Genomic DNA, 57,671 nt, shown 5'->3' with positions numbered 1-57,671 from the left:
TGGGCCAGTGCCGAAGGGGCGCGGGGTGGGCAACGGTTTGAAACGGTCTTCGAATGCCCCAGTGCGGCGGGCATCCTATCGTCCGTGCGCTCGGGGTTAGGGGTCGCGCTGATGAACGGGCTGCACCTGTCGCCTGATCTGGAGGTTGTCGAAGATATGTTCCCCGAGCCGCCTTCCATCGCCTATGTCGTGCGAACTCGCCCCAAGAACCGGAATGATGCAGTCAAGGCGCTCATCCAGGAAATCTCTCGACAGGTTAGAAATGCAATTCCCCTACGCGTTGCTTGATGAACCGGCCCTGGCCTCTATCGAAGTACAAGCAGCCCAAATTCTCGATGAAATAGGGGTAGAGTTGCAGGGAGATCCCGGCAGCCTCGACGCTATGGCGTCGGTCGGGGCGCGGATTGACGGGGAGCGCGTGCGTATCGACGCTGACCGTCTGCGCGATCTGATTGCAGATGCGCCCGCATCCTTTATCTGGCAAGGGAAAACTGAAGCGGCTTCAGTAACGGTCGGAGGCGACCGCCAGGTGGTCGTCCCCTTCTATGGCCCGCCGAATGTCCGGCACGCGGACGACAGCCTCCGCCGAGGCACCCTCGAGGACTACCGCGAACTCGTGCGCCTGTGCGATGCTTCGCCGGCAATCGACAGCACCGGCTTTCAGCTTTGCATCGCCCACGACGGGGACGCGCTCGTGCCCTACATGGAGCTCGCCCGCGCCCACCTGGAGCTTTCGGATAAGCCGATGATGGGCACCGTCCTGTCCGAAGACGCCCTGCGCGAGGTTGCCAACGCGGCTGGGGTCAAGGATACGGTCGAAGACTGTCGGTTGCTTCATCTGATCAACCTGACGCCCCCGTTGGTCTTTCAGGCCAATCCTTTGCGCTGCCTGCGTGCGTCGGCCGAATTGGGGCAGGCCAGCCTCGTTGCCTCTTACATGATGATGGGCGCCACGGCGCCGGTGACCGTTGCCGGGGCGCTGGCGCAGGGGCTTGCGGAAATCATGGTTGGTCTGGCTTTGACGCAAGTCTATCGCCCCGGGGCACCGGTAGTGGGCGGGATCTTCGCACCCCCGTTTTCGATGCAGTTCATGGGTCCGATCTTTGGAACACCAGAATCTCACCTGGCCCAATTGGCAAGTTGCCAGTTGGTGCGCCGACTTGGGGTCCCCTGCCGTGGCGACGGTTTGGTCACGTCGTCCAAGATCAATGACGCTCAGGCCGGATATGAAGGCGCCAGCGCTTTCGGAGCATCTTTGGCCGGAGGAGCCGACCTGATCTTGCACGCAGCGGGTTGGCTGGAGTTTGGCCGGACCGTCGGTGTTGATAAGTTCGCTTCTGATGAGGCGATCCTGCAGGCGCAGCTCTCAAATCTCCAAAGCTGCCATTCATCGGGATGTTTCCAAACGATGGCTGTAGGCCGTTAGTTAAACTTTACAAAACCTGGTGTCTGCGCGTTACAGACCTTCGCGAGAATCCAAGTAAAAGGCCTCATGGAACCCAAAGTCCCTTAGGGAGACCCTTTGCGGGATTGAGCAACACAAATGGCCGTAACCGCAACGACTTCGCTAAAACTGATTGAATTCATCGCAATGGCAGACAGCCGCGCAGCGCAAAAGCTATGGGCAAACTACGCAGACATATGGGTGCGCATAAATTTGCACGATTTGCGAAAAGCGTTGCATGAATAGTCACAGCGCATGGATGTCGAACGGATCGGAAAAACCTTTGATCCTAGTGCCGACAAATGTCTCCAGCACATTAGCCATTTCCAAGAGATCACAGGTTTCTTGATCAACCAGAATTCGACTTCCAGTTTTCTGCGTTTCTGCTTCCAGGCGAGCAGCAAGGTTTACGGTCGATCCGATACAAGTATACGTCGCCCTGTTGTCTGTACCGGCATAACCAGCGACGACTTCTCCAGTCGCTATTCCGATACCGATTTTTAGGTCACTCTTCCCTTCTGAGCGCCGTTCGAGATTTAATATCTCAATCATGTTGTGCATTTCATGCCCTGACGCCACTGCACTTTGCGCGGAGTTGGACAGCGGCTGCGGAACTCCGAAAAGGGCCATCAAACCGTCTCCCAACATCAGGCTGACAATCCCGCCATTGCTGGCAACAGCCTCGAACATCAACGTGTAGAAGGTGTTGAGCAGGTCGATTGTTTCCTCGGGAGCGAGATCTTCCGATAGGGTCGTGAAGCCGCGAATATCACAGAAGAGTACCGAAGCGTTGGCACGTTTGCCGCCTATCGCAAAGCCAGATTCTTGCAGGTCTTGTGCAACCTCTGTTGTCGCAAAGCGCTCTAGCAGCCGCTTTTGTTCGTCCCTGAGTCTTTTCTTTTCAAGGCCGCTGGAGACGCGCGCACCGAGAAGTGTCTTGTTGACTGGTTTTGGCAGGTAGTCTTCAGCGCCCAATTCAATGCACCGCACGACATTGTCCAGACCCTCAACAGAAGACGTTACAATTACCGGCAGATCGCGCAGGTCGGTGTCGGATTTGACGGCTTCCAAAACCTGAAAGCCGTCCATTTCCGGCATTTCGATATCCAGTAGAAGCAAGTCAAACGGCTGGCTAGACAGCATCTCCATAGCAACCCGGCCGTTTTCCGCGACCGATGCTTGGTGACCCAAAAGCTCTACGCTGCGCGACAAAAGCAAGCGGTTCACCTTGTTGTCGTCGACGATGAGCAAATGGCCGGGAGCGTCAGTCATCAATCAGACTCCGTAAAGCCGTGGCCGCAGTGGTGAGGGCTGTCTCCAACGCCGTCGCATCTTTTAGGTCTCCAGCCTCGGGCAGTTCTCCAAGCTCAACTTTCTTGGCCAGTTCGGCAAGAGCCGTCGCACCAAATGTGTTGGCGTTTGACTTGATAGAATGCGCAGCACGCCGGTAACGGTCGGCATCGGCCGCAGCCGCAGCCGCTTTCAATTCGTCAATCATGCCGGGCGCTTCGTCGAGAAAGGTGTTCACAAGTTCGGCTGCAAATTCTTCGCCTGTGGCGTCTTTAAGCTCTGCCAAGATTTCATGATCAATTGGGCTGTCTGTCATGGATCACCTTCTTATTCTTGGGGAATTTAACAGGGCTTCGACAAGGGCAGGTACGCGGATCGGTTTGGTGATATAGTCGTCCATCCCTGCATCCAGGCACATCTCACGGTCCCCCTGCATTGCGTTCGCGGTCATCGCGATAATGCGAGGACGACTTCCATCCGAATGCGCTTTGTTGATGCGGCGAGACGCTTCAAGACCATCCATCTCGGGCATTTGCACATCCATGAATACGACATCGTATGTTTGCCGGTTGACGCTTTCGACTGCTTCAACACCGTTGCTGGCCAGATCAGCGCGATAGCCCATCTGCTCTAGCAGTCGCAGCGCAAGTTTCTGGTTCACCAAGTTATCTTCGGCCAGCAAAATCCGTAACGGATGTCGCGTCGCCAGATCCGGATCTGTTTGAGGTTTGTCCTGTGGCTTGGACGGCTTTACTCGCACCTTTTCAGTCGCGAACAGTGTGACCAGGGTGTCGAACAGGTGGGATTGGCGCAAGGGTTTGGCGAGGTTGGCAGCAAAGAGCCCATCCTCCAGATCTGCTTCACGCGGACCAAGTGAACTGAAAAGGATTAGCGGCAAACCCGGCTTCTTGACGCAAAACTTTTTAGCAAGCTCTTCTCCATCAATTTCGGGCATATGCATGTCGAGAATAGCCAAATCGAACTCGACGCCTTCTTCTAGTATGCTCAGCGCCTCGAACGGAGACTCACAGGTCGTGGTCTGCGTGCCCCATTTCTCGGTTTGAAGAGACAGGATTTTACGATTGGTGGCATTGTCGTCCACCATCAAAATTCGTTTGCCTTCGAGTTCAGGCTGAACGCCGACAAGACTGCGAGAAGACGACTTAACGGGTTTCGCAGGTTTTGCCTGAATCTTGAAAATGAAGGTGGAACCGCTCCCCTCGCCATCGCTTTCAGCCCACATGGTCCCACCCATAAGTTCGGCGAGGCGTTTCGAGATCGCAAGACCCAGACCAGTGCCGCCATATTTCCTGGTCGTTGAACTATCTGCCTGACTGAAAGACTGAAATAGTCGACTCATGCCTTTTTTGGACAGGCCGATTCCGGTGTCTCGGACTTTAAACGTCAGTTCGAGCATTCCCTGTACCTTGGAAGATTGCTCAACAGACAGAACTACTTCGCCGCTTTCGGTAAACTTCACGGCGTTGGAAAGAAGGTTTAGCAGAATCTGCCGTAATCTCGTTAAATCGGCGCTAATCGCCAGCGGCAGCGCGTCATCGAACTCATAGGCCAAATCGAGTTGTTTCTCGGCAGCCTTGCCGCTGATTAAATCGAGTGCGCTTTCTACGCACTCGCGCAGGTCAAACGGATGGTTTTCGATATCCATCTGTCCGGCCTCAATTTTCGAGAAGTCTAGGATCTCGTTGATGATCCCCAAAAGCGCATCGCCGCTATCGCGGATCGTATTGGCATAGTCACTTTGTTCTGCATCCAACTCTGTGTCCATCAACAGCCCGCTCATCCCGATAACGGCATTCATGGGGGTTCGAATTTCGTGGGACATCGTCGCCAGGAAGGCGCTTTTTGCTTCGTTTGCTTCCTCAGCAACTTTTCGCGCCTCTTCAGCCTCGCGGAATAGACGAACATTCTCGATGGCAATTACCGCCTGGTCTGCAAACGAGTAGGCGAGGTCGATCTCATCTTTGGTAAAGGCGCCAGCTGTTTTCCGAGCGAACACCAATACACCCAGACACGCCTTGCCTTTTATTAGTGGCAGCAACAGAGCCGCGCGAACGCCATGCCGGTCATACGTAATCTGCTCGAACGGCGAGAGTTCGAGCGTATCCCAATCCGGAAGGTGGAGCATCTTCTTCTCATGAAGAACCTGCGCGGGAAAGCTGGACATTGGATCCGGGTCGATAGGGAAACTTTGGTTTCCTTCAAGGGTGGCAACACCGTCTGCACTCACCCGCGCGAGCACCTCGAACGTGTTACCTTGAGCGGTCATGGCCGCAACCATATCAGAGGAAACCAACCGCACACCTGCTTCTGCGATTGCTTCGAAGACTGGCTTGATGTCGTCAGGAGACTGGCTGATCACCCGTAGAACGTCCGCACTCGCAGTCTGACGTGCCAGGGAAGCTTGCGTTTCATTAAACAGGCGAACGTTTTCCAGCGCGATGATGGCCTGATCGGCGAAGGACTCGGCGATGGCGACTTCATCTTCGCTGAAAATTTTGGCAGTTTTTCGGATGAACACCAAGGCACCGAAGCATTCCGTCCCGCGCATCAGAGGCACTGTCAGCGAAGACTTGAATCCTTTCCTGCGGATGATCTCTTGATCGCGTGGGGGTAGCTCATCGTAACGCCATTCGGGCAAATGCAAGGTCTTGCCGCTCTTGATTGCCCTTGAGGGCAAATTGTCTTCGGGATCAATTGGCAGGCGCTCGTTCCATGTGATTTCTTCGACACCATCAGGTGTCGCAGCAGCGATCTGCCAAAGTTCAGTCTTGTTCGCCTGAATAGCAATCGACAGGTCGCAATCTATGAGGGTCGTTGCCAGTCCGACAATCTTTTCAAAAACCGGTTTGGTATCTGTTGGGGACTCAGAGATTACTCTTAAGACATCCGCGCTTGCGGTTTGGCGCGCGAGGGCGGTCTGCGTTTCGTTGAAGAGTTGCGAGTTCTGAATTGCGATTATCGCCTGCGACGCGAAGGTCTCCATTTGCTTGATTTGTTTTTCGTCAAAAGCGGCCGCCGTTCGGCTCCCCATGCTGATAACGCCAATTGTGTCACCATCACGGATCAGTGGCACGGAAAGAACGGATCGATAGCCTTCGAGATTGGACTTGAGCAGCGGATCATAATTGGGGTCAGCTTGAGTGTCCTCAACATAGTCAGCCCTTCCATGCAAAAGCGCACGTGCTGTGGCTGATGTTTCCCCGGGTTCAAACGGATGCACCTTTAGAAAATCCGCGAATTTGGCCGATACATTGTGTCCGGCAAAATAATGGTACTTTCCATCTTCGGGTGTCTTAAGCGCCACGAAGGCATCCTGTAGGCGGCAAATGCGGGACGAAACGGCCAGCAATGCTTCCAGTACAGGCTCTAGCGCGTCAGGAGACCGGGAAATAACTTCGAGTACTTCGTTTGTGGCTTTTTGGTACTCTAACGATTCCTCAATTTCCGCCGTTCGGGCTGTCACCTCGTCGAAGAGGTGCGCATTTCCAAGCGCTATGACCGCTTGCGAGGCGAAGGTTTCAACCAAAGCTATCTGCTTGTCTGAAAACGCCCCAATTTTCGAATGAGCAAGTGAAATCACACCCAGCGTGACTTCATCCTTGACCAGCGGAACCCCTAAAGCTGAACGAAATCCGGCATCCAGTGCTTCTTCTTTCCAGGCATAATCCGGGTCGTGCTCAAAATCTTCAATGTACACCGTTTTGCCTGTTAGCGCGACGCGTCCCGTGGTTGTGCCCTTGTCTGGTACAAACACCTGACGGTTTATAATGTCGTTGTGTGCCGCGGCGGAATTGTGGGTCGCAGCAACGTCATAAATTCCGGTTTCTTCGTTTAGAAGTGCGACGTAAGACGCTTCGGGTTTGCAGATGCGAACCGCCACTTGCAAAATAGCTTTGAGAACTGGATCAAGTTCATTTGGCGAGCGTGAGATCACTCCCAGCACTTCAGACGTGGCCGTTTGATAGTCGAGCGCTTCTTCAACTTCCGCGGTGCGTGCCTGCACTTCTCTGAACAACCGGGTGTTGTTTATGGCTATCACAGCCTGGGATGCGAATGTCTCTAACAGGTTGACCTGTTTTTCACTAAACGCCCCGGGCTTCCGGTGGGCCATGACAATAACACCAACGGTCACGCCATCGCTGACTAAGGGAACGCCGAGGGTGGTGAGGTAATCACCGATCTCCGCCGCCACCTTCCATGTGTAAGTTGGATCCTTACTCGTATCTTTTATGTAAACAGTCTTGCCGTGAAGAGCCGTGCGGCCGATGCACGAGCCTTCCTCTGGAGCAATGGGGTTGTCTGACAAATAGTTAAGAAACGCATCGCTCACGTTGTGGGACATGGCCACACGGTACAACCCATCGTCAGCATCCCGCATTGCGAAGAATGCATACTCTGGGTCGCAGATACGTGAGGAAACTTCCAGGATTGCATCCAGCACACGTGGAAGATCGTTGGGCGAGCGAGAGATGACATCTAAAACCTCTGACGTGGCAGTCTGGTATTCTAGTGACTGCACGACTTCGGCAGTGCGTTCCTCTACTTCCCGGAACAGGTTGGCATTCGTAATGGCGATAGTGGCTTGGTCGGCAAAGGTTTCTAATAACTGAATCTGTTTGGTGGAAAATCCCGAAACCTCGATTGATCCGACCGAAATCACACCTACGACCTCGCCATTCTTAACCAATGGGACCCCGAGCACGGACCGATATTCCCCGACGCCGCTGTCTTTTATCCAAGTATAAGAGGTCTCGGTTTCAATATCTTCGATATAGACAGTGCGTTTCGACAGAATGGCTCGCCCGCTTACACCGCTTTCATCAGGCGAAATAGGGTGCGCTCTGACATAATCGGCAAAGGTCGTGTCCTGCGTGAGTATCGCATGAACATGAAAAAGCTGATCGTCGGGGTTCAGCATCGCAACATAAGCATCCTGCAATTCGCAGATGCGAGAAGCTTCTTTGAGGATAGCGTCGAGAACAGGGGCCAACTCATTTGGTGACGCCGAAATCACCCGCAGCACTTCAGATGTAGAGGTCTGGTATTCCAACGCCTGCGTCACTTCCGCCGTGCGATCCTGGACTTCGCGGAACTGGCGGACGTTCTCCATTGCGATCACGGCTTGAGCCGCGAAGGTTTGAACCAGTGCCACGTCGTCGTCTGAGAAAGGTGCAACTTCACGGCGGTATAGGACAATTACACCGAGACCCACGCCATCCTTCATCAACGGAACTGCCAGAACCGAGCGGGCTCCTTCAATCTCAACCATCTGAACCCGTTTCGGGTCACGATCCCGGAAGTACAGGGGATCGTCCGCGATATCGTCCTGGCGAATGACCTCGCCATCGATCATTGGTTTGATCGCAATTAATTCCGTGCGTGTCAGCGGCTCGACGAAGTTTTTGAGCGCTTCGTCAAAGTCGGTTCTTGCGCCGATATTGGCCGGGATCGTTGCGAGCCCGCGTTCATTATCAGCGACACATAAAAACGCGAGCGGGGCTTTGCACAAACGGCTGGAGTTTTCGAGAATGCTTTGGAACACAGGTCTTTCGTCGTCGCGGCTACGGCTGATGACCTCGAGGATTTCTCGCGATGCTTTTTCACGCTCCAGTCGTTCCTGAACCTCTCGAAACTGGCGCGTGTTTTCTATCGCTATGACTGCGTGTTTGGCGAACTCTTCGATGAATTGCACGTCGGGATCAGAAAACGGGCGCACTTCGCGCCGGCTAACCGCAATAGCACCTATCGCCTGTTCCCCCTGCATCAGGGGCACAACGACCCGTGACCTGATGCCTTCGACCTCGACCATTGTAACAGCAGTAGGATCACCCGAGCGGTAGAACTCTGTGTCGGCGATGTCCTCGACGCGTACAACCTTGCAATTTCGTATCGCAGCCGCCGCCGTGACCGACCCATCAAGAGGCCACTCTTCCCCCAATTCGACGTCGGTCCTATCATGCCCCCATGCACCGGCCAATTGAATGTGGGTTCCCGCAGCGTTGACCAAAACCAGCGCCGCCTGATCTGCGTCACAGATTTCAGTGGCCTGCTGAAGCACGGCTTCAAAGACTCGTGCGTCATTGTCCCGGCTTTTGCTGATAACACTTAGAACCTCCTGCGTCGCCGCTTGGCGTTCTAGCTGAGTGTGCAGCTCTTTCATTTGACGTGTGTTATCGAGGGCAATGACGGCTTGCGCGGCAAAGCTCTCGACCAAAGAAATCTCGTCATCGTAAAAGGGTCGCACTTCGCGCCGGTAGATCCCGATGACACCTACGGGGTCACCATTTGCTGACATCAAAGGAACCGTTAGAAACGAACGAACACCTTCCTCATCAACCAGTTGCCGGCGCCAGGGATCCCCGTTGATGTAGTGTTCTGTCTCGCGCAAATCGACGTTGTGAATGACGCGCGCTTCCCGCACGGACTCGGCAATTTGTAAATTTGAGTCCAGAGACCAGCGATCCACGCCGACCTTATATGTCGCCAATTGATCACCAAAATGGGCGGCGTATTCCAAATGCGTTCCTGCCTCATTTAGCAGGCTCAACGTGGCCACATCTGTTTCGCAAAGCCGGGCCGTGTTTTCCAAGATCGTCTTAAATACCGGCGCTTCATCATCCCGAGACCGACTGATCGTCTCCAGAACATCACGCGTGGCACCTTCACGCGCCAGACGCACCTGCAACTCACTAAACTGGCGAACATTTTCAATTGCGATGACCGCTTGCGCGGCGAAAGTTTCAACCAGCTGGACCTGATCGTCGGAATAAGGTCGCACCTCATCCCGTGCCAACATCAGGCATCCGATTGCACTGCCACCCACTTTCAATGGAACAAAGAGATTGCTCCGGCACCCATGCGTGTCGACAATGAGCTTAAAGCGCTCATCGCCCGATTTGTGATAATCGGTGTCGCCCATATCGACAACACGTTTTGTCTTACCGCTGAGAATAGTGTCAGTCACAATGGAGTTGCCTGGCTCCATCGTGTATTTGCCATCGAGCCAGAGCTGTTGAATATCCGGGTGTAAATTGACGCTTGCAACCAGTTGCTGACGAGCATCCCCTTCTTGCCCGAGCACCAGACCGGCAAAAAAGGCATCACACAGATCTTTTGCCAGCGTTACAATCAGGTCGCATACTGGCTGGATGTCATCCTTGGTCTCGGAGATCGCTTGCATAACCCGCGCGGTGGCTTCGAACCGAGCCTGCTGATCATCCGCGCTGAGCCCAGAGCTTTGCGCAGATGACGACGCTGAGTCAGCAGTCTCTGTTGATGCCTTCTTTCCACCCACCTGCGTTCGTGCCCCCACGCAAACTAATGAAACACACAAGACCGGAGTTTAGAGGGCATACGATAGAAGTCACAGTGTTTCTTTCTGGACAGTATCCGCGACTGAGCAGCCTCTTCTGCCTAGTGCATTTTTTTCCCGTTAGGATAGCTACGATAATGTGAGCGAATTCCACCAATAGGTATAATAATTTAGTACCCGAGGGACAGTTGCGGTCCTTTGATTCAAGACCATTTGCGTTGCATACCATTTTGGTCGCGTCGAAATCGGGTGCGGCTACAGCAAACCTCCTCTGTTATTGAATATCAATTTTTGCGGGCCTTAAGATTCGGGTATCGGCGTTGGTTTATCGACGCCTGAGGGCTCTATTTAGGATCTCCAAAAAGGTAGGAAGGCTTAGGTATGAAGCGGGTCGCCTCGGTATTGGTTGCATTTTTGCTGGCGGGATGCGTTTCGACCGTGCCTCCGCCATCGGCACCTATCCCAAATCCCGGTCGCACGAGCGCCCAGGTAAATTCACAACAGGCACAAGCTAGATTTCGGCAGGTTGCCTCTCGAATTGAGCCCGTTGCTGAAAACGAGTGTCGCCGCCAAACTCGGGGCGTGAATTGCGATTTTTTGATCCGCATCGATCCAAACAAAAATGCGCCCTCAAACGCGTACCAGAGTTTAAGCAAGTCAGGACGCCCTGTCATAACAATGACCCAAGCGTTGACACGAGATGTGAACAATGCCGATGAGCTTGCGTTTGTTATGGCGCATGAAGCCGCTCATCACATTCAAGGGCATTTGGCCCAACAGGCCCAAAATACAGCGGCTGGTGCGGTACTTTTGGCAGGTCTGGCGACAATTGCGGGGACTGGGCCGAATGACATTGCCGCAGCACAAGATCTCGGAGCCTTTGTGGGCAGTCGCAGCTATTCAAAAAACTTTGAATTGGAAGCTGATCGACTAGGCACGGTGATAGCCTACAAAGCTGGCTATGATCCACTCAATGGTGCGCTTTACTTTGCGCGCGTTCCTGATCCCGGTGATCGTTTTCTAGGGACGCATCCTCCCAACGCACAAAGATACTATGCGGTGCAGGATACAATGGCTCAGATCAGTCGCTAAACATTTTGAGTTCCGGTCTTCACGGGGTCGCAAAGCCTGATCGCGGCTAAAGAGAGCTTCGAACCCGGGTAAATGCGACGTTCTCTGGGTCGCCCCGCTGACACTCGCCTTGATGCACTCGCGCACAAATGCTGCGCCAGCAATAAGTAATCGTGCATGAGAGCGCCTTTATGCGCAAAACGGTCACTCTTGGAAAGTCGGGATTTCCCCGCCGAACCCAATTCACTTGGGTTACTTAATAGGCAAATGTCCCCTTTCTTCGTTAGAGCGTCGCATCTTGACTGATCAAGTTGCAGGTATTTGTTTAAATATTTATACGCTGTATAATTCAGAGGAAATGAGGACACAATGCCAAGCGGACACATCATGATGGCCATGAGCCTCGACGGTTTCGTTGCAAGAAAAGACCATTCGCTCGATTGGCTGAATAAACAGCCCGCTGAAAACGAAGACCACGGGTTCATCGAGTTTATGAACAGCGTAGATGCTCTTGTTATGGGGACCGGATCACTGCGAACAGTCCTTGGATTTGGTCAATGGCCATATGCGAAACCCGTTGTGGTACTCAGCCGCTCCATGACGAAACAGGACCTACCTGAAAATCTACACGACAAAATTGAGTTCTCCACTGCCAGCCCCGAAGAGTTATGGGGAATCTTTCGCGAGCGCGGTTACAACCGCGTATATGTCGATGGCGGCGCGATCATTCGGTCGTTCCTTCAGGCCGGATTTGTACAAGACATGAAGATTACGTTGGTTCCTATTCTACTAGGTGATGGCATTCGCATTTTCGGTGAAACGGATGGCGATATTGATCTTGAACTGATCTCTGCCACACCTTTTCCATCGGGTATGGTCGATCTGGTTTACGAAGTGAAAAGTATATGACCAAAGCACCAACTGTCGGGCGACCAAAAAAGTCCAAGGAACGTCTATCGAAACAGCTTATCCTGCAAACAGCCCTGCCAATTGTTCAAAAGCAGGGAGCTGATGCGCTTTCGTTTCGGTTACTGGCGGATAAGCTAAAGGTCACGCCGATGGCGGTTACTTACCATTCTGGCAGCAAGCGAAAGCTACTGGCTGACCTGGTTGAACTGGCCTTTGCGAATACGCTTCAGGCCACCTTTGAAAAAAGAGCCAGCGCAAAAGCGCGTAGCATACTAAGTGCCTACTATCTTCGGGCCTTGCCGAATGCCAACCTACTGCGCGCAGTTCTGGAAGACGTCACACTCATCAGCAAAGATCTCTTGGACGTCACAGATAAGCTGCGGGCATGCACGCGGGAAATTGACGATGGTGACGAAAACGATGTGCTTTTGCATCTTCTCATCGACTATACGCATGGCTTTATCCTCTCCGCGTCAAGCGGGAAAAACAACCCGTTAACAATCGATGACTTTTTACGAGGTATTGATTGGGTACTGGCGCGTGCGATCGGCGGTGCGCACGACCGTTCAAAATGAGGCATTGAAATCTTTGAGAATTTGACCGTTCTCGGTTGAACGCCTACGTTCGCCAAACGTTTGAGGCAGAGCGCCTCGCACAAAGGAGATTTTATGAAAGAGACCCGGGTCTAACGCCTGTTCCTGGCGATCCAAATTCAGGAACACCAACATTAACGGGCACACTCACGCGTGATGCTGAGTGCCCTTTCTGTTTTGCTTTCGTACAATCGAGACCTCCCAATGAATGTCTCAATGCACGAGCAACGTATTTTGCCCGAATTCGCCCTTGTCGGGTCCATCCACTCCAAGCGCTTAGAAAACGGAAAAATGGAAGCCGTCTTTTTCGACAAGGCTGTGCACGCGTTAGCGACGGTCGTAAAGTCGAAGCCACGCTGCACCATCTTAGGTGAAACCGCGAGAATGCCGGCGTCGTTGTAGAACCGGCGGGCGATGTCGACGGCGGAAAGCTGCCGCGCGAGTTCGTGGCTGTCAGACGGGTTCCTGCACAAGCGGTCAGCGGGACGTCTATACAGACGCTGCCGAGGTGCTGACCGGTTTTGAGAGCCCAGTTTCAGTCGCTTTGCGGGCACCCGACAAAGGTGCTCAGATGACAGAACCGAGCCAAAAGCGACCCATCCGACATCCGATCTCAAAAGGAGGCTGAGACAAGACTATTTCTGATAATCTTGCAGCCTAAGGTTTCTGATCAACGGCCAGTTCAAGGCAACGAAATGAGGGCCATCATCTAAAAATCTCAGCTATTCGCGCTAGAGAGAAGTACCAGAGCCACTTGCCAAGTCACGACCAAGGCGAGCAAATAAACTATCATTTCAGAAAGCGGCTGGACAACGCTCAGTCCTGTAGGGAGCCTACAATGAAAAAGGGTATGCATCATCAAGATCCTTCATCAGGTTTCTTGGGACTCACGTTCTGGTATCAGTTGGTCGTCCTTGTGTTCTTGACCATAGCGTCGCTAGTCCTCGCCTCCTCTGTGCTGGTTCCCCTGTCTTTTGCCGCTCTCCTGTTCGTTCTTCTCACCGCGACTGCGGATCGCATTGGCAGATTCAAGATATTTGGCGGCACCGTCCCGAAGTGGCTTGCGCATTTGGCCGCAATTTCAATTGTGTTGATCGGCCTCTCGCTTGTGTTGTCGATACTATCCAGTCAAGCCGGCGCGGTTTCGGAAGCGTTTCCGCGCTATGAGGAACGGTTTTCCAGCATAGTCGCAAAGCTGGTATCACTGGTTGGGCAAGACAATTATGCAGCCGCGATCAAAGCTTTGGAGCAGATCAACCTAGCTGGGCTCGCGACAGGAGTGATCGGCTCTGCTGGGGCATTCCTAAGCGCTTTTTTCCTGGTGCTACTCTATGTGCCATTCATGTTGGTCGAACGTGTTCCAATGCGCGCCAAAATCAAACTCGCAATCAAAGACAGGGAAGCCGCTGAAAAAGTTCGTCACGTTCTTGAGAGCACGTCGGACAGCATTCAAAGATATGTTGGCATCAAAACGTTGGTGAGTGCACTAACTGGCTTAGGCAGTTATGCCGTGATGGCATCCGTCGGCCTGGACTTCTCTGAAACCTGGGCCGTTCTTGCCTTTTTGTTGAATTTTATCCCGACAGTCGGCTCTATCGTCGGCGTTGCGCTTCCTTCAATTGTCGCACTGGTACAGTTTGAAGAAGTCGTGCCCTTTCTTGTTGTTCTGATTGGTTGTGGCGCTGTTCAATTCTCTGTCGGCAATATCCTGGAGCCAATGCTACTTGGGAAAAGACTGAATTTGTCGCCATTCATGGTCATTTTGGCGCTCACGTTTTGGACTGCGATCTGGGGCATTGCCGGAGCGTTGATGAGCGTCCCGATCACCGTTTGCATCATGATTGTGCTTTCGAACATACCATCTACCCAGCCAATCGCGATACTGATGTCCGGTGATGGGAAGATAAACAACACTGACGCCGTGAACAGCTAAGCGAGAGACGTTTGCCAAACTGGATGGCAGCTTTTTACCTGACTATATCGTCGAGTGTATGTGTCAGCCCCGCACATAGTTCGAAACACCGTGTGACGTTTGAGTTTAAAGAGAAACCCGAGCTACTTACCGCTTGGGAAAACGAAATTCAGCGCATTTGGTTTAATTGAAACCTCAAAGCGTTGATCGATCATCGGCTCTCCGTCCAAATTCATATGAAACGGTTGGGAGGTTTCCAAAACCATAGATCTCAGACGAGAGCGCTGTACAACACCATCTTTGGGGTCCGAGATATCCGGCAGTCTGCCAAAGGGCAGATTTTCTGGCATTAAACGCTCTGCAGAAAGCACGCTTAAATCGAGCAACCCATCGGACACGTCCGCTTCAGGCGCCACGTCAAAACCGCCACCTGCATAGCGGCTGTTCGCAATCGCGATTGCGGAAATGGAAACGTCATACGGGTCTTCATCATCAATTGAGATTTTTGCGGGAACAGATTTTGCATCAGATAATCGAGCAAGCCCAAACAGCGTGTACGCGAGGCCCCCCAGTCTTTTCTTCATTTCCTTGGGAGTTGTTGCGGTGATCATCGCTCCAAAACCGCCGCTTGCAACATTCACAAACGGACTGCCGTTTATGTATCCGACATCAATTGGTCGCGCGTCTTCCGATGCAGCAACTCGAACAGATGTTGCCAAGTCCAAACCCTTATCACCATACGACCGGGCGAAATCATTTGCTGTCCCCAAGGGAACAAGACCTAGCGAGACAGGCGACTTTGTCTTCAACTTCAAAACAGCACTCGCGACCGAGTTCAAAGTGCCGTCACCACCGCCCGCGATCACCCTGGTTACCCCATCGCCTACGGCTTCTCGAAGGGTCTTCCTCAAGTCTTTTCCTGACCAAGGAATACACACCCTAATGCCAAGCTCTTTTTCCAATGGGCGGACAGCAGAACGCAGATCGGGTCTTGCTGCGGACTTCCTATTGACAATCAGCAGGGTACGTTTGGCCATGGTTCCAGCATAAAGCTCTCGCACGTTGGAGCAACTGCTTTAAAATTTCTAATGGCAGAGGCGCTCAAGCAATTGAAACCTTATTTGTGCTAGCCAACCCCAAATGACGATAGTCAGCTTTCTCCGCATCTCGGAGTATACAAAGCTTAGTAGTGAAGGTCCTCTTCGGGCTGTAAGTAGCTATCCGAAGATCTTCCCTGATACTACAAGCATGCCGCGAACGCGTTCACGTCGCCTCTCAAAATCATTGAGAAATTTTGCGTGTAGCAACCCAAAGAAATTCGCGCCGATTGCCCGAAACAATTCGCGATTCAATCTCGCTCGTGAACTCCCAAGGGAGAAAAAAAAGTCATTTTGCGAGATTCACAAACGAACCCATTTCCCTAGTTTTCAATCCGAACAGCCTGAACATAGAAAGATGATATTGCGCATTTTCTTGAGGCTGCGGGGATCCCTAACGCCTATACAGTACCGTCATCTTGAGCGTCCAAACTCTCGAGTCCAAAAGCTACGTTCCTCAGTTTTCGTGCGAACATGTAACATCAAACAATGCCCTGCTTAGAAGGAACCCGCGTTTCAAGCGAGGCAAGGAAGAATGGATATGTTTGAGAGAACTACTGGAAGAAGCGCTCGAGGCGCATCTGAAGCTTGAAAAGAGGGTACCACCAGAGCAGCCGACGACGAAACCTCAGTTCGAGTCCCGGCTTTTCCTCAAAGAATTCTTTCATCATCTCATCAGCTGTCTCGGCAACAGAGTAGTATGGATTAACTGATGCGGGAAACGCCCGGGATCGGGAACCGTGACTCGGCATATTTGGGTTGAAACCAAAAGCTCTTCTACATAGCGCCCAGCCTGCAGATCGCTTGGCGAAACTCCATCCTTCTCCATCTTTCGTCATTTACAAATTAAAACATTCATTTTATTGATTGTGTATGGGTAAAAATTCATTTTCTCGACGTACTTTCTTACACAACGCCGCGTGTATCGCGGCACTTGGTGTTCAGTCCAAAATCGCTTGGGCAGAGCTACAACTCGGTTCTTCGGCTCAGATTGCAACTATGTCAGACGGGTACCTGTCATTGCCTCCGGAAATGGTCTTCGGCGCCATGCCGAGGGAAGAACTCAGGCAGCTTCTGGACAGCTACAAGGTGGACGCGACCAAGTACGAGCCAGAGTGCAATGTCGCACTTTATCGAGATGGTCAAAACACGGTGCTGTTCGATGTGGGAGCTGGACCCGATTTCATGCCAACATCTGGCAAGCTTCTGGAATCTCTTGAAACTATCAACCTGTCGCCCGAAGACATATCGCACGTGATCTTCACCCATGCTCACCCGGATCACATCTGGGGCGTTTTGGATGATTTCGATGACCTTCTTTTCCCCAACGCCACGCATCACTTTGGCCGCGATGAGTGGGATTATTGGTGGAACCCCTCAACGGTGGATACCATTGGAGAAGATCGTGCTGCGTTCGCTGTAGGCGCGAAGCGGCGTATGGCGGCAATTGAGGATCAGGTCGCGCTTTTTGACGACGGACAAGAGATTCTTCCCGGTGTTGCAGCACGCGCAAGCTTTGGACACACGCCCGGCCACATGGCGTTTGAAATTCGCGGCGGCAGTGAATCCGTGATGATTGTCGGCGACGCGTTGGGAAATCCACACGTAGCTTTTGAACGCCCCGACTGGCCCAGCGGCACGGATCAGGATCAACAGGCAGCCGCAGCAACTCGGAACTCGCTGCTGGATCAGATTTCCCACGAGCAAATGAAAATAATTGGGTTCCACCTACCGAATGGTGGAATCGGCCGGGTCGAAAAGACTAGCTCTGCTTATAAGTTCATTGGAGAACCATAATGATGCGATCGCTGGCGATTGTCTTGGCCCTGGCCACACCAGCTTGGGCAAGTGAGAATATTGCAGACCAATATCCGAAAAGTGTGCTGTATTCCAAACCGGTCGAGTACATCCCCGGCGTCTATTCCGCCATTGGCGCAACCGCACCGCCGACCTACGAAAACTCTGGTCATAACAACAATCTCAGCTTCATAGTTACCGGAGAGGGCGTGATCGTCATAAACGGCGGCGCGGCCTATGTGCTTGCTGAAGCGCTTCACCAGGAAATTCAGTCGATCACGGATCAGCCGGTTAAGCTTGTCTTCAACGAGAATGGCCAGGGGCACGCGATGCTTGGCAACGCCTACTGGTCAGAGCTCGGCGTTCCAATTATCGCCCATTCGGATGCTGCGGCTGAATTTGAGGAATACGGCCCTCAGATCCTTGAAGGAATGCAACGGTACAATCAGGACAAGGCGGAAAGAACGTTTCTGGCTGGCCCAACCGAGACATTCGAGGATGAATACGTAGTTGAAATGGGTGATTTCCGGATTGAGGCCAAGTATCTCGGGCCGGCCCATAGTCCTGGCGATATCTCGATTTGGCTACCGAAGCAAAGCCTTGTCATCGCGGGTGACATGGCGTTTCACGAGCGCATGCTGCCGATCTTTCAGGAAACCTACACGGCAGATTGGCTTGAGACTTGGGACAACGAGTTCGAAGCTTTGGGAGCCACATATGTCATACCCGGCCACGGTCATCCGACAAACATGGATCAGGTGCGCCGCTATACACGCGACTACCTGATCTATCTGCGCGGCAGGATCCAAGAGCATATGGATGCCGGCGGCGATCTGGCAGAGGCTTACTACGTCGATCAGTCACCATATGCCCATTTGGACACGTTTGAGGAACTGGCGACAAAAAATGCCGGGCGCGTTTTTGAGCAGATGGAATTCGAATAGCTCAGGACGTTTGTGGAACAGGCATTCGCCTCAATAACCTATGCGTGCTGATTGCTCCAACCCACATGAAGAAAACGGCAAGCCATGCCGTCAATGACAGTGCGGACCCTCCGGAAAGCCCTGCTCCCACGGCGCAACCTCCGGCCAGCATGGCTCCAAACCCCATGAGGACAGCTCCAGCAAGGTAGCGCTCCATCGGAGTATCCGGGCCAAACCGTTCGATCTTCCACTCCCCTGCAGTTAAGGCCGCGCCTGCGGCACCAATTGCTACGCTTGGAACGAGGCCGATACCGAAGGACAACACAACGCTCCTCTCCGCAACTAACGCCATCAGTGTATCCGTGGCCGGTCCGGTAAATGTTATAGACGACACGGGCACGACGTCAAAAGATGCTTGCGCGATCGCAAAGGTCATCATCCAGCCAAGCGCCACAGCCACGCCAACGCCTGCGGCTGTTATGATTCTGACAGGCACGACTCTCCGGTGGAATGCGAATGCAATTGCCGACACCAATCCCAACGCTGCAACGGCTGTATAAGCCACTGGCGAATAACCAAGTATTTCCGAAAGATCTCTCGAGGCGCCTCCTGAGACAGTCCAGATCCCGGAAAGCAATTCGCGGGCGGGACTAAGAACGCCCGTGTAAGCAGCCTGAGCCACCAAGGTTAAAACCAATCCTGTAATCAGCGCGCGCAGATTACCGCAGGAGGCCAATACCAATAGGCGAGATGCACACCCACGCGCAAGAACCATGCCAACGCCGAACATCGCCCCGCCAATTATTGCGCCGCTAAGGCTGCCCGTCGACGCGATCGCGCGTGTCTCAGAAAGGTTTAACCACTCAAACGCGACAAACGCCTGTACTAAGGTGAGCGCAGCGGTGAAGGCGATCAGCCAAACCGCCAGGCGGGGACCAAGCTCGCCTTCGGCGACTTCGATGGTCGACGCTCGCAAACAAAAGTGAGACTTCTGAGCTGTCACGCCGAACAAGATACCGACAATCGCACCGGCAAATGCCAAAGCGCCAGGGTCTCCCAACAAATCGATGAGCCTTTCCATCAAAAGAAACTCTCACTTCGTTGCTTGCGCGTCCATGTCCTCGGTCAAGTTGTCATTGTCACTGCGCAGCCATTGGCCTGCGCGCCAATTGGCATTGAGTCCACAACTCACCCAAGGCAGATACCAGTCGATCCACGTCTTCCGTGGAATGCACTGGCGAAGGTGTAATCCGTAGACGTTCCGTTCCCTTGGGGACGGTTGGATAGTTGATCGGCTGGATGTAAATTCCATAGTCACGCATTAGTACGTCAGAGATGAAGCGACACTTGACCGGATCGCCGACCATCACAGGAATGATGTGACTTGGGTTCGGCGTATGCGGAATGCCTAGATCGTCCAGCCTGTCTCGTACCTCGCGCACGCGCTGCTGGTGCAAATGTCGTTCCGAATTGCTTTGCTTCAGGTGCCGAACCGAAGCGGCAGCTCCTGCGGCCACGGCGGGAGGCAATGCAGTGGTGAAGATAAACCCACTGGCAAACGACCGAACAAAATCGACTAGCTGTTTCGACGCCGCGATGTATCCACCGACTACGCCGAACGCTTTGCCCAATGTCCCCTCGATGACGGTTAGCCTTTCCATCAGGCCTTCGCGCTCAGCTATGCCGCCTCCGCGCGGTCCATAAAGCCCTACGGCGTGAACCTCATCCAAATAGGTCATCGCGCCGTAGCGATCGGCCAGATCACAGATCTCGGCAATTGGTGCAATGTCGCCATCCATGGAATAGACGCTCTCGAATGCAATGAGCTTCGGTGCGTTGGCAGGCAGTTCAGCAAGGTGCCTTTCAAGGTCCGCCACGTCGTTGTGTTTCCAGATACGCTTCTGACACCGACTGTGGCGAATGCCCTCGATCATCGAGGCATGGTTCAACTCATCAGACAAGACTGTGATGCCAGGTATGCGAGACGCCAAGGTTCCCAAGGCAGCCCAGTTCGAGACGTACCCAGAGGTAAACAGGAGCGCAGCGTCCTTGCCGTGCAAGTCAGCAAGCTCTTGCTCCAGCAAAACATGCTGGTGGGTGGTTCCAGAGATATTCCGCGTTCCTCCCGCCCCGGCACCAACCTCATCGATTACCTTGTGCATTGCTGCAATAACACTGGGGTGCTGACCCATGCCGAGATAGTCATTTGAGCACCACACAGTGACTTTCTCGGGTCCATTTTCCGCGTAGCTACGAGCTGTCGGGAACGCGCCACGCTGCCTTTCGAGATCCGCAAAGACCCGGTAGTTCCCTTCCTCCTGAAGCTGGCCGAGTTGATTTCGAAAAAACTGCTGATAGTCCATTTCAGTTCCCAACGGCTTCTTCGACGATGCCTGACAACAGAGTCTGGACCTTTTGCATTGGTCCATCAGGATAGCTTCGGTATCCAACCATCACGCCATCGTCGTCTTCGGTCACAAATATTCCGTAAGGGCAAAAGCCAATATTCATTGGGTCGGCTTCCATGACCTCACGCGAAATTTTTGCCGAGCAGAAAATGAAAATGTCTGCGGCCGAAAATATCTGCTTGTCGCTGCCAACATCTGCGCCTGTTCGATTCAGCATTTCCCCAACATGGCTCACATAGTCGATGACCAGCCCCTGTCCCACAATCGCGGACTCCACGGCGAACGTTGCATCATCAAAACTTCCGTCGAAGGGGATAGTGATGATCTCTTCTGTAAGCCCTTGGCTCGCCAGAACAGTGGAAAACGCGGCTGCGGCGATAAAGTGTTTCATGGTTTTAGTCCTCCTCCTGAACCGCATTTTCTCAGATTGATCATCGGAGTCTTTGACACCGGTCAAAGCCCCCAATTGCCTCAACCAAACATGTCCGACGTGATACCGGCGTACCAACCAAGAGACTCTTCGTAGGTTGCTTTCCTCAGGTCGGCATCTTCACCGGTCTGGCTGATAAAGCCATCGACTTTCGCGATCTTTTCAGGTGTCGCCTCATAAGTCGCGCCCACCTTCACGCCATCATCCGTGTCGATGAGCGACCAGCATGTGTTCGAGAACTTGGCCGGGAATACTTTTGACCCGGTCAACGCACCTCTTACTGCGTTCGCACATACCTTCGCCTGGCTGTTTGCTGAAAAACCGGATTTCGGCATGTCACCCTGTTGGCTGGCATCACCAAGAACGTAGATATCCGGATCGGCTTTGGAGGACATGTCCGCAGCGTTTACTGGTACCCAGTTGCCATCGGTCACTCCCGCCATTTCCGCAATGCGGCCGGCTTTCATCGCAGGGATTACATTGCAGACGTCGACCTTTGTCTCTTCGCCGTCGATGGTCACCGTCATTGCATCCGGATTCACGGATACATTGCCGCCGCCGAAATCTTCGCCGATCCAGTCGACCATTCCTTCATAGTTGTTTCCCCAGCCTTCTTGGAACAAAGCCATTTTCGAGAATTTCGGCTTCGGATCAGCTACAATGATCTTTGCTGTTGGGTTGTTTGCCTTCAGCACGTGCGCCACCATCGAAACCCTTTCATACGGCCCGGGCGGGCAACGGTACGGGTTAGGAGGAGCGACCATCGCGAAGGTACCTCCTTCGGGCATCGCCATGATCTGCGCTTTCAAAAGCTCAGTCTGAGAACCAGCCTTGTACGCATGTGGCATCTTGTTTTGGGCCGATAGGTCCCAGCCCTTGACCGCGCCATCAACAAAGTCGATACCCGGGCTGAGGATCAGTTTGTCATAAGGAACTGACCCACCACCTGCCAAGGACACCGTCTTTGCGTCGCGGTCGACCCCAGTCGCCCAATCATGCACGACGTTGATACCGTAGTTCGCGGCAAGCGTGCCGTAGCTGTGGGCGATGTCCGATAGCTCCTGAAAACCTCCCAGATAGAGGTTAGAGAAGAAACAGGTGTAGTAGGTCCGAGACGGCTCTATCAGCGTCACGTCAATCTCACCTTTGCTGTCCTTTGCGATGTAACGCGCGGCGGTCGCACCGCCCGCACCACCGCCAACAACCACCACGCGGGGCTTGCCTTGAGCCAGCACCATCGGAGCAGATAGTCCGGCGGCCACTACCCCGGCGGCTCCAAGAAATACTCGTCTATTGAGTGTCATCGCGTTTCCTCCCCTTAGGCACTTTCATTCTGGATTATTGAAGTAGGCGGCCAATGCTGCGATCTCGTCATTGCTCAGCCGTCCGGCAATCATTTGCATGACCGGATGTGGCCGCTGTTTGTCTTTGTAAGCGTGCATGGCGACCACGAAGTCTTCGTCAGGCCAATACACAATCGAAGGAATGCCCTCATCGCCACCTTCGATCTGGTGACACGTTGTGCATTCGCTGCTGAGATATGCGCCGTACTCAGGATCTCCCTGTATCGCCAGGATCGCGGGATCGATCGAATGATCCGTGCCTTTCGCCGTTGGGTCCGCTTCCGGGATGTCCTGAGGATTGTCAGAGAACGCCCGCAAATAGGCGATCACGTTGGCGCGGTCTTCCGGGTCTTTCAAACCGGGAAAACTCATCCTCGTGCCCGACGCAAATGCACGTGGGTTTTCAATGTAGGCGGACAGAGTATCAGCGTGCCATTCCAGACCCGAGTTACCCGCACGCTCTAGGCTCCTTGAGTAATTGAACCCAACCAGACCAGCAGCCTTGCGCCCAAAGACACCATTCAAATGCGGCCCGATTTTGTTTTTGGCTCCATCTCCAACCTGATGACAGCCTTTGCATTTGGCGAACACTTCTTTTCCGGCTTCGGCGTCGCCGAGGCCTTCGGTGGCGTGGGTCGATGGGGCAACAGCAACCATAACCGCCGCGCAGCTCAAAAAAATGTTCAACCACCGCATGATCAGCTTCCGAACGACTTGAGGTAAACGATCACGGCTTCAATATCGTCTGGTTTCCTAAGCCCAGCAAAAGACATGCGTGTGCCCTTCATGTAGTCCTTGGGTTTTGCCAGGAAGGCCGCCATTTCTTCTTCGGTCCAAACAAGACCAGCCTCGGCAGCTGTTTTCATAGCTTTGGAGTATTTGAACCCTTCAACCGACCCTGCGTTGGCTCCGATAACCCCGTTCAGCGCCGGACCCGTACTGTCCTTTGCACCGTCACCAACCTGATGGCAGGACTTACACTTCTTGAAGACCTTCTCACCAGCTGCGAACAGTTCCGTAGTTTGGTCAGCCTCGTCGATTTCCTGAACATCCGGTGTTGCGGTGGCTTCTTCCTCAGGCTTTGGCGCTGCGGCTGGAATGAACGAGGGCCCTTCCGCCGTGAACGTCGGTAACCCGTCCGCGCTGGCTTCATTCATGACCGAATTCGAACCGCCTTCTGGTGGTGTCTCAACCAAAAAGACAGAACGCATAGTAACCGCTGCCTCTGTCTTGCAGTTCTCCATGCAAGGCTCTTCTCGCCATTCCGCGTATTCCGTCTCGGGTCGCACATCGACGACAAAACCGTCCATATTGTACATCTCGAAATCGGCGAAGTTTTCCTTGCTGAGAACGAAATCGTCATCCACCAGATCGTTGGAATAAAGGATATATGCGACAATTGCGTAGGTCTCATCCGCCGTAAGTGTGCCTGCTTCACCAAATGGCATTGAGCGGGAAATGTAGTCCCAGGCGGTCGACAAATGCGGCCAATAAGACCCAACAGTTTTCACCGGATCTTCGTCGGCAAGTGTGTCGAAACCGCCGGCCAGAACAGGCCAATTGTCGGCGCCTTCGGCAAACTCTCCGTGACAGGACGCACAACGATCGACAAACACTTCTTCTCCGGTCCAGACATCGCCTGATCCAACCGGCAAACCGCGCCCGTCGGGCAAGACATCGACGTCCCAGGCCGCAATCTCTTGCTCCAGCGCGGGGCGCCCAAGCCCGTACGTGCCCTCGTTGTTGGGCGCAGGCGCGGTCAGGTTCATCCCGTTCGCGACCCGCTCGACCGCTGCAGTCTGGATTTCATCGACCTTGGCCGCCAGTTCGGCTGCCCGGTCGGCCTCTGCTTGCGCGTTTTCCTGGGCTGTAGCTGCATGCGCCTCAACCTGACTGATCCGGGTTTCCAAGGTTTCTATCTGCGATTGGCCGTAGTTCCGGTTCGCAATAGCCACTGCCGCCGCAAGCACCAACGCCGTGCCGCCGAATACAGGCAGGAAAACATGACTAAGAGACTTCGACATTCTCGGCGATCCCTTCTGCGCTCACGTACCAAGTCTGGATACAATTGTTGTGGTAGACAGAGTTTTCTCCGCGCTTTTCGCGCAGTTGGTCTTTTGTCGGCTGCACATAGCCGGTCTCATCTATCGCCCGGGCCTGCAAAAGCATTGGTGCTCCGTCCCAGTTCGTATCGAGATAGAAGCGCGTCAAAGCCTTGCTGTCGCCCTGCTTGCCAAGGCGCGCCGTCTCCCAGGTGATCCCACCGTCCTTGGACACATCGACCCGCGTAATTTGTCCGTGGCCTGACCAGGCAAGCCCGGAAATGACCAAGGGTCCCGGTCCGTGTTTGATCGGCATTTGCGGGCTGGGTGAAGTGATGACGGATTTTGCATCCATCACCCACGTCCATTTCTGGGCTGTGCCATCGGCGTAGACATCAGTGTATTTTGATGTTTCTTCACGGCTTTCGACCGCCATATCGACAACTTCGATGCGGCGCAGCCACTTGACCCACATGTTGCCTTCCCAGCCAGGAACAACTAGCCGCACGGGGTAACCGTGTTCCATGCGCAGTGCTTCACCATTTGCCTTGAAAGCCACCAACACGTCATCCAGTGCTTTTTCCATCGGGATAGAGCGGCCATTGGATGACGCATCTGCGCCCTCAACATAGACCCATTTGTCGGGTGAGATATCGACGCCTGCTTCCTGCAACAGCGTACGCAGCGGAACACCGGTGTATTCCATGTTGTGAATCATGCCGTGCGTAAATTGGACGCCGTTGAGTTGCGCACCCGCCCACTCCATACCGGTATTTGCCGCACATTCGCAGAAATACACATGGTTTTCGCGCGGGAACCGCTCAATGTCGTCGTAAGTAAATACAAGCGGGCGATCGACCAACCCGTTGATCATCAGGCGATAATCCTCTTTGCGCAGCTCTATCGCGCCGGAATGGTGACGCTCAAAAGCGCATCCTTGCGGAGTGATCGTACCATCAAGCGCGTGGATCGGTGTGAAGTTGATCGACGAGATCGGAGAGGCGGTCAGCCATTCCACGTTGCGCCGAACGACATGAGATTCGAAACTGATCGGCAGGCCATAAGGTGACTCATCGACACCGGCACCCGTATAAGACGCCCAATCCTGAAGCTCTGTTATCAGTGGATCGGGCGTGTCTGCCGCTGCTGCCCCTGCAACGGACCCTGCGGCGACCGCGGCGCTGCCTTTCAGGAAGGCCCGGCGGGACGGTTTGAACGCGTCATCCATATCTCTTAGGTCTCCATCTGTTTCTTAAGCGCCGACAACATCGACACTGGTGTTCTCTTGGACCGTGACGGTGCCAAGGTTGCGAATGTGGTTTTCGACGACATCCCAGATCGGCGGGCCCTCGGTGCCTTCGTTGACACTGGCCCAACCAGCCACGACGTAGGTCTTCGATGGATCAATCGCTTCACCCGTTTTGAGCAGGGTCATTTCGCTGATCCGCTGCCCTTGTGGTTTGGTCACATCGATGCGGTAGCCAAGCCCGCCTACGCGGACCATATCGCCGCCCTGCTGGTAGTAAGGGTCGGGATTGAACAGGTTGTCACCGACATCCTCAAGGATCACATGGATGAATTCGCCTGTCATTTCTGTGCGATAGGCATTGGGATACGACATCGATGTGACGTTCCAGATGTCCTCGCGCGTGATATCTTGTCCCGGCAGGATTGACGGCCCCCAACGGACGCCAGGCGACATCGCGATGTCTGCCTCACGCTCATTGATCAGGGCATCGCAAATCAGGTCATCCCAGGTGCCGTTAAAGTTGCCGCGGCGGTAGAGCAACGAATCCGTTTTGCCAATCACCTCGCTCAGCGCAGCCTCGTACGGCGCGCGCTGATCATTTATCAGAGCGGTGATCGCAGGATCAGGAGCAATGACGTCAGAGAAGATCGGGATCAGCTTGTGCTTCAGCCCCATCATCTGTCCATCTCTCACGTCGAGATCGACGCGGCTGACGAATTTTCCGTTCGAGCCAGATGCGATGATATGCGTTTTACCGACCAGAACCGGCTCGGGAAGTGCGTCATGGGTGTGACCGCTGAGGATCACGTCGATCCCTTGCACGCGGCCCGCCATCTTCTTGTCCACGTCAAAGCCGTTGTGGCTAAGGACAACTACGACATCGGCACCGGCATCGCGAACCTCGTCGACCATGGCCTGCATGTTTTCATCCCGGATACCGAATGAGTACTCGGGGAACATCCAACCTGGGTTCGCGATTGGCATGTAAGGAAACGCTTGCCCGATCACGGCGACCTTTGCACCGCCCCGATCAAAGAACTTATAGGGTTGGAACAATTCTGCAGGTTCGTCCCACTCGGCATCAAAGATGTTCTGACCTAAGGCTGCAAAGGGCAAACCTTCGACGATTTCGTTTACCCTGTCGCTGCCCAGCGTGAACTCCCAATGGAAGGTCATGGCGTCGGGTTTCAGCGCGTTCATGACATTGACCATGTCCTGACCGGCCGTCTGATAGCAGGTGTAGGAACCGTGCCAAGTATCGCCCCCGTCCAATAGAAGGGCATCAGGACGGTCAGCACGAATGGCCTTGATGACAGTTGAGACGCGGTCCAATCCACCAACCCGACCGTAGGTCTTGGCCAGCGCAGAGAAATCATTGTAGGTCAACGCATAGGCCGACGGGCTCCCATCTTCGATCCCATAGGCCTTGCGGAACGCCGCCCCTGTGACATGCGGCATCTGCCCTCGCGCATCGCCAATACCAAGGTTTATCTCGGGTTCGCGGAAATAGATCGGTTTGAGTTGCGCGTGAATATCGGTGACATGGATCAAGCTGATATTGCCGAAGGTCTCGAACTCCAGCAATTGATCCTGCGTTAGGCTTTGCTGCGCAGCAAGCTTGGCCCATTTGCCAAACCCGGACGCCCCGTAGAGAGCCGAGGCTGCCATTGAAACCTGCAAGAAGTCACGTCGAGAAATCATCTACCAGCTTTCCTGTAACACATATAAATGTGTGAATGTTATATGCATGAAAAACCCGCGCAGGACAACGCCCGCGCGGCTCGTTCGTTATTGGCGTACTGCAGGAGTTTCGACTGAAAGCCCATTGCCACGCGAGGCCACATAGAGCTCAAGCGCACGAAACTCGTCCGATCCTTCGGCAAAAGTTTCCGCCCGCGTATCGCGAATACAGCCGCGGAAACGATTGTGACGCGAGATCAGCTTGGCCTGTTTCAGACGATATGTCGGGAACCCGTTAATCATACCTTGGCTCAGGTGGTCGGCACGGATCATGTTGCCCCAGTTGTCTTCATGACAATTGGCACAGCTCAACTCCAGCTGACCATAGCGGGTATAATACATCTCCTTGCCCTGCTCCCAGTATGGGGCGGCATCGCCATCAATCGCGACGTTCATAGGCAACCCACGTGATTGCAGGCCGATCAAAGCGACCATGCCCTGCATGTCGCCCCCGGACCATTTCCAGGCATCCGCTTCCATGCGGTCCGTACGACACTTGTTGATCAGATCTTCCATGACGACCAGCTTGCCGGTTTCGGCATCCACCTTCGGCATGGACGCCTGCAATCCCTTGAAGCTTTCCACCCCATCGTGGCATGAGGCACAGCTCTCGCCAGCGGCGCCATCAACGGTCTCGAAGAGATCGGCGGCTTGATCGACGAAGATCATTGCAGGATTGTCGAAGTCATCAATTTGAAGCGCTTGCGTTTCATCCGTGCGGAAATGCCAACCCGAATAGATCGTGTCCAAATTTTCCAGATGTGCCGGAGCATCAGTGACCGAGGTCATGTCCAGCTCATCATTGATCATGAGATTGTCTTCGTCCGGTCCAGCCATCGCTGCAGCCGGGAAAATCAGAATCGCCGCGATCGCCCTAATTGCCTTGGTATTCATTGCGTTCCTCCCTTGGTGGATCAGCGCCAATTCCTCGGACCCGCGCTGATCTGCCTTAGTCGTCGAGCCGTCAGGCGATCTCGATCGTTTTCTTCTCATCGTAGACAGAGCCGTCATCATCGTACCAGGTGAAGACAAACTCACCGGAATCGGGCACAGTCGCTTCGAACTGGAAGTACGGGTTGGTCGAAATCGCCGGCTCCATCGTCACATCAACCACCATTTCTCCGTTAAACTCGCAGGTGAAACGGTTGATGATCGAACGCGGGATGACGTTGCCTTCTTTGTCCTTGCGCTGGCCGCTTTCCATCTTGTGGCTGATCAATGTCTTGATCGTAACGGTTTCTCCAGCAGCGGCTGTCTTTGGAACCTTGACGCGGGGTTTAACACCGGATGCCATTGGTTAGTCTCCTGTTCTTCAGGGCGCGTGGCGATCAGCCGCCGCAGCCGCCGATTGTCACTTTTACGGTCGCGGACGCTTTGGCAAAGCTGCCATTTGCCATCTTCGCCACGGCAATGACATCCTGCGTTCCGGCAAGACGAATACGGGTTGATGCGGCTTGTTCAGCAGCCAACGGACCGAAATTGAAAGTTGCAACGCCCGGTTCGGGGTTACCTGCAGCCACGATAAGAATTGCAGTTGCGCCCGGAGCACTGACTTCGATTGGTACGGTATTGCCGTTTTCTGCGATTTCCGGTGCGGTCAATGTAACACCGCCGTCAGCCACATCTGCACCGCCTGTAAATGCCGCGATGGCATCTTCAGCAGCTGCATTTGCCCGAAGCGGCATAATTGTCAGGAACGCGGCGCCCAGCCCTAGGGCCAGTGTCTCGCGGCGAGAGAGTTCCATTTTCAATCTCCTTTGAAACTTCGTGAATACACGCCTAAAAGCGCGACTATTCCTCTTTCAGGGTCGCAAGAAACGCGACCACGTCCTCGATTTCCTGCGCTGTCAGGATCGACGTCAAAGGCGCGGTTGGCGCTTTTCCGGTATAGGCGTCGCCCGGGCGGATATAGCCGTCATCCTTGTAGAAAGCTGGCATCACCGTGCCTTCGAATGTCATCTTTGCGTTTGCGACCAACCCGCGAAGCTCTGCTTCGGTCCAACGATCACCGGCACCATCCAGCATCGGGCCGACTTCACCGTGGAACGGGATGTCCGCCAAAACCGTGACCGCGTGGCAGGCAACGCAGTTGCCTTTTGACTTGTCGCCAACGATGAGCGCGCCATTGGCCGCGTCGCCAGCAGCGCCGGTCAACGAAGCCTCAATGGCACCGTAGTCGTCATAGGTTACGTCCTGCGGGTCTGTATCTGCCGCATATGCAGCAAAGCCCGTCATTGCGCAGACCAATGTTAAGAGTCTCAGCTTCATGATCCCTCCCATTTGCTAACGCGCCGACGGCGCCTTGCGACCCAAAGCCTTTGTGTACCGTAGTCGACGAGTACCGCTTGTCGCAACATTAAATTCATAATAATGAATTTTTTTATTTATAACGGCAGCGATCAATCCTGAGAAACATTGTTTCGCTCTTGAATGCGCTGCGCATGATAACGTTGGAAATCTTCACCATTATCAAGCTCATATCGTTTTTCATCGACCCAGGTGAAAAGGTCCAAGGTTGTTCCTTTTGAGAACGCTCCGGGCATAACAGCCACCGCGGCATCGATAGCTGTCGCGTCCTCTGGCACCTCTTCAGGAAGAAAAACAAGCGTCGGGGTGAACAGAATCCCCCATTTTCGCATCAGCGCTCTTTGCTCATTTTCTTCCCCGTCAAAGTCGGTAGCGGTGGTGCTGCCATGCAAATCCAGTTGGACGACAAAGAAATTCTCTTCGATGAACGCTGCAAGGTCAGGCTGGGGGAACACCTCTTCATGCATCTTTTTGCAGTAGATGCAGCCCTGCTGTTCAATAAACAAAACAAGCCGTTTGTCTTCGCTTGAGGCCTCTTCGAGATCCTCGCGGAGGTCTTTGAACGTGTCGCGCATCCACGGTGTTTTATGCAAACCGTCGTCGCCCAGCTCAGCGGCGGAAACTGTCCCGCCAATCAGAAACGCGATCAATACTGACAAAACTCGTTTCATGTCCTCCTCCCGGATTATCCAATGGCTGCGAGCCAAGGCATATGGTCGAGCATCCATTGTGCGATGTAGTTGATGGAATTGGTTGCGATGAGGATGCCGAAGAGCACCAGAAAGCCACCCATGGCCTTTTCGATGAGGGGCAAGTGCTTTCTGAACTGCGCCATCCATTGCATGAAAGGGCGGACCAGAAAGGCTGCCAGAACAAACGGTGCGGTCATTCCAACCCCGTAGACGAATAGAAGTACCGCTCCACGCCAAGCCGTCTCGGTTCCGGCCGCTGTAAACAGGATCGCAGCGAGCACTGGCCCAACACAGGGTGTCCAGCCAAAAGCAAATGCTAGTCCAAGAACATATGCCCCAACAAGGCTTACATTTGATGTCTCACCGACGTCCGCACGAAATTGGCGATACAAGAACCCGATGCGAATGAACCCCAGGAAATGCAGCCCCATCGCAATGATTATGGCCGCTGCAATCCAGCGCAGGATGTCGAAATACTCTCGGACCAGCTGCCCGAAGATCGAAGCTGTCGCCCCTAGCGCCATGAAGATCGTTATGATCCCAGCTGCAAACGCTATCGCAGAAAGCGTTGCCCTGCGACGAACGCCGGCGGAAAGTGTTGTGCCCGCAGATATCTGATCAATCCCGACGCCTGCCAGATAGCTAAGATAAAACGGCACGATAGGTAGAATGCAGGGCGACAGGAAAGACAACAGTCCTGCGACCAAAGCTCCTGCAAATGTAATGTCGAGCATGGTCAAACCTGTCCTGGCACGATATCATTCAAATATTCAAAATAATAAAGATATGTCGCTGCGGTCAATCGGAGCTTAAGATGCGCCACCTAATTCTGCTTTTACTTGCAATCACGTTGCTTGTTTCTCCGGTGATTTCACGGGCAGAAATGACGCTCCTGATGGCCGAAGAAGATGGGTGTATGTGGTGCGCACGTTGGGACACCGAAATCTCGGAGATCTACCCCAAGACACCCGAAGGACATGCCGCGCCACTTCAACGCATCGATATCCACGCAGCTATGCCTGAAGGCATCGCATTGGAGCGGCCTCTCTACTACACGCCAACCTTTGTTTTGCTGGACAATGGCCAAGAGGTTGGACGGATCGAAGGCTATCCCGGCGAAGACTTTTTCTGGGGGTTGCTGGGCGTTTTGTTACGTGACGCTGGGGTGCCGATTGAGACCTCTGGATAAAACGTGGCCAATAAAATAAACTGTTTCGAATGCGTGAAGCTATGAAAGCGAGGCGATCTTGTTGGACAAATCTTCAAAACTGCCTGTGTTCTCCAAGGACATGTGCGCCGAAGACCTGGACAGAATGATGGAAAATGCTCAGACGGCGTCAAATTTCCTCAAGGCAATCAGCCATGAAGGGCGCTTGATGATCCTGTGCTACCTGTCTTCGGGTGAAAAATCTGTCACGCAGATGGAAGAAATGCTCTCGGCACGCCAGGCCGCCGTGTCTCAGCAACTATCTCGCCTACGCTTCGAGGGCTTGGTCAAAACGCGACGCGAGGGGAAAACGATCTACTACAGATTGGCGGATGATCGATCGACACAGATTCTGGAAGTCGTCTACGATCTATTCTGCAGGGAAAAGTAGAAGCCGCCAAAAATACCCGCCAGCTTTGGGAGGAGACTGGCAATGTTTGAAACATTGGGAGACGCCAACACCGTCGCCCTGATCGGTTTGATCGGTGGCATTGTGTTGGGCTTGGCCGCACGCATTGGCCGTTTTTGCACGCTGGGTGCAATTGAAGACTACCTTTACGCAGATGATGACCGGCGGCTGCGCGTGTGGGCAATTGCGATCGGCGTAGCAATTGTCGGCAGCCACTTGGCTATGGCTTTCGGGGGGCTGGACCCTGTTGGAACAAGGTATCTTGCACAGACCTGGAACCCACTTGGGTCGATCGTAGGTGGCCTCATGTTCGGTTACGGAATGGCCATCAGCGGGAATTGCGGCTATGGCGCGCTGGCAAGGCTTGGGGGCGGCGACCTTCGATCATTCGTCATAGTATTGATCATGGGTTTATCTGCTTACGTTGTCATGTCCGGGCCCCTGGCCTATTTGCGCGTTTGGGTCTTCCCCGAGGAGATGGGTCTTAGTGGCCCCCAAAGCATCAGCTTCCTTGCCGAACAACTGACCTCTATCCCAGCTTGGCTCATTGGCTCCGTTATTGGCGTTGCATTGGTGATTTTCGCCTTGGCAAACCAGCGTTTCCGCCGAACTCCCGCACAGGTGTTCTGGGGATCTGTAGTTGGGCTGGCGATCGTATCAGGGTGGCTCGGCACGAATTGGGTGGCGACGCACGGTTTTGATGGTGAACCGGTTCAAACCCATACCTTCGCTGCACCCCTTGGCGACACAATATTCTACCTAATGACAGCCTCCGGAAACACTTTGTCCTTTGCGGTCGGATCAGTCTCCGGCGTTCTCATTGGCGCATTCTTGGGGTCCTGGTCCAAGGGTCATTTCAGATGGGAAGCATGCGAGGATCCACGTGAACTCAAGCGTCAGATGCTCGGCGCGGCGATCATGGGGCCAGGCGCGATCATCGCGGTCGGTTGCAGCGTCGGACAAGGTATATCTGCCTTCTCACTTTTGGCCTACAGCGCGCCTGTAACATTCGCTGCCATATTCGCCGGTGCAGCGATTGGGTTGAAACAACTCGTGTCTGGGCTGTCCTTCATAGCTGAGCGTTGACGTCACAGTTCAAACTAGAATTCACGTGTGGAGGACGGTTTCAGTAGTTCGCTCTTGTTGAGAAACCGATCGCTTTTGAAGGCAAATAGTCCGCAAACCATGCCCGTTAGCAGTTTGAAAAGTCAGATGACCATCGCGGTGCAAGCCGCCGGTGTCTAAACGACAGACCCGCAACTTCCGGTTTACGCCTCAAAACCTTCCCGTTTGTTTTGCCCATCGCTGCGGTGTGGTTCACCATAGGAGACATCCGCTGCCTTTGAGAGTTGGCATTGAATCCGAATGATCGGATAGTGAAATCTTTCACACGTGGAGCAAGGCTAACCACGAGAACGAATATGAGCTCGCGTCGATCTTGCTAAAGGTGATCCGTTTGACAGGCCCAACAATCCATTGATTATGTGCGCATGACCAAAGCTCAAAGACCGCCAAAGCCAAAACCAATTCCTTACACCCCGGAGCCGGACCGCTATGAGCGGATGGTGTATCGTCGATGTGGGCGATCCGGAGTGAAGCTTCCTGTTGTCAGCCTAGGGCTGTGGCACAATTTTGGAGCGGACTCGACGCACGAAAACAAGCGAGCAATGTGTCGGGCTGCGTTCGACCATGGGATCACTCACTTTGATCTGGCGAATAACTACGGTCCACCACCCGGATCGGCCGAAGAGGCATTTGGCGAGATCCTCAAAACGGATTTCGCGGGTTACAGGGATGAGCTGATCATTTCCTCCAAAGCAGGCTACGACATGTGGCCGGGACCTTACGGTGAATGGGGGTCGCGCAAGTACATGATCGCGTCTTGTGACCAATCACTCGCGCGCATGGGGCTTGATTATGTCGACATCTTTTATTCCCACCGCTTTGACCCCGATACCCCGCTCGAAGAAACAATGGGCGCGTTGGATTATATCGTACGATCGGGCCGCGCACTCTACGCAGGTATCTCGAGCTACAACTCCCAACGCACGCGCGAGGCGGTGAAAATTCTCAACGACCTTGGGACACCTTGTCTGATTCACCAGCCTTCTTACAATTTGCTCAATCGGTGGGTGGAGCGGGACGGTTTGCTCGATACTCTGGATGATCTTGGGGTTGGGTCGATTGCGTTCACGCCGCTGGCACAAGGCATTCTGACTTCCAAATATCTGACCGATATTCCGAGTGGCAGCCGTGCCACGCAAGGGAAGTCATTGCTTGATGGCATGATCAACGAGCGGTCTCTGGCAAGTGTCCATGCTCTGAACGACATGGCCGAGGCACGCGGGCAGACTCTGGCGCAAATGGCGCTGGCCTGGGTACTCAGAGGTGGACGGGTGACGACCGCTCTGATTGGTGCGTCCCGGCCGGAACAGATCGTAGATTGCGCAGGCGTCGTTGATAATCTCGACTTCAGTGCTGACGAACTGAGAAAGATCGATCAAATAAGTTCAGAAGAAGATATCAATTTGTGGGCGCGCTCGTCAGAAACAGAGTGACCATCCTTAGAACGTACGCAAAACCCTCGTCCTTTGACGCTTGCGATCTTTGGCGGATTGAACGTTTTTAGTTCGGCCTACCTGCCAACATGAGCCATCGGCCAAATATGCTCATTGGCCAATGAACCGCTCTTCAGCAATGTGGCCCTCCCAAACTACCATTCGCTGCAGCAGCATGAATTGATGGAGGGTGAAGACACAACGTTTGTACAGAAATCACTACTCAGATCAAAAAGAGGGCCGTTATCGCTAGTCTGTTGACAGACAAGCAGCATACTAAAAAATATTGATCTAGTCATGTTGCATGAAAATTTGAAAATGAAGCCTCTTTGGAGTGGGGTTTCAGGTCTAACTAAAACGCTAGGGCTACGCTTCTTTTTTTTAGTAGTAGTTCTAGGCGTAGCTTCATGCATTCGACCTCCAGAACTCGTAGGCGTCGAAAATCCCCAATATCCTGCGTCAGATGTAGTTGAGGCCAAACGCCAAACAGTCTTTATTGCCACAACGCGACAGGCGTCCGGAGCAGAGGGTGTTTTTTATTCGGGCGACCGCAGCGATACACTTGGACTAGCTTCGGTGGTAGTCACCATTCCGCCAAATCACAAAGTTGGCAAAATAGAAAGAACCAGCGCTCTCCCACCCAACCCTTCGAAGCATTTCACTATCATCGACCCAAAGGTTTATGCATCGGAAAACGCTTTTGTTTCGGACATTGACAAACAACTTCTTGCACTTGGTGCTTCGGAGCGAAACGTCCTATTTTTTGTTCACGGCTACAATACGACCCTAAGTGACGCCATTCTTAGATTGGCCCAATTTGTTGAGGATACTGAGTACGATGGGGTTCCGGTGTTAATGTCTTGGGCATCTGCGGCAGAAACCCTCAAATATGTTTACGATATCAACAGTGCGCTTGCTGCTAGATCCGACTTTTTGAAAGCTGGTGAAATAGTTACGCGATCAAAAGCTCAGCAATTCGATATTCTTGCATTCTCAATGGGAGCGTTTCTTACAATGGAAGCGATCTCGCAAGCGGAGCTGGCCGGAGAATTCAATCCTCGAAAAAGAGTGCGGAACATTATTCTGGCGGCGCCGGATATAGACTTGGCCGTTTTTGAGAACCAGCTTTCCAAAATAAAACACGACAATCAAAAGATCTTTGTCTTAGTTTCGTCAGACGACAGGATTCTAAACTTCTCAAAATTCGTTTCTGGTGGAGTAGATCGCGTTGGCGCAACAGATGCAGCGGAACTCGCGAAGTCTGGAGTAACCGTTATCGATCTAAGCCAAGTAAGAGATTCTAAGAGCACCAGCCACTCAAAATTCGCTGCTTCGCCAGAAGTCGTTCGGATATCTGGTGAAGCAATCCGGACAAGTAGACGTTCCAGTAGACGATCAACTGTAGAACTTCAGGATCTAATCGGTGACGCTTCCGTGGAAATCGTGGGCACAAGGTAGTCTGATCGTTTTCCCCTATATAATAAGTCTTCTTCGACTAGAAATGTAAACGGCGGCTTTGTCCGCAATGCTGTCATTGGCGCCAAGCGCAGCGAATGCCTGCTTTCCGCCCGCAAACGACATTGGGGTACAGCTAGGTGAGAAATTTCAAGCGAAGTCTAGGGCATTCCTTTTGCAAGATTGCGTTAGTGTCAGTCATGGCTACTACCAAAGCTAACAACGCTTGCCATAGTACGTTCTCGAACGATTTTGCGTAATCCTACAAGTTCTGTAGGTTTGCGCATAACACTTCGCGCACCCCATAAGTTTACGTAGTTCGCCCATAGTTTTGCGCTGCGCGTTTGTCTGCATTAGCGACGAATTCAATCAGTTTATGGCTTAGTCGTCGCGGTTATGGCCCTTTGCATTGCTCAACCCCGCAAAGGGCCTCCCTAAGGAAACTTGGATTCTCGCGAAGGTCTGCGATGCGCAGAAAGCTGACTTTGCAAAGTCACAGTCTCCACTTCAAGCAGCACTTCAATGCTTGGTGGGCGCCAGATTGATAATCGTATTAAGCAATTTCATTTAAGTATTACTGCATGACATTCTGTTTTATCCACAGTCTGGGCACGTAACACACTGGCTTTCATATGCTTAAGACAGGCGGTTTTTAATTCGAATTTGCTTCACGCGCAGCTTTGGCTCGAAAACTTGCCAATTTTGACGCGTCAAATTTTGCAGCCCCGGAACCTAATTTTCCAATGGCGCTTGGATCGTTGACCTCATCCGCGTCAGTGAACTTCCAACCATAAGCTGGGAGATCATCGCCAGCCTCTACATACTGAGCTTCAAATGAATACGTTGCTCTCATTGGAACGAACCCATCCACGAAATTCATCGTCCTCTCTGACGGCGAAATAGAAACTATCCCTGTAAGGCGAACTGGCTCGTGAAAGCGTTCTGGATACCAACCTTCCGGCAATCGAACACGAATAAGCTGGTTTGGGTTCGGTGGAGGCGTATGGCTGCACATACCTCTCTCCGGAACCAAGTAAGCGACGTTTGTACCATCAGGATCCGGTGGTGCGGGTATCGCATAGCCCGCCAGCTTTACGACTTTTCCGTCAATTTCTGGATTACCAGCCGTGGCGGCTTTCTTTCGTCGCTCTGCAACGACCCATCGTTGTTCAATCAACCAATCAACGTCGATCCCAGCCTTTTGCAGCGGCGTCTCATTTTCCAGAATTTTCGCTTCAAGACTTTTGCGGACATCTTCGGAATGGGCTCCACTATCCAGTCTGAGCTTTAGTCGGACGACTTCAACAAGACCACTAAGCTGGTCAGGTGTCAGTTCTTTGAAAGGATCTACGTATTCCTGAGATTCTTCATCAATCAATTGGTTCCAGTCTAACTCAGCGATTTCTGCGGACAACGACGTTGAAATCAAAGAGGCAACACAGACTATTCTCCAAATCTTCATGACTTATCCTTTTCAACCGTATGGCCACTTGGATGTTGGTCAATGCGTCATCACCTGCCAGCTTAAGACATTTATGGACACTTGGGCTCTAAGCGAAACACAGTTCAAAGCTCGTTTTTATAGATGACTCCGTCCTTCATAATCAGGTCGAAGTTTTCTTGTGGGTCCCCTACAAGCTCCAAGTTTTCAAGCGGGTTGCCGTCCACGAGGATCAGATCAGCGTATGCGCCATCTCTGATAACTCCGAGTGGACCGTCTTGGTAGGGATGACGAGGGCCACTCATTTCCATTAGGCGGGCATTTTCAGAGGTCGCTATCTTGAGCGCTTGATAAGGCGTCATCCAAGTTCCCAACCTCACAAGATATTCGCTCTGTTGATACGCCTTTGATGGATCCATGAGTTGATCGGTGCCAAAGGCGAGATTCACGCCAATTTCGACGGCCATTGGGTACAGCGCGTCTACAGCATCAGTCACCTGTTTCCACTTTTTGGCACTAACTGGGCTATCCCAAACCATATCGGCCTCAAACATCGCCTGAGGACTGAGCCAAGCGCCTTTTTCCTTCATCAATTCCAGTGTTTCTCTTGATGCGAAGAAGCCGTGCTCAATGCTCATCACGCCGTTTTCTATTGAGGTACGGATACCTCTGTCTGTCATCACATGCGCCAAAACATAGGTGTTAAAGTTCGTTGCCTCTTCGACTACCGCACGAATTTCGTCGACCGAATACTCGCTCACATCCAGCGGATCGTATTGGGAAGAGACACCACCACCAGTCGTGATTTTGACCTGAGTAGCACCAAACTTGAGGATTTCTCTGGTTCTCTTTCTGACTTCCGGTACGCCATCAGAAATCATCGCCATCATATTTTTTTCCCAATAACTCAGTTCAGAGTTGGAGTTTCTTGGGTTTTCAAGCAGCGTGTGAAAGTCGGCATGGCCTGACGTTTGGCTCATGAATGGTCCGGAGGGCAAAATGCGGTGACCGGGGTATTCACCAGCGTCAATCAGTTTCTTGATCGTAAACGGATTTCCGCCAGGGTCTCTAACGGTGGTAAATCCACGCATTAAAGTCTCTTCAGCCCCCTTCATACTGCGAATGGCCACTTCCGACATGTCGCCTTGATTCAACATTAGAACGGATGCAGGGGTGTAGGCATACGTCGTGTGCCAATGGACATCGATCAATCCTGGGATCATCGTGCGACCGCCACCGTCAATCACCACCGCGTTCTCGGCTTCGATTGGGTCGGAAGAAACAGCGGTTATGAGATTATCTTCGATCAAAACGTTAGCATTCTCGATGCGTGCTTCGTTTACCCCGTCAAAAACATGAACATTCGTTATGAGAGTTCTTGTAGAATCCTCTTGAGCGCTCGCCAGCGTTGCCAGCATGCTTGAGATTACCAAGCAGAGCGTTGACAATTGATTTTTGCGCATATCTTTCACCCTAGGAATATCAAAGCATTCGATTGTTTAATTTTAACGAAGGTAGCCAACTCTCCGAGGAAAATCGATATGAACTTTTTTAAGGAACTTGGCGAAGGCAAACCGGAGCTTTTTGCGGCAACCGTACGTGAAGCAATGACAGGAGAGGTTTTCGATGGCGATGTGATACAGTTGGGAAAGGGGGCTGACGAAGGCGCAATTTTCACAGCTCGTTTAGGGCTTTCCCGTTTGTCTAGTATCCGCTTCAAGCCCAATGCATTGGTGAGAACCGCACAAAGTGAAAGCTTCGCTAATTTCACTGTACCAATCTGCGCTTCAGAGTTATGGACGGTAAGTGGCGTTCCTTTGAAAGAAAACTCCGTTTTCTTCAATTTCACTGCATCGGAAACCGAGGTAGTCGCGCGCAATCGAACTTCGTTATGTGGTCGTGTGCCCTTGCAACGATTTCTCAAAGAGGTTCAACTTTTTTCCGGCAGAAATACATCGGATTTTCGCGGACCAACGGTTATCGTGAAACTGTCTTCTGATTTTCACGCAGCTTTGGTGCGAACACTTAGCTGCATAATGAACCAAGCCGATGGTCAATATACCCAGAGTGATTTGGAGGCGCGTCTTGCAAGGACGCTTGCGATCTTCTTTGCCTTATCTCTGAATAGTGGGAATGCACGCAAAGCGACTTGGTCTCAAAAAGTGGGTTTGGTCTCAAAAGCACGAGAGTACTATTCTTCCGCCTTGTCAAAAAGGCCATCAGTGGCAGATCTGTGTCGAGTAACCGCGGTAAGCGCGCCAACATTGATCTCAGCATTTCGCGACGTAACGGGTGAAACACCAGCACGATTTTTTGCTCTTCAAAGACTGGCCAATGTCCATGATGAACTTGTTCAGGCGTCTCAGCAAAAACCCATGGTGAAGCAAGTGGCGCTCGCTCACGGATTCACCGATTTGGGACGATTTGGGAGCCTGTACAAAAGCATATATGGAATTTTACCATCAGAGCAAATTGAGCGTACTGTACCCATTTGACCGGTTGTCTTTTTAGTTCTGCCGAAAACCGATTAATACGAATCTCGGCTCCGATGTAGCAGAGTTCCCTTGACGGATTGCAATGGCACCTCAACGATTTGCCAAACAGAACTATGGATTGGACGGCGGAATGTTTTCATTTTTTTTGAATTTCTACAGGCTCTTAAAAGCGATTGTCCGCTCGTGGAGTAGCCCTAGATTCCGCGGAGCGCTTACCCTTGCAATACTCTTGTTGCTTTCCGGAACTTTGTTTTATGTCAGCGTCGAGGGGTGGTCTTGGGTGGACGCGCTGTACTTCAGTGCAACTACTATTTCTACGGTTGGCCTCAGTGACCTAACGCCCGTAACCGACACAGGAAAACTCTTTACCGTGTTGTATATTTTCGTAGGCGTCGGGGTCTTCATCACGCTGTTTGTACAATTCACACATGCCCTTCTTAGGGACTACGATGAGAAAAAGTCGTCAGATAATTGAAGACTGAAGCAACGGTCTTTCGGTCGTTGCACCCTAGCGCTTCGCTCTGCCGTATGCGGTTAAGGTCGTTGAGAAACTGCTTGGATTAAGGCAAACAAAGCAAAGACAAGGTTCTTTATCATCTTGTCTAAGCAGCTAGTTTGAGAACATGGCCTCCGTAGCACAACTAACCGACTGGATGATTACCGAAGGACGCCGCTCAGGCGACCCTGTTAAAGTAGTTTCGCATTTCTGCTCGTCCTTAATTGAGGAAGGTGTACCGCTCTGGCGGGTCAATATCGGTCAGCGCTTCGCCAATCCGCTACTCATTGCATGGGGGGTCGTTTGGACACCTGATGGGACCGACAGCTACGACGTAACTCATGAAACGATGTTGACGGAAGGGTATGTTGGTAGCTCGTTTGAGTACATTCTGGAGCACAGAAAGCCGCTTCACAAAAGCCTGCGACAACTGGATCCAAAGACTGAGCATTTATCGTATCTAGAGTTCGCTGAGCTCGGTGGCACAGATTACTATGCAACTCTGATGTATTATGGCGACGGATCTCTGCACGGCTGCACATTTGTCACGCAGGAACCAGACGGCTTTTCACCGCAACATCTGGAATTGATTGAGGCAGCGCTGCCTGCTTTGTCTTCCGCTTTGGAACCTGTCACGATGCGCAAGTCAGCCAAGGGTCTATTGCGAACATATCTTGGCGATGGGCCCTCCGACGCCGTATGGAGCGGGCGGATCAAGCGAGGCGAACGAACGACCCTTGATGCGGTGGTCATGTTTTCTGATTTACGAGGGTTCACGGCGCTTTCAGAAGCCGCACCCGAGGCCGATGTGTTTGACGCGCTGAGCGGCTACTTTGATCTGGTTGTTCAGTCTGTGGAAGATAACGGTGGCGATGTTCTCAAGTTCATGGGTGATGGAATTCTCTCGATCTTCACCATCGCAACTCAGGCTGATCACGCCGACCGATGCCGAAAGGCTGCGCAAGCCGCACAAAGTGTATTGGCCGGTTTGACGGTCCTCAACCGTCGCCGCGCTGAAGCGAAAAAGCCGTCTTTGGACGTTGGGATCGGGATCAATGTTGGACAAGTCAGCTATGGCAACATCGGCAGCCCTGGTCGACTTGATTTCACGGTTCTCGGAGGTGCAGTGAACGTTGCGAGTCGAATTGAGGGGCTGACTAAATCTATTGGCCGGAGAGTGCTGGCAACATCTGCGATTGCCGAAGTCTCCCCTGATCTGTTTTCCCCTTGTGGGTTTCAAGAAGTTCGTGGACTTGCGCGTCCAATCGAATTGTTTTCTCTCGTCGAAGAAGAGCTTTGATTCAGCGCTGACTTAATTTTGGCAGCATCGCGAGAAGCAGGAACCAGATATTGGGCACCAAGTGTTAAGAGGCAGGTTTTTACCTCATTTGGGAGTTTGCAAAGCCCGACGATGGATGTCCGGTTTGGGCTGCTGCTCGACAGACGAGTATCTGGCCAATCTGGGCTGGCCATATCCCGAGCCTGACAGAAGGAAAGGAAAGACTTCTTCGGTTGAGAACAGATGGGCCAAGTCCGGAGGCTTACGACTTTGCAACTGGCAAAGATATGGTTGTTAAATAAGCAGCCCAGCGACCTCAAATCTGGATCGACTATCCTTAACCCGTTGCTTACTCCTGAACCACCAAGTCTTCAAAACGCCTGGCTCCAGCTTCTGGTAATGTTGCGAAACGAATTCCATCAAGACCAATCTCATCTCGGAGCTTTGCCAGATGTTTCAGGTCATAACCAGAGTCTTGAGGTACGACTAAGAGCGCCTCTGGTACAAGTCTCCTAAGGAGCCAAAGATAGCCAAGTGTATTTATTGCGAACTGTCTTTCTACTCTTGTCCTGTGCGCGTTTATTTCGACCGCTACTTTGGGCTTCCCATCAACTTCGATGACGTAGTCAGGATACAATGAACCTAGGCTCCTTCCGTCTTTGAGCACCGCGTTGTCGGATCCGAACATCTTGGGGCCATATACCCTTAGAAAAGAGAAAACAGTTTGATCAAAAATTTGCGCGCGTTGAGGAGAGGATAGTTTTGAAAGATTTGTATCCGAGTGCTTTTCTGCTCGCTCCTGTCGGAGTCGGTCGAACTCGGCCTTTAGCTCGACTTGTCTCATTTGTCCGCCGAAGACCTGGGGCGCTAGTCTTTCAGCAGTGGTCGGATCCAGTTCTTCTATTTTCATCAAAAACATGACCAGGGTCATACCCAACCAAGCTGGTCTATCTTTTTCTACGTCAGGAAATCTCTTTTTTAACCACTTGTATGCTTCGAGCGGGTTTCTCAGGGTATGAGCACGCTTCCCTCTTAGTTCCGCCACCAAATTCAGAACTTCCGAAGATGTGCGAAGGTCATATTTTATTGGGTTTTCGACCGCTTCTGCTAGGGCTTCACCAAAATCTATCCAATTATCTTTTTTTGCCACGTCTTCGAGGCCGTTGCTTTTTCGCATCGGTTAGTTCACCATTATTGTGCATCGTCAACAATTATTTGCAAAATACGACGCCGATATTGTAGGGAATACCCTATGAAAATCGACAGTAGAGCAGAAATCCCTGCGCGCCAAGCTTGGCGAAGAGGGCAAAAAAGAAGTCGCATTTCTTGTCTACAAGAAAAGCAAAAGGCGTGATCCAGACTGAAAGTGGGTTAGAGGCAAGTTTTGCCTTTGGTTGTGACCTGCATCCGAAGGTTAAGGCTATCCGGCCGCAACCCTGCACATTCGATCTGAAATCAGGTCGTGTTTATCCAACAAAAGCGGAGCTCATCACCAAGTTCAAGGGAACGGGATACAAACCAAAACCTTACACCCCTGATTTTGAAGTCATCTGTTTTGATGGCCGGAAGCTCTTCGTGGAAGTGCGACACTCTAGATTGTTGAAGCACAATGAGAGCACGTTGCTACTGCCAAACATCTTTAGAAGCCTCGGTTTAGAGCTTCTGATCCTCACCGATCAATTTCTTGCCAGAGATTTGGTGCACAATATCCGATCTCTGCATCCCTACATTCAGAGGTCTCCGACTGACGAGTTCCTTCGCAAACTGTCTTCAATTGAAGCACAAACGTTCCGGTTGGAATTTCTCCTGCAAGAACTGGGTTGTAGCCAGATCGATGTACTAAGTTCAATCGTATTGGGCCACATCTCAGTTGATCTTAGAGCAGGCATGCTCCGACCCAAATCTGTTGGACAGTTAGCCTACGGCCAAAAGTCTCATCTGGAGATCTTTCCACTGTGACGCAGCAAGGCCCCAACTATGTCGGATGGAATGTTCTCATCGGAACGGAAGCTTTCGTGGTCAAGGAGTTTGGTCATCAACGAGACCACGTTTTGCTTCAGGATGAACAAGGGACATACAAAGAAATTACCAATGAAGAATTCAGGACGCTTTATTCTCTCGGTGTGGTAAGCAGCCCGCATCTTCATGGTACGACTTCCAAAAGACTGGGTACACCAGAGGAAAACAACGAAACGTGCTTTCGAGAACTGATCCTTGTCAGAGCAACTGAACTACAAAGACAAGGATACTCGTGGGCTAAGATTAGAGACAAATTGGCTGGTGAGTTCGCTGCGCATCCGCTTCATGTACATCGGAAGAAACCTTTTCCGACTGTAAGGACCATTCAGAATTGGCGCACGCAGTACCTACTTTCAGGAAAAGCAGGTCTACGATCCAAGACAAGTAATTCCGGCAATCGTACTCCGAGGTATAACGCGGAGTTCCGGGAGGTCGTTTTGGATCTTTTGGAAGAACATTTTCTTAACAACGACCTAAAAACTATCACTTGGATTGCCCGGCAAGCCAAGCGGCTGTACCGAAGGCAATGCGAATCCGAAGGCAAGGTGCCCGGTCCCTGCGGAAGAAAGTGTGTTGAAGCAATTGTTTACAGCCTGCCACATGCCGGACTTTTAAAACGGCGACTGGGGGACGAAGAGGCAAACAGGCGCTATCTAATGGCGCTGGAGTACCAAAGAGTATCCACCCCGCTCGAAAGGGTAGAATTGGATTGCACCACGCTCGATGTTTGGTGCGTCGATGATGACGGAACCCCAATTGGCCGCCCCCACATTTGCGTAGCAATCGACTGCGCAACCGGTGTTATTCTTGGGATGCAACTCAGTTGGAGCCGTCCCGACACTGCATTGGTTTCTCGAACTGTAAAGGAAATCTTGGAGCCCAAAACACCAGCATTTTTCATGATGCACGGTGTCGAGAACGATTTTCAGACATTCGGGACGCCTCAGCTGTTGATTACAGACCAGGGCACCGAAAACAGCGGTGACGTCTTCCATACGATCATCGATTGTTCGAGCCTGGAATGGCGCAAGATGATCCCAGGTCGACCGGATAAAAAACCGTTCATCGAACGTTTCTTCTTGGAGCTGAGCCGGTTTGTCACTCAATTCCCTGGTGCTTCGCAAACGTCCCTCATCGGCCCGAGAGATCGGACGGACAAGGCACAAAAAGAGGCCCGCCTAACTTTGCAAGAGATTGAAACGCGACTGCAAAAATGGCGCTACGATGTGTACTTACGCATGCCCAGGCGACGCGTACAACACGTGCTCCGAAGACTGGAATCTCCGATGCAATCTTGGCGTAGGACTTCCAAAGACTGTTTTGTACCAATGCCCCCAGATCCCCACGAACTCAGAGAGATGTTTATGGTTCAGGCTGCGACGAGAACTGTGCAACGGTACGGTATCTCCTACGGAGGAGTGACATACCATAGCGCTGAACTCGCCAACTACTTGAAAATGGTCGGTGTACCCACGACAGTCGATATCCGCGTTGACCCGAATGACATTCGAGAAATTGCGGTTTTGGATCGCCTGAATAATGAGCATTTCTTCGTACCCGCAAAGTATGAAGAGTGCCCGGCTCTATCCTTCGATGAGTTGGCGAGGCTGCGAAAGCAAACCTTCACCCCGGAAGACGAAGAGCTTCAAGAAAAGGCGCTGATCGCTGCGATGGCTCTGCACCTTTACGAAGAAGAACCAAAGGCAAGGACAAAGACCGCAAAGTCTCGGGAGAAGGCCGCCAAAGAGGAGCGAAGACAGGAAATCTTCGCCCAATCCAAGAAAGTCATGGATAAGCACGGGCATTCAGAGCCCGCGTACAGGGTGGAAAAACCTGAGTTTGATCTGCCCAACAAACTGCCAAGTTTTGTCTCTAAAGGAGGGTGCCCGCAATGACAGAGCGAGTGTTTGAAGTTCTGAACCAGACAATTGAACATCCGAGCTATTTGGTTGCCAAAGACAAATTGGTTGAAGCCGTCTCCATCTCTCGCAAGTTAAACGGCGCCGCAGTTTTCTTGTCCGGACCTACACGCTGCGGAAAGACGCAACTCTTGAATGACGTTCAAGTTGAACTCGGCAAGCGACCAGATCTCAGTAGCGACCTGCTTGAATATTCTGGTTTGAGCGGAGCAAGTGATTTTGTCATCGGAAGTATTCCGACCAAACCAAACAGCAAGACACTGCTTACAGCGATGCTGGAAGCCGTTGGGGTCAAAGCCGGACCAACCCAAAGCGCGCACGATTTACAGGCCCGTCTGTGCTTCGCTGCGCGTGAAAAAGGTATTCGCACAATCGCGTTGGATGAATGTAGCCATTGCGCCGAACGAGGTGCTCATCTGTCAAAACGTGGCGCAACCGACCATTTCAAATGGCTAATCGATCAAACAGGGGTCACGTTGATCCTCGCCGGTTTGCCTAAGTTTCAGGGGCTCATTGATGAAAACGAGCAATTGAGGGACAGAACGCTGTCGACCATCGAGCTGTTTCCGTATGCTTGGTCGAATGGCGCCGATGCTACAAGCTTTGCCGCAGCGTTCTCTGAAGCTCTATGCAACATGCAAGCCGCCGGTGGCCAGTTTGACTTTGATTTTGAGGAACTGGTGGTCAGATTATACGGCGTAACGGGAGGTCGCGTTGGAATGCTCGTGCGCATCCTCCAAGTGGCTGCTCTCAAGATGAAGTCGAAGACGCTGACATCCAAGATTATCTCGGACAGCGCAATTCAGTTAACGCAACAGAGCCTAAACGCTGATTACTTTTTTGGGGAGGAAGCACCTCAGAAAATCGACCTTGTTCGATCCTACATTCAAGTCATGCAGGACGCTGGCTTGGATGTGACCCCAGAGTCACTCATTGACCTGGAGGCGTTAGAGGCCGCATGACATCGAAACGCTCCGACTTCCTGCGACCAGAAAATTCGGAAAGCTTGTTGGGCTATTTTAGGCGATTAGGGCGAGCAAAAGCACATTACTTTACGTCGGACTTCTTGACGGAACTTGGCAATCGATACGGGCGTCGATTGGTTGATGATATCGCAGCCATTGAAGAGGAGTTGGGAGTTCCACCCGGGACACTTGAACGTCTCGCACCTAGCTCGCCACCGAAAGATTCTAGTCGAGACTGGCAATACGAACGTCTTTACTCTGACCCAGTTTGCCCCCAATGCCTGGCGGAAAAGAAACCATATCAAGCGCATTGGCGGCACTCCCTGGTAACTGCGTGTCATGAACATCGATTGAGGCTGGTTGATGTTTGTCCAAACTGTTCGGAGAGATTGACACCAAAGGTAGGTGGCTATCGTTTGTGCAGTTGTGGGTTTGCCCTTGATAAACTGCCGCAATACCAAGCTTCAGAACACGAATGCGATATTGCATCCGCAATCTCAGGCACCGGGTCATTGGTCCCCCATGCAAAAACAGGAACAACGCCCCCGAGCAACATTGGTAAGTTCATTCATTTTCTAGCCTCTGGGTTTCAGGTTAGCCGTACAGGAAAGTCCGGAAAAACGAAAATTCCGAAGACCGTTGAAGACGCCGTTCGATTAATGGCACCGGTCGAGCACCTTTTGGCAAATTGGCCACATGGTTTCGAAGACTACGTGAAAAAGCTGCTCCATGAAGGTGATCCCGTTGCCACTTCTGCTCCTGAGCGGCTTGGCAACTGGTATCAGCGCCTAATGCGGTTTCGAGAACCTGAATACGATGTGTTTAAGGACGCAGTGGCTCGTGTGATCGAGAAAGAATTCAGTGGCTTCCATCCGGGTCATTTGGCGTCTACTTCATCGAGAGAGTGGTTGCCCGCAACGGAAGCGGCGCGACAACTCGGAATTTCTGCACAGCGTCTCGTTGCGGCAGTCCAGAAAAAAGAGATCGCTGGTAAGATCAGTCAACGCGGATTTGGACATAATCAAACAGTCGTTCCCAAATTCGAAGTTCTCAACATTGCAGCAGATCGTCGGCGCTTCTGGAGCGCGGCAGAAACATGTGACTATCTGGGAGTTGGACGTACACAATTCCAATTTCTCAAAGAACTTGGTGTGGTCGGCGAAGTCCCAGTTTCAGATCGGCCACCACTCGTGGATGGCCGGTTCCACTCGAATTCTGTAGAGGAACTTGTCCTCAAGATTAGAGCATCGGCCACTGAATTGACGGGAGAGGCAGTTTTGTTCAAAGAGCTTACGCTTAATCGAACAACCGACAAGACGGCGCTGAAGAAACTCATTCGTCTAATTTGTGAAGGTTCTGTCGCTGCTGCATTGGAAGATCAGGATGTCCAACTCGGTGATTTCAGGTTCCAGAAATCGGCTGTTGAAGAACTTCTCAGATCAGAAAGGCACTCGTTGGACTGGACTGCAAATGATGTCGCGAAGTTAACGGGCTGGAAGGCCCAGGCTGTAACTCACTGGTGCAAGCTGGGCCTGCTCGGATCTCGCACCGTTCCGCATGGCCCAAGCGAGTCTTTCTTGGTCAAACCGCAGCAGCTTGTGATCTTTCAAAGCGAGTACATGCCCGTTGCGACACTGGCGAGGTCAAGAGGAACTACGTCCCGAAAGCTCCTGTCTGATTTTGAGAGCAAAGGGATTGAGACCCATGGTGCGCAAATGGAAGGTAAGACGACGCGAGGACACTTGGTCAAACTGAGTGATCTGGCTTCGCTGCTGTCTGAGGCTGCCTAGTGCTCGCCTGCGCCATCCGAAAAGAACACCACTGAAATGCGTTGTCCAATTGCGGGTTCGTGGTCGCGTGAAACCTGCTCAGCTTCCTCGATGACCCGGACCATCTTTTCATGGATCTCAGTGGACGCCTGATGATCGCTTTCGAGCTTTTCCAGGATAACCTGAAGCGCGATGTACCCCTTGGGAAGATCCTCATAGGCGAAGCTATCACGCACTTCGTGTTTTGCTTGTTCCCAGAAGGGATCAAGCTCACGGCTCCACGCCTCGCACACCATTTCCACGGCCGGCAGTGAAAGATGGCCAAACCATTCTTGATCACTGAATCCGACACCACTCTTGCGTCCCATGAACTCGGCGCAGGCTTTCATGAGGCTCTCAACGCGCGCCGGGCGCAAGTCCCACTCGGTCAGCTTGCCAATCTGCTCTGAAATCGTCTCTAGCGCTTCAGAGAGATCTTCCAGTGACATGTGGGCGTGTTCCATGCCAAGGCTTCTGGTCCGTTCGTATGCAGTCTCCAGAGTTTGGACACAGGCCAGCTGGTCGCGTTCCAATATCAGGCCTGGCGCAGTATCCTTAAGAAGCAGCAGGCGAGGCGGAAAGAAGCTATTGCTCTTGCTAAATCCTTTGAGATGTAGCGCCGTGAATTTCTCACGGGCCGACAAGAGCGCCAACTCCGCGCCCCAGGTTCCCTGGATTTTGGCTTTGTCGATGAGTTTGTAGCGGTCTTCGGGGATTGTTTGCTTGGTGCGTTCCAGCACGTCGTGAAAGTTATTGTCGCGAAGCTGCCGCGGGGATCGCAGGTATTCAACGACACTCTCGAGGATCAGTTCTGCGTCTTCAGTGCTTTCTTCCAAGACGGCGTCGATTGGCGCCTCCCCAGCCAAAGTTCTATAGTTCTCTATGCGCTGGGCGATTTTTTCGTCAGATGCAAACTGACCTACTGGCACATCAATAAGGTGGTAATTGACGACCCCGAACTCACTATCGATCCTGTCGATCCTACCCAGACCTTGGATGAGCTCTTTCAGGTTCGAGGTCAGGCCAAGCAGCACCAACGTGTCTGACGACTGAAGGTTGATACCTTCAGCCATCTTGTAAGTCAGAAAAACCGATGCAGATCCTTTTGGTTCGTTCTTTCCTCCAGGTCGGAAGTAAGCCTCTACGGACTTGCCCTGTTTGATACGCTTGAAACTGTCGGGGCCATCTCCAAAGATCGCCTTCACGGCGCGATCTTCACCCTTGGTTTGGTTTCCCACGACATAGTTGGTGTGGAGGCCTCTGCGCGACAGCGCTTCTGCAAAAATCTCCAGTGTGTCCGTCCGTTCTGCGAGAAAGACGACCCTGTCTTTTTCATTTTGTATTCTCACGCACGCCTCATACCGCTTCTCATCAAGCTCCTTGAGAACACTGAGACCCAGTTTTTGGTTTAGAGCGTCGCATTTCTTTGTGGGTTCAGGCGCTTCTATTCCCAGTGCTGCGAACATGTCGGACTGGTCGCGGTGGGATACCTTTTTCTTCGATTTTCCACCACGCTCGAAGTCGCGAAGCGATTTGCCAATAGCTCCATGAGACATCTCCCAATGGGCTTGGGCGGCGCTCACGCGCAGAATGTTCAAAAGGTTGCGGATGTAGAGTTGGTCCTGGGTGCTTTGTTGCGTGCTGACATGCCCGAACCGGCTTTTCTCGACAGCGGTCACCCTACCGCCAGGCGCAAGTTCTTTACAGAGTGCCACAATCTCATCCAGGCGCGTTTGCTGAGGCTTTGTCACCTTAAGTTTCTTCGGGCGCCCGTGGTTTTCTAGTCTTGGGTAACTGTGCTTGGTCGGATCTTCGTCCTCGCCAATGCATTTCCGTTGTCTGCGTGTCAAAAACGGCGAAACCAACTGAGCGAGTTCGTTGCGAGCCTCTCGCGTGAGCGTCGTGTCAGGTTCTGACAGGACGGCCAGTTGCGCATCCTGGTTGAAGATATCCTTAGGAACTTGGGTTTCGCGCTCGAACAATTCACCCATGGCCTGAATGAAATGCGGAGTCATAAAAATGGACGCTCGCTTTTCCTGCATATGGGTCAACCAGTCGACATCGCGGTTCCCGAGCAGAGTCGCCGACAGGCAGACGTTCCAGCTTGGCGGGGCGAGCTCAATAGCTGAGGCCATTTGAGATGCTTGTTCAAAGCCCGGTGTCACAGTGTGGCTCTCATCGATTATTAGAATGCCAAACTGATCGAGCCTGAGCCCAGATTTTTCTTCATCGCCAGCGCCGCGGAGGTGTTGTTTGGCAAGTTTGCTGTTTGCGACAGGTTGGAGCGAGTTTGTCGAGTACTTGCGCCAACTGGGAATGACTTTGGGTGGGGCAATTACAGCTGCATTTTTTCGCGCAACGCCATGGACCGGGGAGCGAGGCACGACTTCTGAGAACGTTTCTGACAACGCTTCGGCCAGGTGACAGCCGATCTCTGTCTTTCCTGAACCGGTTGGCGCTTCTACAAAGGCGATCCCATGATCATAGACGATGGAACACGCCTCATAGGTCAGCTCCTGTTGATACCCAAACAGCATATGGCTCGTGATATCTTTTCGGTCTCCGGTGAGCCAAGGTTCGAACCCCTTTTGTTCGGAGATCGTACGCGCCATCGCATCTTCAGCGGTCACCGGTTTGATGAGCTTTTCGAGTATCTCCAGCGCTTCGGTATTCCAATCGACAGATACATCCCAAGCCTGCTCAGCGGCTTCTGTGCGTTCGACCTGAAGTTCATGAGTGCCCGCATCCAGGTCATCGGCATACTCGATGTTTCTGTAGAGCCCTGAGTAGGAAAAGTTTGCGGATCCGGCGACGGCACCTTTTGGCGAGCTGACGATTTTTGAGTGTAGCCGCCGGTCCCCGGTTATCCCTAACTTGCGTTTGGCAAGCTCCGGATCGAAGACACGCAAGTCAATTTTGCCGGTTTTGATGGCGTGTTTTGCCAGCACCGCGATAAGATCGTGATCCTCTTCCACTTGAAGCCCGGAGCGCTCCAGCCAGTAGAGTTTCATTTCTTCGGTGACTGGTTTGGGGTTGGTCAGCCTTTTGGTATTAGCCGTGTCGATCCCGAACGATATCCGGATCCGGATATCGCTGTCGTTTTCGGGATCCCTCAGCTCTGGCAATTCCTTCATCAAAATCGACAGTGAAGACAAGAAGTCCTGATACCCGGTGACAATCAGACAATCCCCAGAGGTGATATGGGGCCGATAAAGATTGATGACCGGCCGGTCGATATTGGTGCCGACCTTCGCAACCGGTTCGACACCAAGCTTGTCTTCGGGCTTTTGATTTGCTTCGGTGAGCTGCTTTGGTTTGGAACGCAGCCAATCAGGGAGTGAAAACAATGAACAAGACTTGGTTTTAGGACGCTTAGTCTAATATTGATACTGCGGGTATCGTCCTTCAAGACATCACAGGAAGAAACATTCGTTTTCCTGAAACTGTCGAAAACGCGCACCGGTTTTGTGGCAGAAAGCCAGGATTTCGAGATTTAACATAAGTCTCGATTATGTGCCGCTGATACGCGCACTTGCCTCTATTGGCTGAGACTCACAAATCTGTGGCGTCGTCGCACAAGTGGTATCAGCAATACTTCTATATCTCTCTGACGAACATTGGATTGGAAAGAAAGATGACGGAAGCGAGTGAAATCGGGCGTGTCCAACTCCGGAACGAATACAAGGTAGACAAGGTTCCAAGTGGGTTCGTTGTATCGTCGGTGGATAAAAAGGGTCAGATCTTCTCTCAATTATTCCAGGAATGCGTCGTTGACAGCTGTATCTCCGTTCTTCGTGAACGAGAGTGGAAAGTGGACGAAGCGACCTTTGAGCTGGCAGGTGTGGCAGAAGAAGAAGGTTGGCCATTTAGCTACGGCTACAAATTGAAGTTTTTCGTTCAAGGATTGCTGGTCATTCTGGTCGCCTTGGGTCGAGCGGATTACGAAAAAGTCGGTAGGGCATTTATCTACCGAGTGCACGCTTAGGGTTCCTTAAGGTAAACTTCCTTGCTGCATGGGTTGTGCTTGCCTGACGTAGATGTCAAACCGAGACACGAAGAAACCTTCGTTTCGCATATGGCTGAAAATAAAAAGTTTTCGGCATATTCGCAAAAGTTTCGATCATAAAAAGTGCATATGTCCTTCTCAGTTAAGGAGTTGAAATCTTTGGGCATTGTCAAAAATACACTTGAGGCATTTCCAAGAGGTCGCACGACGAACGAACTCTTCGCATTGCTTGATGTTGACTTCAAAGCAAGCCGCAGAGAGGAAATTCGTGCGGAACTTTTGGCATTGCAACAACAAGGTGCCGTTGTCCTTGGGCGCGATAAAAAGTGGCGCGCAATTAGTCGAGTTGGTGTTGCTCGGAATACAGCAGCACAGCACGCACCGGCAGGTACTCCGTTCATCGACTCAAATAAGCTTGTCGCGGCGCCAGGGACATTTCTGAAGGAAGAAAGTCCAATCCTCGAGGTGGAGCAGGACTCAAGTTCCGATCAGGCAATAGACCCAATTGCTCTCCTAAAGTATTACCGCGCCGCTTTGCAAAGCGATCCTCGCGGTGCTTTAACGCAAGCTGACGACCGTCATGGAACTGCTTTCCAACTCGTTAGTGGCAATGGTGATCTCGTTCCTGGTGAGAACGAAATTGGAGTCGTCCGAATAAGTTTGGAGAACCTTCCGGATAGCTTCCGCGAAGCTCTTTCTCGGCGAGACGCCAACGAAAAAACAATGGCAGTTGGCTGGCCGATTGCAGTTTCGAAGAGAAATGGCGCACCTTCTATCCAACCGGTAGGTTTAATCGCGGCAACTTGGGATAGAGATGATCTGTCATTGCGAGTACGCATCGACACTGACGACGTCATGGTCAACCCGGATTGGGTGAAGGCACTTGCTCGGAATTCTGCCTGGTCAGAAGCCAAACTGTTCGAAACTTTCACGGGGCAAGCGGGAACTGGGCTATCGAAAGACGCCTTTCTTGCGAAGGTAAAAGAAGCGGCGGCACGACTAGTTGTTGGAAAAATAACAGGACGAAATTTTGCAGCGACCCTCGATCCGAACGATGAGGGAATTTTCGATGCGATGGGTTTTTTTCTGCCTACCGAGACCTCATTCACGTCAGGTGCAGTCAGAGACCTAGATGTGATTGCGACTTGGGACAGCCAAAAAATATCTAGAACGGCGCTTGGCCAAGTTCTGGGTTTGCCTTACACGGGTGAGTTAAGATCGGCGGCACCGATAAATGTTGGGCCTCTGAATCATGAACAGATTCAAGCCACGGCAAACTCCTTAAGCACACCGTTTTCTGTTGTGACTGGTCCACCCGGAACAGGTAAAAGCCAGGCAATCGTTGCGATGGTTGCTTCTGAAATTCTCCAAGGCGGGTCCGTCGTTGTCGCGTCAAAAAACCACCAAGCGTTAGATGCTGTTGAGGAACGGCTTTCGGAAATCGCGCCGAGCGTGAATTTCTGCGTACGGACTTTGGATCCTTCCCGCGACATCGATCAAGGAATGGTTGAAACAGTTGCAGAGCTTGTTCGTGAACCAAGCAGGGGAACGGGGGAGGTCGATCCAAGTGTTGTTGCTAGTCTCGCTTCAGTATCGGAAAGGCGACAAGCGGCTCTGGAGCAAATTGGTCTTATTCGAACCCTGAACACCCGCCTCGCCGACACGGTCGAAAAAATTGATCTCTTGGAAAAAGAGAGCCCCGAAGAAGCCGATGCCGTTTCTGCGGAGCACAAATCCAGCTTATGGGCGCGTATTCTGGGATGGTTGTTCGGACGGGCAAAACCTGCTGCTCATTCAACCGGTTTGGACAATATTAGTGAGCTCAAACAGGATGTTTTAAGTTGCCGCAAGCAGCTGATGGAGATCGGCACTCCAGGAGACCCTGTCGTATTGACAGAAGAGACTGAGAGCTTGGCCAAAACGGTGATGCGCCGGCTATTGGAAAAACGCGCTGCTCTCACAGAAGATCAACGTATTTCGCTCTCAAATCAGCACGATGATCTGACTTTGCATGGCGGAGAGACTATGTCCCGCACAATCGCGCAAAGTGTTTTGGAACACCGTCCGCTTTGGTTGGCCTCCGTGCTTGGAGTGCCGCGTCGTATACCGCTATATGAAGGTTTGTTTGATCTCGTTGTCTTTGACGAAGCAAGTCAGTGCGATATTGCATCAGCGTTGCCACTTCTGGCGAGAGCAAAGCGCGCCGTGGTAGTCGGTGATGATCGGCAGCTTGCTTTCATACCTCAAATCGGTCTCAAACAAGACCGCAATTTGATGGCTTCGTACGGTCTTCCGCCACGGGGAACGGGTAGGTTTTCTCAAGGTCGAAAAAGCCTGTTCGATCTTTCTCGGAGTACGCCCAAAGTTCCCGCCGTCATGCTTCGCGACCAATATCGTTCCGCAGAAGACATCGTCGGTTACATAAACGATGCGTTCTACGGCGGAAAACTCAGAGTTTCTGCTGATTTAAGTCGGTTGAAACTGCCTAAGGGGCAAAAACCTGGCCTAGCTTGGACGGATGTTTCAGGTCCCGCCGTCGTATCGCATGGCTCACAAAATGTGAACATGAAGGAGGTTTCGGCGATTGTAAGTCATGTCGAGGCTTTGCTTACGAAAAACAGCTACGGGGGAAGCATCGGAGTTATCTCTCCGTTTAGATCGCAGGTTCAGGAATTGGATAAGGCTCTACGGGAAAGGATACCCGCTGACCTCTTGCAGGCCTCGGACCTGCGGGTTGGAACAGTCGATGGTTTCCAAGGACAGGAACGAGACTTGATTCTGTTTTCGCCCACAGTTCATTCCAGGATTAGAAGCAGCGCTGTAACGTTTATTCAGAGAGACTGGCGCAGGTTGAACGTCGCGATTAGTAGAGCCCGGGCTGTTGCGCACGTGTTTGGTGATCTCAACTTCGCGCAATCTGGGAAAATCAAGCAGCTTAGAACCTTGGCGGCACGGGCGACCAGCCCAACGCGTCAAGGTGGCGAAGGTGTTTTTGACAGTGAGTGGGAACGGGTTGTTTTTCACGCTTTGAAAGCACGAGGGCTCGATCCTAAACCCCAATACCAGATTATGGGCCGCCGCCTCGACTTTGCTCTGTTTGGCGAAGGGGACATAAAGCTTGACCTCGAAATAGATGGGCGTCGCTGGCACCAGGATGCCGACGGCAATCGCAAACTGGATGACCATTGGCGCGATCACTTGATGCGCTCTGCCGGCTGGAAAATTCAGCGGTTTTGGGTCGATGAATTGAAACAAGATATGGAGGCGTGCCTTGACCTCGTCGAACGTGAACTCAGCAAGTGAAACCTGGCGAAAGTCGCGAACATTCACCCTTATCGCAGCGGGAACTGGTTTGTTGTCCGCCGCTGCCTTCGGTTTCTTGTTGTTTAAAATTAACACTCTAGAAACTGAGTATGGCGAGATCCGCGGCAACAAAGAGCGGATTCTGCGCGCGGTCGAAGATGCCCAGGAACAACATGCCGATCTGGCAGGCAAAATCAGCAACAGTCAAAGCGAACTTTCGAATTTGAAAGCAGAAGTAGCGCTGGCTGCTGCTGCTCAGCAAGATCTTGATAATCTTAATGCCGCAGTGAATGAAGCCAAAGAAGCCTTGGCTGCACTATCGCAAGAGAAAACAGAAGCGGAGCGCTTGATTGCTGACCGAAACGCGGCAGAAACAGCCCTGAAGAAAGCCAAGTCATCTGAGCAAGAGCTCTCAAGAAAGGTCGAAAAACTTCGTGATGAATTGATCAAAGCAGAGGACCAAGCGCGAGACGCACAGCAAAGAAGAGACGTTTTAAAAGACGAAGTCGCCAATTTTGAACAGCGCAAAGATGATCTGGATGCGATCAATGCAAAGTTAAATTCGAAACGAGCAGACTTGGGTTCTTTAGAAGCAGATCTTCAAGACACGAAAAAGAATTTGAGCGAGCGTGAAGCTGAAGCTGAGCAAGCTGAGCGCCGACTATCCAACGCGCAAGACACACTTGCTTCACTTCGGCCAAGATTGGAAAAGCTCGAAGACAAGTTGTCTTCTGTACAAAATGAAAGGAACAAACAAGTTGCTCTGCTTGAAGGCTTAAATGCGGAAAGAACCGGCCTTGAAGAAAAGGTTCAGTCTTTACGCACTGAAGAAAGTAGGCTCCAAGAAATTTCAAAGCAATTAGTGGCCAGTCAAGATCAACTCGCACAGAGGCGCTTGGATCTTGAAACGGCCGAAAACAACAAAGATGATCTCGAAGCCCAAATTGCGTCTGTTCGATCCAATCTAAATACCGAGAGCACCGATTTAACACGAGTGACCGGTGAATTGGCCGCCCTAAGGCAAAGCGTAAGCCTTTTGTCTGCGCAGGAAACGGAAGCAAAGCAACGGCTAACTGCTATCGAAACAGAACGGGATGGCGCAGCTCTCGCTCTCGAGGCGACTCGGAAAGACTTAGAAGGCAAGAAGGCTGAAGTCGTCGCCGAACTAGAACTACTTAGACAACGGCAAAGCGAACGCCTTGGCGAAGAAGCACGATTGAGCCACCTCAAAGTTCAAAGCCAAGCACTGTCTGAGATCCAAAAGGAACTTAGTCAACTTCTCAGCCAAAAAGAGAGTATCTTGAAAGAGAACAGCGAGTTGGAGGTCCAGAACAACCAACTGGGAGTTCAAAAACGCGAATTAGAAAGTGAAATTGCCCGACTAAAATCTGAGGCAGAGAATTTTAAACCTGCGTCTACCAGTGCAGTTCAGCCCGAGTTGCCAAATAACCAACTCGAGCAGTCACAATCCGATGAAATCGAAACGCCAGCCGAAGGAGTTAACTGATGGGTTCTCTATTACTTACTGTTATGGTTATTGGCTTTGGATTGCTCGCGCTGACCATAGTAATGGTAGTCGTTTCGGCGCGAGCTGATCAGGCCATCACGATAAAAGGCCCACTCGCGACCCTGGGTGAGCTAGAAGCGCAAATTCGCGGAAAGTCGACGACCTTAGACGACCTAGAAGCGGAGTTGGAAAAACGCCGAGGTGCAATATCCAGCATTTCAGAT

The 57,671-nt window shown here is 52.3% G+C and carries 47 protein-coding genes (2 of these 47 running past the window's edge); 25 read left to right on the top strand and 22 right to left on the bottom strand.

What is annotated here, in order from left to right; translation table 11 throughout:
• Both ACRZ95_RS12505 and ACRZ95_RS12500 read left to right on the top strand, forming a co-directional pair.
• Window positions 1-288: the end of a LysR family transcriptional regulator gene (locus ACRZ95_RS12505; RefSeq protein ID WP_170679105.1), read on the top strand. Its footprint begins 588 nt before the window's first position; only the last 288 of its 876 coding nucleotides appear in the window; the start codon falls outside the window, past its left edge; it ends in the stop codon at window positions 286-288.
• A complete protein-coding gene (locus ACRZ95_RS12500) occupies window positions 263-1,426 on the top strand; it encodes a trimethylamine methyltransferase family protein (RefSeq protein ID WP_170679107.1) in 1,164 nt (387 codons plus the stop codon). The genes ACRZ95_RS12505 and ACRZ95_RS12500 overlap by 26 nt, the downstream gene beginning before the upstream one ends.
• Before the next feature lie 264 nt (window positions 1,427-1,690).
• Here the strand turns inward: ACRZ95_RS12500 and ACRZ95_RS12495 are convergent, their stop codons facing one another.
• From ACRZ95_RS12495 to ACRZ95_RS12485, 3 genes are read right to left on the bottom strand one after another with little or no spacing between them, the layout of a single operon-like run.
• Complete coding sequence (locus tag ACRZ95_RS12495) at window positions 1,691-2,716, bottom strand: response regulator (protein ID WP_170679109.1); 1,026 nt, start codon at window positions 2,714-2,716, stop codon at window positions 1,691-1,693.
• Window positions 2,709-3,050: an Hpt domain-containing protein gene (locus tag ACRZ95_RS12490; RefSeq protein WP_170380064.1), complete on the bottom strand. Its 342-nt coding sequence runs from the start codon at window positions 3,048-3,050 to the stop codon at window positions 2,709-2,711. Before ACRZ95_RS12490 ends, ACRZ95_RS12495 begins: the two co-directional genes overlap by 8 nt.
• 3 nt (window positions 3,051-3,053) lie before the next feature.
• Window positions 3,054-10,049, bottom strand: coding sequence for a GAF domain-containing protein (locus ACRZ95_RS12485; protein WP_170679111.1), 6,996 nt, complete (start codon window positions 10,047-10,049; stop codon window positions 3,054-3,056).
• Window positions 10,050-10,448: 399 nt separating this feature from the next.
• On the opposite strand from ACRZ95_RS12485, the gene ACRZ95_RS12480 reads away from it, so the two are divergent.
• From ACRZ95_RS12480 to ACRZ95_RS12465, 4 genes are all read left to right on the top strand, one after another.
• Window positions 10,449-11,159 carry a M48 family metalloprotease gene (locus tag ACRZ95_RS12480; RefSeq protein WP_170679113.1) on the top strand — a complete coding sequence of 237 codons (711 nt, stop codon included), beginning with the start codon at window positions 10,449-10,451 and terminating at the stop codon, window positions 11,157-11,159.
• Between the two features lie 348 nt (window positions 11,160-11,507).
• Window positions 11,508-12,047 (top strand): dihydrofolate reductase family protein, encoded by a 540-nt coding sequence (locus ACRZ95_RS12475; protein ID WP_170679116.1) that lies wholly within the window; start codon window positions 11,508-11,510, stop codon window positions 12,045-12,047.
• Window positions 12,044-12,622: a TetR family transcriptional regulator gene (locus ACRZ95_RS12470; protein ID WP_170679118.1), complete on the top strand. Its 579-nt coding sequence runs from the start codon at window positions 12,044-12,046 to the stop codon at window positions 12,620-12,622. Before ACRZ95_RS12475 ends, ACRZ95_RS12470 begins: the two co-directional genes overlap by 4 nt.
• Window positions 12,623-13,478: 856 nt before the next feature.
• Entirely contained in the window at window positions 13,479-14,573 is a 1,095-nt protein-coding gene (locus tag ACRZ95_RS12465) for an AI-2E family transporter (protein WP_170679120.1), read from the top strand.
• Between the two features lie 122 nt (window positions 14,574-14,695).
• Here ACRZ95_RS12465 and ACRZ95_RS12460 read toward each other — a convergent pair whose 3' ends face one another.
• Entirely contained in the window at window positions 14,696-15,589 is an 894-nt protein-coding gene (locus ACRZ95_RS12460; protein WP_170679122.1) for a YegS/Rv2252/BmrU family lipid kinase, read from the bottom strand.
• Between the two features lie 933 nt (window positions 15,590-16,522).
• Between ACRZ95_RS12460 and ACRZ95_RS12455 the strand changes: the two genes are divergently transcribed.
• The gene (locus ACRZ95_RS12455; RefSeq protein WP_170679124.1) at window positions 16,523-17,446 is read left to right on the top strand and encodes an MBL fold metallo-hydrolase; all 924 of its coding nucleotides are present in this window, start codon (window positions 16,523-16,525) and stop codon (window positions 17,444-17,446) included.
• 2 nt (window positions 17,447-17,448) lie between these two features.
• Window positions 17,449-18,390 (top strand): MBL fold metallo-hydrolase, encoded by a 942-nt coding sequence (locus ACRZ95_RS12450; protein ID WP_170679322.1) that lies wholly within the window; start codon window positions 17,449-17,451, stop codon window positions 18,388-18,390.
• Window position 18,391: 1 nt separating this feature from the next.
• Here ACRZ95_RS12450 and ACRZ95_RS12445 read toward each other — a convergent pair whose 3' ends face one another.
• The 14 genes from ACRZ95_RS12445 to ACRZ95_RS12380 form a co-directional block, all read right to left on the bottom strand.
• Window positions 18,392-19,450 (bottom strand): YeeE/YedE family protein, encoded by a 1,059-nt coding sequence (locus ACRZ95_RS12445; RefSeq protein ID WP_480554999.1) that lies wholly within the window; start codon window positions 19,448-19,450, stop codon window positions 18,392-18,394.
• A 58-nt stretch (window positions 19,451-19,508) separates the two neighbouring features.
• Window positions 19,509-20,732, bottom strand: coding sequence for a 5-aminolevulinate synthase (hemA, locus tag ACRZ95_RS12440; RefSeq protein ID WP_170679128.1), 1,224 nt, complete (start codon window positions 20,730-20,732; stop codon window positions 19,509-19,511).
• A 1-nt stretch (window position 20,733) separates the two neighbouring features.
• Complete coding sequence (locus ACRZ95_RS12435; RefSeq protein WP_170679324.1) at window positions 20,734-21,168, bottom strand: DUF302 domain-containing protein; 435 nt, start codon at window positions 21,166-21,168, stop codon at window positions 20,734-20,736.
• Between the two features lie 80 nt (window positions 21,169-21,248).
• Entirely contained in the window at window positions 21,249-22,511 is a 1,263-nt protein-coding gene (locus tag ACRZ95_RS12430; RefSeq protein ID WP_170679130.1) for an NAD(P)/FAD-dependent oxidoreductase, read from the bottom strand.
• 24 nt (window positions 22,512-22,535) lie between these two features.
• Window positions 22,536-23,246, bottom strand: a complete 711-nt coding sequence (locus tag ACRZ95_RS12425; RefSeq protein ID WP_170679132.1) for a c-type cytochrome — start codon at window positions 23,244-23,246, stop codon at window positions 22,536-22,538.
• 2 nt (window positions 23,247-23,248) lie between these two features.
• Window positions 23,249-24,574, bottom strand: a complete 1,326-nt coding sequence (locus tag ACRZ95_RS12420; RefSeq protein WP_170679134.1) for a c-type cytochrome — start codon at window positions 24,572-24,574, stop codon at window positions 23,249-23,251.
• Window positions 24,558-25,820: a sulfite dehydrogenase gene (soxC, locus tag ACRZ95_RS12415; protein ID WP_170679136.1), complete on the bottom strand. Its 1,263-nt coding sequence runs from the start codon at window positions 25,818-25,820 to the stop codon at window positions 24,558-24,560. Before soxC ends, ACRZ95_RS12420 begins: the two co-directional genes overlap by 17 nt.
• 24 nt (window positions 25,821-25,844) lie before the next feature.
• A complete protein-coding gene (soxB, locus tag ACRZ95_RS12410) occupies window positions 25,845-27,542 on the bottom strand; it encodes a thiosulfohydrolase SoxB (protein WP_170679138.1) in 1,698 nt (565 codons plus the stop codon).
• 87 nt (window positions 27,543-27,629) lie between these two features.
• Window positions 27,630-28,475: a sulfur oxidation c-type cytochrome SoxA gene (soxA, locus tag ACRZ95_RS12405; protein ID WP_170679140.1), complete on the bottom strand. Its 846-nt coding sequence runs from the start codon at window positions 28,473-28,475 to the stop codon at window positions 27,630-27,632.
• Window positions 28,476-28,545: 70 nt separating this feature from the next.
• On the bottom strand, window positions 28,546-28,875 hold the full coding sequence (soxZ, locus tag ACRZ95_RS12400) for a thiosulfate oxidation carrier complex protein SoxZ (RefSeq protein ID WP_170679142.1): 330 nt from the start codon (window positions 28,873-28,875) through the stop codon (window positions 28,546-28,548).
• A 34-nt stretch (window positions 28,876-28,909) separates the two neighbouring features.
• A complete protein-coding gene (gene soxY, locus ACRZ95_RS12395; RefSeq protein WP_170679144.1) occupies window positions 28,910-29,326 on the bottom strand; it encodes a thiosulfate oxidation carrier protein SoxY in 417 nt (138 codons plus the stop codon).
• Window positions 29,327-29,372: 46 nt separating this feature from the next.
• Complete coding sequence (gene soxX / locus ACRZ95_RS12390; RefSeq protein ID WP_170641608.1) at window positions 29,373-29,849, bottom strand: sulfur oxidation c-type cytochrome SoxX; 477 nt, start codon at window positions 29,847-29,849, stop codon at window positions 29,373-29,375.
• Window positions 29,850-29,980: 131 nt separating this feature from the next.
• Window positions 29,981-30,559: a SoxW family protein gene (locus ACRZ95_RS12385; RefSeq protein ID WP_170679146.1), complete on the bottom strand. Its 579-nt coding sequence runs from the start codon at window positions 30,557-30,559 to the stop codon at window positions 29,981-29,983.
• A 14-nt stretch (window positions 30,560-30,573) separates the two neighbouring features.
• Entirely contained in the window at window positions 30,574-31,314 is a 741-nt protein-coding gene (locus ACRZ95_RS12380) for a cytochrome c biogenesis protein CcdA (protein ID WP_170679148.1), read from the bottom strand.
• An 80-nt stretch (window positions 31,315-31,394) separates the two neighbouring features.
• On the opposite strand from ACRZ95_RS12380, the gene ACRZ95_RS12375 reads away from it, so the two are divergent.
• The 5 genes from ACRZ95_RS12375 (at window position 31,395) to ACRZ95_RS12355 (ending at window position 36,212) form a co-directional block, all read left to right on the top strand.
• The gene (locus ACRZ95_RS12375; protein ID WP_170380041.1) at window positions 31,395-31,769 is read left to right on the top strand and encodes a hypothetical protein; all 375 of its coding nucleotides are present in this window, start codon (window positions 31,395-31,397) and stop codon (window positions 31,767-31,769) included.
• A gap of 100 nt (window positions 31,770-31,869) precedes the next feature.
• Complete coding sequence (locus tag ACRZ95_RS12370; protein ID WP_170380040.1) at window positions 31,870-32,178, top strand: ArsR/SmtB family transcription factor; 309 nt, start codon at window positions 31,870-31,872, stop codon at window positions 32,176-32,178.
• Between the two features lie 42 nt (window positions 32,179-32,220).
• A complete protein-coding gene (locus ACRZ95_RS12365) occupies window positions 32,221-33,282 on the top strand; it encodes a YeeE/YedE family protein (RefSeq protein ID WP_170679150.1) in 1,062 nt (353 codons plus the stop codon).
• A gap of 440 nt (window positions 33,283-33,722) precedes the next feature.
• Entirely contained in the window at window positions 33,723-34,754 is a 1,032-nt protein-coding gene (mgrA, locus tag ACRZ95_RS12360) for an L-glyceraldehyde 3-phosphate reductase (protein ID WP_480555025.1), read from the top strand.
• Window positions 34,755-35,051: 297 nt separating this feature from the next.
• Window positions 35,052-36,212 carry an alpha/beta hydrolase gene (locus ACRZ95_RS12355; RefSeq protein ID WP_170679152.1) on the top strand — a complete coding sequence of 387 codons (1,161 nt, stop codon included), beginning with the start codon at window positions 35,052-35,054 and terminating at the stop codon, window positions 36,210-36,212.
• A gap of 649 nt (window positions 36,213-36,861) precedes the next feature.
• Here ACRZ95_RS12355 and ACRZ95_RS12350 read toward each other — a convergent pair.
• Together ACRZ95_RS12350 and ACRZ95_RS12345 are read right to left on the bottom strand one after the other, a co-directional pair.
• Window positions 36,862-37,671 (bottom strand): DUF3299 domain-containing protein, encoded by an 810-nt coding sequence (locus ACRZ95_RS12350; protein ID WP_170380014.1) that lies wholly within the window; start codon window positions 37,669-37,671, stop codon window positions 36,862-36,864.
• 104 nt (window positions 37,672-37,775) lie between these two features.
• Window positions 37,776-39,113, bottom strand: a complete 1,338-nt coding sequence (locus ACRZ95_RS12345) for a metal-dependent hydrolase family protein (RefSeq protein WP_170380015.1) — start codon at window positions 39,111-39,113, stop codon at window positions 37,776-37,778.
• A gap of 78 nt (window positions 39,114-39,191) precedes the next feature.
• On the opposite strand from ACRZ95_RS12345, the gene ACRZ95_RS12340 reads away from it, so the two are divergent.
• The 4 genes from ACRZ95_RS12340 to ACRZ95_RS12325 all read left to right on the top strand — a co-directional run bounded on the left by ACRZ95_RS12340 (window position 39,192) and on the right by ACRZ95_RS12325 (window position 42,222).
• Window positions 39,192-40,145, top strand: coding sequence for a helix-turn-helix domain-containing protein (locus ACRZ95_RS12340; protein ID WP_170380016.1), 954 nt, complete (start codon window positions 39,192-39,194; stop codon window positions 40,143-40,145).
• A gap of 82 nt (window positions 40,146-40,227) precedes the next feature.
• Window positions 40,228-40,620 (top strand): potassium channel family protein, encoded by a 393-nt coding sequence (locus tag ACRZ95_RS12335; protein ID WP_367397140.1) that lies wholly within the window; start codon window positions 40,228-40,230, stop codon window positions 40,618-40,620.
• A 148-nt stretch (window positions 40,621-40,768) separates the two neighbouring features.
• Window positions 40,769-41,941, top strand: a complete 1,173-nt coding sequence (locus ACRZ95_RS12330) for an adenylate/guanylate cyclase domain-containing protein (protein WP_170332093.1) — start codon at window positions 40,769-40,771, stop codon at window positions 41,939-41,941.
• Window positions 41,942-42,027: 86 nt separating this feature from the next.
• Window positions 42,028-42,222 carry a DUF3291 domain-containing protein gene (locus tag ACRZ95_RS12325; RefSeq protein WP_170679326.1) on the top strand — a complete coding sequence of 65 codons (195 nt, stop codon included), beginning with the start codon at window positions 42,028-42,030 and terminating at the stop codon, window positions 42,220-42,222.
• A gap of 47 nt (window positions 42,223-42,269) precedes the next feature.
• Here the strand turns inward: ACRZ95_RS12325 and ACRZ95_RS12320 are convergent, their stop codons facing one another.
• Window positions 42,270-43,097: a hypothetical protein gene (locus ACRZ95_RS12320; RefSeq protein ID WP_170585329.1), complete on the bottom strand. Its 828-nt coding sequence runs from the start codon at window positions 43,095-43,097 to the stop codon at window positions 42,270-42,272.
• 149 nt (window positions 43,098-43,246) lie between these two features.
• Here ACRZ95_RS12320 and ACRZ95_RS12315 point away from each other — a divergent pair, with 149 nt between their 5' ends.
• The 4 genes from ACRZ95_RS12315 to ACRZ95_RS12300 are packed head-to-tail and all read left to right on the top strand — an operon-like array spanning window position 43,247 to window position 48,613.
• A complete protein-coding gene (locus ACRZ95_RS12315) occupies window positions 43,247-43,879 on the top strand; it encodes a hypothetical protein (protein WP_170679154.1) in 633 nt (210 codons plus the stop codon).
• Window positions 43,876-45,834 carry a Mu transposase C-terminal domain-containing protein gene (locus ACRZ95_RS12310; RefSeq protein ID WP_170585326.1) on the top strand — a complete coding sequence of 653 codons (1,959 nt, stop codon included), beginning with the start codon at window positions 43,876-43,878 and terminating at the stop codon, window positions 45,832-45,834. The genes ACRZ95_RS12315 and ACRZ95_RS12310 overlap by 4 nt, the downstream gene beginning before the upstream one ends.
• Window positions 45,831-46,820: an ATP-binding protein gene (locus ACRZ95_RS12305; RefSeq protein ID WP_170679156.1), complete on the top strand. Its 990-nt coding sequence runs from the start codon at window positions 45,831-45,833 to the stop codon at window positions 46,818-46,820. The genes ACRZ95_RS12310 and ACRZ95_RS12305 overlap by 4 nt, the downstream gene beginning before the upstream one ends.
• Window positions 46,817-48,613, top strand: coding sequence for a TniQ family protein (locus ACRZ95_RS12300; protein ID WP_170554595.1), 1,797 nt, complete (start codon window positions 46,817-46,819; stop codon window positions 48,611-48,613). The genes ACRZ95_RS12305 and ACRZ95_RS12300 overlap by 4 nt, the downstream gene beginning before the upstream one ends.
• Here ACRZ95_RS12300 and ACRZ95_RS12295 read toward each other — a convergent pair.
• The gene (locus ACRZ95_RS12295) at window positions 48,610-51,978 is read right to left on the bottom strand and encodes a DEAD/DEAH box helicase family protein (protein ID WP_170619600.1); all 3,369 of its coding nucleotides are present in this window, start codon (window positions 51,976-51,978) and stop codon (window positions 48,610-48,612) included. The two genes, ACRZ95_RS12300 and ACRZ95_RS12295, sit on opposite strands and share 4 nt — an antisense overlap.
• Before the next feature lie 287 nt (window positions 51,979-52,265).
• On the opposite strand from ACRZ95_RS12295, the gene ACRZ95_RS12290 reads away from it, so the two are divergent.
• The 4 genes from ACRZ95_RS12290 to ACRZ95_RS12275 all read left to right on the top strand — a co-directional run.
• The gene (locus tag ACRZ95_RS12290) at window positions 52,266-52,616 is read left to right on the top strand and encodes a hypothetical protein (RefSeq protein ID WP_170486090.1); all 351 of its coding nucleotides are present in this window, start codon (window positions 52,266-52,268) and stop codon (window positions 52,614-52,616) included.
• A gap of 180 nt (window positions 52,617-52,796) precedes the next feature.
• Window positions 52,797-55,940 (top strand): AAA domain-containing protein, encoded by a 3,144-nt coding sequence (locus ACRZ95_RS12285; RefSeq protein ID WP_480554994.1) that lies wholly within the window; start codon window positions 52,797-52,799, stop codon window positions 55,938-55,940.
• A 52-nt stretch (window positions 55,941-55,992) separates the two neighbouring features.
• Entirely contained in the window at window positions 55,993-57,447 is a 1,455-nt protein-coding gene (locus ACRZ95_RS12280; RefSeq protein ID WP_170486088.1) for a hypothetical protein, read from the top strand.
• A protein-coding gene (locus tag ACRZ95_RS12275; protein ID WP_170486087.1) for a chromosome segregation ATPase-like protein crosses the window boundary here: on the top strand, window positions 57,447-57,671 show its 5' end (the start). The gene runs 1,776 nt beyond the window's last position; 225 of the gene's 2,001 nt are visible here — the first part of the coding sequence; the start codon lies at window positions 57,447-57,449; the stop codon falls past the right edge of the window. The genes ACRZ95_RS12280 and ACRZ95_RS12275 overlap by 1 nt, the downstream gene beginning before the upstream one ends.

This window comes from Ruegeria sp. AI3, assembly GCF_056541245.1.
This window is presented reverse-complemented; position numbering and strand designations above follow the sequence as displayed.

Bases quoted from the DNA above. Each gene is read 5' to 3' on its own strand.
- ACRZ95_RS12435 (WP_170679324.1), bottom strand. From the start codon at position 21,168: ATGAAACACTTTATCGCCGCAGCCGCGTTTTCCACTGTTCTGGCGAGC.
- ACRZ95_RS12320 (WP_170585329.1), bottom strand. From the start codon at position 43,097: ATGCGAAAAAGCAACGGCCTCGAAGACGTGGCAAAAAAAGATAATTGG.
- ACRZ95_RS12335 (WP_367397140.1), top strand. From the start codon at position 40,228: ATGGCACCTCAACGATTTGCCAAACAGAACTATGGATTGGACGGCGGA.
- ACRZ95_RS12375 (WP_170380041.1), top strand. From the start codon at position 31,395: ATGCGCCACCTAATTCTGCTTTTACTTGCAATCACGTTGCTTGTTTCT.
- ACRZ95_RS12345 (WP_170380015.1), bottom strand. From the start codon at position 39,113: ATGCGCAAAAATCAATTGTCAACGCTCTGCTTGGTAATCTCAAGCATG.
- ACRZ95_RS12445 (WP_480554999.1), bottom strand. From the start codon at position 19,450: ATGGAAAGGCTCATCGATTTGTTGGGAGACCCTGGCGCTTTGGCATTT.
- ACRZ95_RS12300 (WP_170554595.1), top strand. From the start codon at position 46,817: ATGACATCGAAACGCTCCGACTTCCTGCGACCAGAAAATTCGGAAAGC.
- soxA (WP_170679140.1), bottom strand. From the start codon at position 28,475: ATGAATACCAAGGCAATTAGGGCGATCGCGGCGATTCTGATTTTCCCG.
- ACRZ95_RS12305 (WP_170679156.1), top strand. From the start codon at position 45,831: ATGACAGAGCGAGTGTTTGAAGTTCTGAACCAGACAATTGAACATCCG.
- ACRZ95_RS12370 (WP_170380040.1), top strand. From the start codon at position 31,870: ATGTGCGCCGAAGACCTGGACAGAATGATGGAAAATGCTCAGACGGCG.
- ACRZ95_RS12480 (WP_170679113.1), top strand. From the start codon at position 10,449: ATGAAGCGGGTCGCCTCGGTATTGGTTGCATTTTTGCTGGCGGGATGC.
- ACRZ95_RS12330 (WP_170332093.1), top strand. From the start codon at position 40,769: ATGGCCTCCGTAGCACAACTAACCGACTGGATGATTACCGAAGGACGC.
- hemA (WP_170679128.1), bottom strand. From the start codon at position 20,732: ATGGACTATCAGCAGTTTTTTCGAAATCAACTCGGCCAGCTTCAGGAG.
- ACRZ95_RS12500 (WP_170679107.1), top strand. From the start codon at position 263: ATGCAATTCCCCTACGCGTTGCTTGATGAACCGGCCCTGGCCTCTATC.
- ACRZ95_RS12355 (WP_170679152.1), top strand. From the start codon at position 35,052: ATGTTGCATGAAAATTTGAAAATGAAGCCTCTTTGGAGTGGGGTTTCA.
- ACRZ95_RS12340 (WP_170380016.1), top strand. From the start codon at position 39,192: ATGAACTTTTTTAAGGAACTTGGCGAAGGCAAACCGGAGCTTTTTGCG.
- ACRZ95_RS12460 (WP_170679122.1), bottom strand. From the start codon at position 15,589: ATGGCCAAACGTACCCTGCTGATTGTCAATAGGAAGTCCGCAGCAAGA.
- soxZ (WP_170679142.1), bottom strand. From the start codon at position 28,875: ATGGCATCCGGTGTTAAACCCCGCGTCAAGGTTCCAAAGACAGCCGCT.
- ACRZ95_RS12450 (WP_170679322.1), top strand. From the start codon at position 17,449: ATGCGATCGCTGGCGATTGTCTTGGCCCTGGCCACACCAGCTTGGGCA.
- soxB (WP_170679138.1), bottom strand. From the start codon at position 27,542: ATGATTTCTCGACGTGACTTCTTGCAGGTTTCAATGGCAGCCTCGGCT.
- ACRZ95_RS12470 (WP_170679118.1), top strand. From the start codon at position 12,044: ATGACCAAAGCACCAACTGTCGGGCGACCAAAAAAGTCCAAGGAACGT.
- ACRZ95_RS12465 (WP_170679120.1), top strand. From the start codon at position 13,479: ATGAAAAAGGGTATGCATCATCAAGATCCTTCATCAGGTTTCTTGGGA.
- ACRZ95_RS12425 (WP_170679132.1), bottom strand. From the start codon at position 23,246: ATGCGGTGGTTGAACATTTTTTTGAGCTGCGCGGCGGTTATGGTTGCT.
- ACRZ95_RS12475 (WP_170679116.1), top strand. From the start codon at position 11,508: ATGCCAAGCGGACACATCATGATGGCCATGAGCCTCGACGGTTTCGTT.
- ACRZ95_RS12290 (WP_170486090.1), top strand. From the start codon at position 52,266: ATGACGGAAGCGAGTGAAATCGGGCGTGTCCAACTCCGGAACGAATAC.
- ACRZ95_RS12385 (WP_170679146.1), bottom strand. From the start codon at position 30,559: ATGAAACGAGTTTTGTCAGTATTGATCGCGTTTCTGATTGGCGGGACA.
- ACRZ95_RS12420 (WP_170679134.1), bottom strand. From the start codon at position 24,574: ATGTCGAAGTCTCTTAGTCATGTTTTCCTGCCTGTATTCGGCGGCACG.
- ACRZ95_RS12365 (WP_170679150.1), top strand. From the start codon at position 32,221: ATGTTTGAAACATTGGGAGACGCCAACACCGTCGCCCTGATCGGTTTG.
- ACRZ95_RS12380 (WP_170679148.1), bottom strand. From the start codon at position 31,314: ATGCTCGACATTACATTTGCAGGAGCTTTGGTCGCAGGACTGTTGTCT.
- ACRZ95_RS12455 (WP_170679124.1), top strand. From the start codon at position 16,523: ATGGGTAAAAATTCATTTTCTCGACGTACTTTCTTACACAACGCCGCG.
- ACRZ95_RS12350 (WP_170380014.1), bottom strand. From the start codon at position 37,671: ATGAAGATTTGGAGAATAGTCTGTGTTGCCTCTTTGATTTCAACGTCG.
- ACRZ95_RS12430 (WP_170679130.1), bottom strand. From the start codon at position 22,511: ATGACACTCAATAGACGAGTATTTCTTGGAGCCGCCGGGGTAGTGGCC.
- soxY (WP_170679144.1), bottom strand. From the start codon at position 29,326: ATGGAACTCTCTCGCCGCGAGACACTGGCCCTAGGGCTGGGCGCCGCG.
- ACRZ95_RS12495 (WP_170679109.1), bottom strand. From the start codon at position 2,716: ATGACTGACGCTCCCGGCCATTTGCTCATCGTCGACGACAACAAGGTG.
- ACRZ95_RS12490 (WP_170380064.1), bottom strand. From the start codon at position 3,050: ATGACAGACAGCCCAATTGATCATGAAATCTTGGCAGAGCTTAAAGAC.
- soxX (WP_170641608.1), bottom strand. From the start codon at position 29,849: ATGAAGCTGAGACTCTTAACATTGGTCTGCGCAATGACGGGCTTTGCT.
- soxC (WP_170679136.1), bottom strand. From the start codon at position 25,820: ATGGATGACGCGTTCAAACCGTCCCGCCGGGCCTTCCTGAAAGGCAGC.